Genomic DNA, 55,055 nt, shown 5'->3' with positions numbered 1-55,055 from the left:
TGCGGTTGGAGCGATAGATCCGCGCATCGGCCAAGACGCCGATGGCGCTCACCATTTCGACCTCGGGAATGCGGCCGAGCATGGCGATGGATTCGGGCGGCATGGTCGCGGCTTCGCCGAACATCGATTTGCCCGGCCCGGCGCTGAGGAGGTTGGTGCCGAGTTCCTGCAGCAGCTGGTTGAGCTGGGCGCGGCTCGAGGTGGAAATGCCGACCACTGCGATCATCGCGGTAATGCCGATGGCGATGCCGAGCGCCGAAAGCACGACGCGCAGGGGCCGGGCCGTTAGGCCATAGGCGGCGAGCCGCAGCACATCCATGGCCAGCAGCTTGGCTGGCTGCAGCGCGCTCATGATGGGCTCCTCCTGGTGTCTTCGATCACTTGCCCATCGCGCATGGCGGCCTGCCGGTCGAAACGGGCGGCGAGGTCGCGATCATGGGTGATCACCACCACGGCGGTGCCGGCGCGGTGGAGGCCGAGCAGCAGCTGCACGACGCCTTCGCCCGAGCTGCTGTCGAGCGCTCCGGTCGGCTCGTCGGCGAGCAGCAGCAGCGGCCGCCGCGCCAGAGCGCGGGCGATGGCGGTGCGCTGCTTTTCGCCGCCCGACAGCTGGTGCGGCCGGTGGTCGAGCCGGTGGGCAAGCCCCACCTCGCGCAGCGCCGCTTCGGCGCGCTCGCGCCGTTCGCGCAATCCGGTGCCGGTGTAGAGGAGGCCATCCGCGACATTGTCGAGCGCCGAGACGCCCGGCGACAGGTGGAAATGCTGGAACACGAAGCCGATGTGGCGGGCGCGCAGTGCCGAGAGCTCGCTGTCGCGGAGTTTCTCGACCGCCAGCCCGCCGATTTCGACCGTGCCGGCACTGGCGCGATCAAGCGTGCCGATGATGTTGAGCATGGTGGATTTGCCCGAGCCGGAGGGGCCGACAATGGCGACGAGCTCGCCACGGGAGATCTCGAGGCTGACATCGCGCAGGGCGAAGACGCCGCCGGCAAAGCCGCGCGAGACGTTCCTCAGGGAGACAATGGTTTCCCTCATCCGGGCACGCTGACCTGCTCGCCCTGGCTGATGCCGTCGCCGCTGACTTCGACCCGCCCGGCGGCGAACAGCCCGGTATCAACCGGGACGAGCCGCGTACCGCCATCGGTCAGCAGCTCGACGGCAAAGCCGCCTTCCGGCCGGGCCAGCAACGCGGCGATCGGCACCGAGAGCACGTCGTTGCGGCGCTCGCTGACGAAATCCACGTCGACCGACGCGACTTCCAGCCCGTCGAGGGCCGCCTGGTCGGCGATCGCTATGGTCACCTCGATATTGCCGTCGGTCACCACCGAGCCGACCTCGGAGATCTTGCCGGCCACCTCGCGATCGTCGGGCAGGGTGACGGTGACGGCGCGACCGACGGCGGCCAGCGCCTGGTCGGCGACGGCGAGCGGCACGGTCACCAGCTTGGTGGTGCTGGAGTAATCGAGGATCGAGCTGCGGTCGGCGGAGGCGGCGAGCAGGGTTTCGCCGACACTGGCGTCGTGCGCCGCCACATGCACCGGCCCCTCTGCAATCACCAACTGGCTGAGACTGACAATGCCGGTGACCGGCAGGCCGGAGAGGCGTTGCCAGCTGCGCACCTGTTCGCCGAGCGGGCCGGCATAGCCGAGGGCGGCGAGATTGTCGGCCAGTTGCGCGATATCGGCAGTGTCGGCGGCGCGCGCGATGAGCGCCGCGTGGGTGTCGCGCAGCGCGTCGCGCTTTGCCGCAGCGTCGGCAATGGCGACGCGGGCTGCGACGGCATCCAGTTTTGCCGCGGCGAGGTCCTTGTCGAGGGTGCGGATGGCGGCGGCCACGGCGGCGCGGGCCTTGGCGAGCTCGGCTTCGGCGGCGGCGATTTCGGCGCTCGGCGCCAGCTCGGCGGCCGAGAGTTCGGTGACCCGGGCGAGCTTTGCCGCAGCGACCGCGACGGCGCTGCTCAGTTCAATGAACTCGGGAAGGGCAGGGGCGCTGGCGCTGGCGTCGGCGAGCCGGGCGGCGAGGTCGGTGCTGCGTGCTTCGGCATCGGCGAGGCGCTGGGTTTCGAGCGCCACCGTCAGGTCGGCGGCGGCCACGGCGGCTTCGCTCTGTTCGAGTTCGACCCAGACGGGGACGTCCGTATCGGCATCGAACCGCAAGGTCCGGTGTTGCGGCACGATGCCGTAGAACAGGATGACCGGCTGGCCATCGAGCCCGTAGAGCGGTTCGCCCCGCTCAATGATTGCACCCACCGGCGCCAGCGCGGTGACCATGGCGGAGGCGCCGGCGAGGCTGGGGCGCAAGGCCGTGAGCTCGCTATAGCCGAGCGTGCCGGTGACGGTCTTGCTATCGACCAGCTCGCCCAGGGTGATCTCGGCCGTCGCGATGGGGGCCGCGCTGGGGGCAGCCGATGGAGGCGCCGGCTGCAGCAGCACAAAGCCCGCGATCGCGACGGCCCCGGCGGCAACAGCGAACGCGCCGCCGGAGAGCATGGTGCGAAAGGGGATCATCCGCCGATCATGATCCGGGCGCCACCGCTCAGCTCGCGGCAGGCATCCATGGCGGCGCGGAGCTTTGGATCGTCCGGTCCAGCGCCGATCTTGCCGGCATCGAAGCCGCCATCGGGGCTCGGATCGGGGAAGTTCGGCAGGCCGTGCTCGCGCACGCATTGCGCCAGTTTGAGCAGGCCCTCGAGTTGCTCGGGGGTGACGCCTTCGCCGCGCATCCCCTCGGGAGCGAGATCATGGCAGGCGGCCGAGGCCTTCTCGAAGCGGGCGGCGCTGCCGGGGGTGATGAGGAAGCGCATGCCCTCGCCGGGCGTCGGGTCGGGGAACTCGGCATAGCCGTTGTCGCGCATGCACTGGGCGTAGGCGAGGGCGGCATCGTCGTTGTCGGCCGGCTGCTGCGCGAGGGCTGGTAGCGGGGCGACCAGCAGCAGCGCGGCGCTGAGGAGGGGGAGGAAGGTCTGGGTGAGCATCGTTCACGTCTCCGTCGTTGGGTGAGACGGGAGTACGAGATCGGGTATTAGGCGGGTGTTAGGTGGCTAGTTCGCTCGGGAACTCGCTGCACACTCGATGCCCACCTCCCCCTCGACGGGGGAGGCAAGCGCAGCTTGAAGCGAAGCGACCTAGCGGAGCTTGGAGGGGGTGCGCGGAGGCACGATGCCTGCGATTTGGCGGCTTCAGCGAGCATCGAGCGCGTGGCACACCCCACCCCCCTCCCGGCCATTCGAGCATAGCTCTCATGGCCTTCTCCCCTAAAATCGCTCCACCGGAGCGATTTTGCCTACGGCCGGCTCGAAGCCCGTCAAGTGGAGGGTGCCGGCTGGTGTTGCCGCTGGATCGAGCCCAAACTCGATGCCCACCTCCCCCTGGACGGGGGAGGCAAGCGGAGCTTGGGAGCGAAGCGACTTAGCGGAGCTCGGAGGGGGTGTGCTGAGGCACGAAACCTACGATTTGGCGGCTTCAGCGATCATCGAGTGCGTGGCACACTCCACCCCATCCCTCCGCGTCAAGGGGAGGGTGTCCGGCCGGTGTTTGCGGCACCCCCCTCCCACCACGCTTTCGCGTGGTCCCCCCTCCCCCGCAGGCGGGAGAGGGAGTCCGACTGCGCGTTCGTGGAGGACTAAAGCTCGGCCGCCGGAAATCGCACCCGTACCACGAGCCCACCACCTTCGCGTGGGCTCGCTTCCACCTCGCCGCCATGCGTGTGGGCGACGGAGCGGACGATGGAGAGGCCGAGGCCGGCGCCGCGGGTGATCGGGGTGCGGGTCGGGCCGGCGAGGCGGTCGGTGGTGGCGAGGCGGCGGAACGGCTCGAACAGGCCCGGCACTTCGTAGGCCGGCACGACGGGACCGGTGTTCTGGACGGTGAGCTTGACGGTCTTGCCGCTGAGCGCGGTGCTCACCCGGACCCAGCCATCAGCGGGCAGGTTGTACTGGATGCCGTTCTCGATGAGGTTCTGGATCAGCCGCTCGATCAGGAAGGCGTCGCCCAGCACGGCGCCGGGCTGGAACGCTGTTTCGAGGGTGACGCCAGATTTCTCGGCGATGGGGCGAAGCTCGGTGATGAGGTGGCCGGCGATTTCGCCGAGCTCGACAGGGTGGAACTCGGCGGCGCGCTGCTCGCTGCTGGCGAGGGTCAAGAGGCCATCGGTCAGCTTTTCGTGGCGCTGGTTGACGGCCAGCAGCGTCGTGCCGAGCTGGCGCAGCTTGTCGTCGGCGCCGGCCTCGAGCAGCGCCACTTCGATCAGCGTGCGGGTGATGGTGAGCGGAGTGCGCAGCTCATGGCTGGCATTGGCCACGAAGCGGCGCTGGCTGTCGAACGAGCGGTCGAGCCGCTCCAGCATGGCATCGAGCGTATCGGCGAGATCCTTGATCTCGTCCTTGGGGCCGGCAAGGGCGATGCGTTCATGGAGGCTCCGGTCGGCGACCCGGCGCGCGGTGGCGGTGATATCGCGCAAGGGCTGCAGCGCCTGGCCGGCCACCAGCCAGCCGATCACCCCGGCAATGATGGTGAGGATGCCGACGAGGATGAACGACACCATCAGCATGGTGTCGAGCGTGTTGACCCGCGCCTGTCGCACCATGACGCTGATGCGCCCGGCTTCATCCATCAGCTCGCGCGGTGGCAGCACGCCCGGGGCCCCCAGCTGGCCCTCGGCCATCGGCGCGTCGTCGGTCACCAGGCGGATGCTGAACTGCCGGTCGAGCACCACGCCGAGATAGAGATAGATGGCGACGATCAGCGCCACCCCGGCAACAAAGAAGGCGCCGGCATAGAGCAGGCTCAGCCTTGTGCGGATGGTCCAGGGGAAGCCCAAGATCTTCATTTAAGCCGGTACCCCACGCCCTGCACGGTTTCGATCAGCTGCGGCTCGCCGAGTTTCTTGCGCACGTTCATCACGGTGAAGCGCACCACGCCCGAGAACGGATCGATCTGTTCGTCCCAGGCTTTCTCGAGCAGTTGCTCGGCCGAGACGACGCCGCCATCGGCGCGCAGCAGTTCCTCGAGCACGGCGAATTCCTTCTTCGAGAGATCGATCGGCGTATCACCTCGAAGTACAATGCGGCGGTGGGGATCGAGCAGGAGGCCGGAGCGTTCGAGCACCGGCGGGATGGCGGGCCGGGCCCGGCGCGCCAGAGCCTGGACGCGGGCCACCAGTTCGGCAAAGGCGAAAGGCTTGGTCAGGTAGTCGTCGGCGCCGAGCCCGAGCCCGGCGACGCGCTGCGCCACGGCGGTGGCGGCGGTGAGCATCAGGATGCGGGTCGGCGATTGGGTTTCGACCAGCACGGCGCAGACCTCGTCGCCCGAGACGAGCGGGATATCGCGATCGAGCACCAGCACGTCGTAATCGTTGACCAGCGCCCGATCGAGCCCGGCTGCTCCATCATAGGCGACATCCACCGCCATGGCATGGAGCCGCAGGCCCTCGGCGATCGAATCCGCCAGTTGCCGTTCGTCTTCAACCACCAGCACGCGCAACCAGAACACCCCCGCTAACCGCCAGTCTATCTGGCTAGCGGATGGTCTGTTAGGGCGGCGTTAGGGCTGGAGCGTGGCGGGGGTGTGTGGAGGGAAACACTGGTGGTGCGTCATCCTTCCCGCGCGGCGGGGGAGGAACAGGGATAGGCTAGCGCCTTATCCCTTCGTCGACCCACCCGCCATGCCGTCGATGAAATGCCGCTGCAGCAGCAGGAACAGCATCAGGATCGGCAGCACGATGATCATCGCGGCAGCCATGATCTGCCCCCAGTCGCTGGTGTATTTGCCGCTGAGGAGGGTGAACGACACCACGGCCGTCATCTCGTTCTTGCTCTGCAGGAACGTTGAGGCGATCAGGAACTCGTTCCAGCAATAGAGCCCGATGATCAGCGCCACGGTGAGCAGCCCCGGTGAGACGATCGGCAGCATCACCTTCGAAAACACCTGCCAGGCATTGGCGCCGTCGAGGTTGGCGGCCTCCTCGAGCTCCTTGGGGATGGCGATGAAGTAGGTGCGCAACAGCATGATGGCGAAGGGGCTGAACATGGCGCAGTAGACGAAGGACACCGCGACGGGGTTGTTGATCAGCCCGAGCCGGGCGAAGCCGAAATAGAGCGGGAACAGGAAGAGCTGGATCGGCGCGGTGGTGGTGGCGAGGAAATAGGCGCTCACCGCCTTCCACGGCTTGATCTTCTGGCGCGCCAGCACATAGGCGGCGCCGGCCCCGGTGGTGAGCACCAACCCGATGGTCATCACCGTCACCTTGGCCGAGTTCAGCATGGTTTCGCCGAGCCGCGCATCGGTCCAGGCGCGCACGAAATTCGACCAGTTGAGCTCAGTTGGCCAGCTCAAGGGGCTGAGGATGATCTCGGGCGTCGTCTTGAAGGCGTTGAGCAGCATCAAGAGCAGCGGGCCAAGGGCGAACAGCGCGCCGAGCGCCAGCACGAGATAGGAGATAGTGCGCGACCAGCGGGTTCCGAGCATCTCAGTTCACCCTTTCCCGGGTCTGCAGCCGCACATAGGCGAAGGTGGCCGTGAGCCCGAACAGCGCGATGACCAGGGCGACAGCCGCGGCCCGGCCGAGATCGAACTCGAAGAAGGCGTTGCGATAGGCGAGGGTAGAGAGCACTTCGCTCGAATAGGCTGGGCCGCCCTGGGTGAGGATGTAGACGAAGTCGAACACCAGGAACGACCAGATCACCGTCATCACCATCATCAGCTTGATGGTGGGGGCGATGGCCGGGATCAGGATGTCGCGCATCAGCGCAAAGAAGCCGGCGCCATCGAGCCGGGCGGCCTCGACCATTTCCTCAGGCACCTGGCGGAGCGCGGCGAGAAAGATCACCGCGAGGAAGCCCCACCAGTGCCAAAGGTCGACCACGGCAATGCCGTAGAGCGCCGAGTGGGTGGCGGCTAGGGGATCGGAGAGCTCGATGCCGAAGCGGGAGAGCAGCCCGAACACGCCGGTATTGGGGTTGTAGATCATCCCCTGCCAGACCCGCGCGGTGATGGCGGTCGCCACCACCACGGGGATGAAATAGACGATCTGGAAGAAGGTGCGGCCGCGCTTGATGGTGAGCAGCAGCGTCGCCGCGACGAGCCCGATGGCGATCGGCACGGTGAGGAAAATCAGCGTCCACTTGAGGTTGTTGCCGAGCGCAATCCAGAACACCCGGTCGGCGAACATCGCCTCGAAATTGGCGAAGCCGACGAAGACCGGAGCCGAGAAGCCGTCCCAGGTGCAGAAAGCCAGAGCCACGGTCAGCAGCGCCGGGATCAGGATCAGCGCGACATTGATGGCAAGGGCAGGGAGGGCGAACAACCACATGGGCGGGGATTCCGGGGTGGGGAGTCACGGGACTCGTAGTGATCCTCCCCCGCGTGGCGGGGGAGGATTAGCGGAGAGGCCGGCGCCCATCAAAATCATGGCAGCGGCGGGACGCTGCCTTCGGCGAGCTCGGCCGCGAACAGCTCCTGCAAGCCGGCGAGGAACTTCTCGGGCGAGGCGGTGCCGAGCCAGAGCTCTTCGACGCCCGAGATGATGTACTGCTCGGATTTGGGCGGCCAGAAGGTCCAGGTGGTGTAGCCGTAATTGCCGCTGGCGAGGGCATCGGCGATCATCGTGGTCGCCTCCTGGTAGAGCGGAGTCACCTCACCCTTGAGCGTCACCTTGCTCAAGTCGGCGAGCGGCACGTTCCATTCGCCCTGCCATTGCGGCACGATCGCGCCGTAGAAATCGCCGCTGAACACATAGTCGATGACTTGCGCTGCCGTATCGGGGCTTGGCGAATGGGCGTTGATCGACAGGGTCGAGCCGATGCCGATCGGGAACAGCGGGTAGGGGACGCCGTCGGCTACCGGGATTGAGGTGAAGGCGGCCTTGGCGCCGGCCGGATCGAAATAGTCCTTCACCCAGGAGAAGGCCCAGGTGCCCTGCGGCGCCATGCCGGTCTTGCCGGTGACCATGCCGGCAAAGGCATCGATGGTCGAGGTGGAGAAGTAGTCCTTGCCGTAATAGCCCTTGTCGTACCAGGCCTTGAACTTGGTCATGGCGTCGACGAAGACCGGGTCGGTCCACGCCCGCTTGCCGGCGAGAGCCTCGTGGATGGCCGTGGGGCCGACCAGCTGGTTGAGCGCCACGGTGAAGAACTGCTCATTGGCCGGGCGGAACCCGGCATTGCCGGCGACGAACGGGGTCATCCCCTCGGCCAGCATGGTATCGGCGAGGGCTTCCATCTCGGCGACGGTCTTGGGCGCCGTCCAACCCTTCTGGGCGAACAGGTCGGCGTTGTAGAACAGGCCCATCGCCTCATAGTTCTTGGGGATGGAGTAGAGCACGCCATCGACCTTGCCGAGTGCGAGGAACATCGGGATCAGCCGCTCGTTCCAGCCGTATTTGGCGGCATAATCGTCGAGCTTCAGCAGTTGCCCGGCCTTGGCCATCGGCAGCGCCGTCGCCGGGCCGTTGGAGTTGATGATGTCGGGGCCGCCGCCGGACATCAGCGCCAGGCGCTGCTGGTTCTCGATGGCGTTGCCGCGATATTCGAGCGCCAGGGTCGAGCCTGGGTGGCTGGCATTGAAGCCTGCGACCAGGGTGTCGTCGAGCAGGCGCTGCTGCTCCGGGGTCAGTGCTTCGTACCACCACGAAGCCGATTGCGCCGCGGCGAGGCCGGGCGTCAGGAGGGTCATGGCCGCGACGGCCACGCCCGAAAACAGGCGAGAGAGATTTGTCATGAAGCGTTCCCTGATATGCCGGTGTCGGGGAGGCTCGCCTGCTGCACCTGTGAGGACGAGGTGTCGCCTCTGGGACGAGCAGTCGAAGCGCGATCTACGATTGTATAGGGCAATGCGACGGCCTCCCCCGGCCCCTCCACATCACCACGAACCCGGGCCAGCAGGCGTTTGCCAGCCAACTGGCCGAACAGCTCCTGCCCTAGGGATACCGTCGTCAGCGACGGATTGAGAACGTCGGTCATCGCCAGGTTGTTGAACCCGGTGACCGACATGTCCTGAGGTAGCGACAGACCTCTGGTCTGGCAGGCGCGGATGGTGCCGCAGGCCAGCAGGTCGTCGGCGCACATGATGGCGGTGGGGCGGCCGCTGCCCTCGGCGAACAGCTCCGCCGCGATGGCCGCGCCGCCATCGATCGAATAGCTCGGGGCCGTAACGACGCGTGGGGTGAGCCCCGCGGCGGCGAGCGCCGTGCTGTAGCCGCCGATACGGGCGCGCTCCGGGCCGCCGGGCGAGGCCATGAAGACGATGTCGCGATGGCCGAGCCCGATCAGCTGCGCCGTGAGCGCCGAGGCCACCTGGTGGTTGTCGACATAGTAGTCGTCGACCGGCAGCGGACCGCCGCGCTTGGGCGCCGATTCATAGCGCACGACAGGAATGTCGGCGTTAAGCGCTCCCGCGAGCTCGCGGATGGTGGCGACGAAGAACACCCCGACAATGCCGGCAACGCGGCGGTCGATGCAGAGTTCGATCATCCGCGCTTCCGCCGCGCCGGAGCCATCGGTGCTGAGCGCGATGACGTCGTAGCCTTGCGGTTCGACCACTTTCTGCACGGCGCGGATCAGCGGCGGATAGAACGGGTTGGAGAGATCGGGGACGATGCAGGCGATCATCATCGAGCGGTTGGTCTTCAGCGCCTGCGCCATACGGTTGGGCACGTAGTTGAGCGTCCTGGCGCTGCCGCGAATGCGTTCCTGCACCTCTGGCCTGATGCCGGCGGCATCGCCCGACAGCACCGACGATACGGCCGCCTGCGACACCCCGGCGTGGGTCGCGACATCCTTCTGCGTCGGTTTTCTGGTCGATTTCATCTTGAAACTCGGCTACTGATACGTATCAGTAAGCAGATGAGCCGTTTCCGTCAAGCCGGATGGCTTACGAGCTTCACACCCGCCCGCAAGACCCCTCGTCCCGTAGTGAGACCCCCATGACCCTCCCCACCGATACCCTCGAGCGGATCTATGCCGGCGTGCTCGGCAAGCTGATCGGCGTCTATCTCGGACGGCCGTTCGAGAACTGGACCTACCAGCGCATCCTCAAGGAGCTCGGCCCGATCACCTATTACGTCAACGACCGGCTGGGGGCCGAGCTGGTGGTGACCGACGACGACGTCTCGGGCACCTTCAGCTTCGTCCGGGCGCTCGAGGATTACGGCGCTTCAGCCGAGCTCGGGGCCGAGGATATCGGGCGCACCTGGCTCAACTACGTGGTCGAGAACCGCGCGGTGTTCTGGTGGGGCGGGGCGGGCAACTCGACCGAGCACACCGCCTGGCTGAACCTTAGTAAGGGCATTCCGGCGCCGCGCTCGGGCGCGATCGAAACCAATGGCAAGATCGTCGCCGAACAGATCGGCGCGCAGATCTTCATCGATGGCTGGGCGCTGGTATCGCCGGGCAACCCCGCGCAGGCCGCAAAGCTCGCCCGCGCCGCCGGCAGCGTCAGCCATGACGGCGAAAGCGTCCACGCGGCGGTGCTGTGGGCGGCGATGGAGGCCGAGGCCTTTTTGAGCCGCGATGTGGAGCACCTGATTGAAACCGGGCTGAGCTTCATTCCGGCTGGCAGCCTGATCGCCAGGTTGGTCGCCGATATCCGCGGCTGGGTGCGGGAGAATGGCGATGACTGGCAGGCGACGCGCCGGCAGATCGAGGACACTTACGGCTACGACAAATATGCTGGGGTCTGCCACGTGGTGCCCAACCACGCGCTGATGATCATGGCGCTGCTGCACGCGCCCGACGATTTCAGCCGCGGCCAGATGATCGTCAATACTTCGGGCTGGGATACCGACTGCAATGCCGGCAATCTCGGGTGCCTGCAGGGCATAATGCTGGGGCTCGGCGGGTTCGAAGGCGAGCAGGATTGGCGCGGCCCGGTGGCCGACCGGCTCTATCTCTCCACCGCCGATGGCGGGCGCGGCCTCACCGATGCGCCCAGCATCGCCTATTGGCTCGATGGCCTGGCGCGGCAGCTGGCGAAAGAGCCGGCGCGGCTGGCGCCCAAGGGCGGGGCGCAGTTCCACTTCGCGCTACCCGGTGCGGTGCAGGGGTTCATGGCCGGCGGCACCGAGGGCAATGGCAGCGACGTCGCCGTTTCCGGGACCGGCGACGCGCTGGCGGTGGAACTGATCTCGGTGGCGCCGGGCCGCTCGGCCTATGTGGGCACGCCCGTGTTCATTCCGCCCGCGATGATCGGGCATAGCTGGTACGAGGTGCTGGCGAGCCCCCGGGTGTGGCCGGGCCAGACCATCGAGGCCAGCATTGCCGGCGCGGCCGGGCTCAGCGGCGCGGTGGAGGTGGCGCTGGCGGTGCGCCATTACGGCCAGGACGATGCGCTGGTGAGCGTCATCTCGCCGCAAAGCGTCACCGTGGAAGCCGGACAGGCGGCAAGGCTCAGCTGGCAGGTGCCGCAGTTCGACGGCAACCCGATCGCCGAGATCGGCCTCGTCATGTCGGTGCGCGACACCGCGACGGTGGGACGGGTGCTGGTCGACTGGCTGCGCTGGAGCGGCGAGCCGGAGCTGACGCTGCGCCGTCCGCATAACGAAGGCAATATGTGGCGCAGCGCCTGGATCAACGGCGCCAGCGTGTTCTCGAAGAATTTCCGCGAGTCGTTCCGGCTTTCCGCCAACCGCGGCGAGGGCATCATCCTCACTGGCACGCGCGACTGGCGCGACATCACGGTCGAAGCGGAGCTGAACCTGCACCTCGGCAACTATGGTGCGCTGGTGTTCCGGGCGCAGGGGCTGCGGCAGTATTACGCCGCGAGGCTGACGCGTACCGGCAAGCTGCAGGTGGTCTGCCGGCGCGACGAGGTCGAGCACGTGCTGGCCGAAACGGCGCTGCCGGTGGCGTTCGAAACGGCGATCCCGCTGCGGGTGAGGCTCGATGGCGCAAAGATCACGGTGGATGCCGGAGGGATGGTGCTGGAGGTCAGCGACGCGACCTATGCCGGCGGCATGATCGGGCTGGCAGTGTACGAGGGCGCGCTGTCGACGGACAAGGTGCATATCGGGCGGGTGCGGTAGGGGGGCATACGGCGGTGGAAGGGGTTGCCACACGCACGGTTGGTTGCCCTCCTCACCCCCGCATCTTGCGCTCGAGCAGCCGCCGCTCCGCCTCGAGCCGCACCAACGGCAGCGCCCGGGCATAAGCCGCCTGCGCCTCGGTTTTCCGGCCCAACCGGTCGAACAGGTCGGCGCGCGCCGCGTGCAGCGGCCAGTAGCCGTCGAGCGTGCCGGCGGCGGCGAGGGCTTCGACCAGCTGCAGCGCCCGCTCCGGGCCATCGACCATCGATAAAGCCGCGGCGGCGTTGAGCTCGACCACCGGCGAGGGCTGCAGCCGCAGCAGCACCTGATAAAGCCCCGAGATCTGCGGCCAGTCCGTCTCGGCAAAGCTCGGGGCCTCGGCATGGAGCGCCGCAATCGCCGCCTGCACGCCATAGGGGCCGATGCGGCCGGGCTGCGCCAGGGCACGTTCGACCAGCGCCTTGCCTTCGGCGATGGCAGCTCGATCCCAGCGCGTCCGATCCTGCTCCTCGAGCAGCAGCAACTCGCCGGCGCCGTCGCTGCGGCCGCCAAGTCGCGCCGCATGCAGCAGCATCAGCGCCAGGAGGCCGGCGATTTCAGGCTCGCCCGGCAACAGCTGGTCGAGCAGCCGGCAGAGCCTTATCGCCTCGGCGCAGAGTTCGGGCCGGGTGGTCGCCGTGCCGGCGCTCGGCGCATAGCCCTCGGTGAACACCAGGTAAACCACCGCCAGCACCCAGGCGAGCCGCTCGGCGAGGTGCTCGCGATCCGGCACCTGATAGGGAATGGCGGCGTCGCGGATCTTCGATTTGGCACGCACCAGGCGCTGCGCCATGGTTTCCTCGCTGACGAGGAAGATGCTGGCCAGCGCCGAGGTCGTGAGCCCGCAGACGATGCGCAGGGTCAGCGCCACCCGGGTTTCGAGCGCCAGCGCCGGGTGGCAGCAGGTGAAGATCAGCCGCAGCCGATCATCCTCGATGTCCTCGACGTCGGGTTCCGAGGTGATGGCGTTTTCGGCGGCCAGCACCTTCAGCTTGCCGCGCAGCGAGATGCGTCGCCTGAGGCGGTCGATGGCCTTGTGGCGGCCGGTATTGACCAGCCAAGCGCGCGGATTGTCGGGCAGGCCGGTCCGCGGCCAGCGGGTCAGCGCCGCCTCGAACGCATCCTGCGCCCCTTCTTCGGCGAGCTCGAAATCGCCGACGAGGCGGATGAGAGTGGCCAGCACTCTCCCCGCCTCGTGGCGATAGACCGTTTCGATGGCCGCTCGGTCGAGCATGCACGCACTCAGTACATGCGCGACAGGCTGTCGATCGGCCGGACTTCGACCGCGCCGGCGCTGAACGGAATTTTGCCGGCGATCGCCAGCGCTTCGTCGAGATCGCTCGCCTCGACGATGTAGTAGCCGGCCAGCTGCTCACGGGTTTCGGCGAACGGCCCGTCGGTGGTGAGCGATTTGCCGTCGCCCCGGCGGATGGTCGTCGCGGTGCTCGACGGCTTCAGCTTGTCGCCGCCCTTCAGGTGTCCGCTCTTGACGATATCCTGGGTGAAGCGCGCATAGGCCTCGCCCATGGCCTTGCCCTGTTCCGCCGTCGCCGCGCCCATCGCCGCTTCGTCGCCGTAGATCATCAGCAGGTACTGCATTGTCATCTCCATATGCTGGCAGTTGCTACCGGCGATCGGTCGAACGGAGGTCAGGCGAGATCGACAGGCGAGCCGGAATTATTTCGAAGGCGCCTGCCGGCTGGAGCGCTTTCAGGAAAGGTTGCAGACTTTTCCGGTTTGAAAGCGTGATCAGATCAAAGACTTAGAGCGTTTCACTGATCAAACGAAGCGGGGAAACACCCTAGGCCGAGAGACTGGCGACGAACTGCTTGGTGCGCTCGCGTTGCGGCGCCCCGAACAGGCTTTGCGCCGGGCCGGCTTCCACCACTTCGCCGCGGTCGAGGAACACCACGTCCGAGGCGATGCTGGAAGCGAGGCGCAGGTCGTGGGTGGCCATCAGCATGGTGGTGCCCTCGCGCGCCAGCTGGGCCAGCACTTCGACCACCTCGCCGGCGAGTTCGGGATCGAGCGCCGAGGTCGGCTCGTCGCAGAGCAGCACTTCGGGCGATGGCGCCAACGCCCGGGCGATGGCGGTGCGCTGCTGCTGGCCACCCGAGAGGTTGGCCGGCCAGGCCTCGGCCTTCGCTGCCATCCCGACCTTGTCGAGCAGCGCCCGGGCATGGGCGCGCGCCTCGTCGCGCGGCCAGCGCAGCACCGTCACCAGCCCTTCCATGACGTTTTCTTCGACGGTCAGGTGGGGGAACAGCTGGAAGTTCTGGAACACCATGCCGGTCGAACGTCGCATGGCGAGGATCTCGGCCCGCGAGTGGTGCGAGCTGGCGCCGAATTCGAGACGGTTGGCGCCGACCGTGACGCTGCCCGATTGCGGCAGCTCGAGCAGGTTGACGCAGCGCAGCAGCGTGCTCTTGCCGCTGCCGGAGGGGCCGATCAGCGCGGTGACGCTGCGTTCCGGCACCCGCACGGAGACGCCGCGCAGCACTTCGATATCGCCGAACTGCTTGTGGATGGCCTCGAGCGCGATCATGACGCGGCTCCGATGAAGCCGCCGTAACGCGCCAGGCGCTTTTCGAGCCGGCCCTGCAGCATCGACAGGAGCGAGCTGACCGCGAGGTAGATCAGCGCCACTTCGACATAGAGGATCAGCGGTTCATAGGTGGTGGCGACGATGCGCTGGCCGGCGCGGAACAGCTCGGGCACCGTGATGGCGGCGGCGAGCGAAGTATCCTTGATCAGCGAAATGAAGGTGTTGGAGAGCGGCGGCACGGCGACGCGGCCGGCTTGCGGCACGATGATGCGGCGCATTGCCTGCGTCCAGGTCATGCCGATGGAGAACGAGGCTTCCCATTGCCCCTTGGGCACCGAGATCAGCGTGGCGCGGATGATCTCGGAGGTATAGGCGCCAACGTTGAGGGTGAAGCCGATCAGCGCCGCGGGGAAGGCATCAAGCGTAATGCCGACACTGGGCAGCCCATAAAAGATCAGGAACAGCTGCACCAGCAGCGGCGTGCCCCGGATGATCCAGACATAAAAGCGGATCAGCGCCGCGAACGGCCAGGGCGCGAACAGCCGGACCAATGCCGCGCCGAAGCCGACGGCGAGGCCGAAGGCGAAGCTCAGTAGCGTCAGCGGCACGGTGAACAGCAGGCAGGCCCAGAGCAGCGAGGGCAGCGACTCGAGCATCAGGTTCAGCCAGGGCGGCATACGAGTCCTCAAAACAAATGGATCGGCCACTTCTCAGGGCCGATCCTTACAATAGGTAGAGCTGGATCGACTACTGCGAGACGTCTTCGCCGAAATACTTCTGCGAAATGGTCGCATAGGTGCCATCGGCCTTGATGGCGGCCAGCGCCTCGTTGATCGCCGCCAGCAGTTCGGGCTTGCCCTTGGCCAGCAGCACGCCGGAATAGTCGGCATTGGCCTGGGTGGCGGCAATCTTCACATTGGCGTCGGGCTGCTGCTTCTTGAAGTCGAAGAACGACAGGCTGTCATTGATGGTGGCGTCGGCGCGGCCCTGGATCACCAGCGCGATCGACTGGTCAAACCCGTCGGTGGGCACGATCTCGGCGCCGCTGGCTTCGGCAAGCTTGCCGAAATTGGAGGTGGTGGTCTGCGCCGCCTTCTTGCCCTTCAGGCTCTCGAACGAGGTGATGTCGGTATTGTCGGCGCGCACGATCAGCGCGGCCTTGGAGGCGATATAGGGCTCGGAGAAATCGTACTTCTCCTTGCGCGCGTCGGTGATGCCGACCTGGTTGATCACCACGTCATAGCGATTGGCATCGATGCCGGCGATCAGCCCGTCCCAGGGGCCCTCGACGAACTCCGCCTTCACCCCGATGCGCTTCGCGATCTCCTCGGCAATCTCAACGTCGAAGCCGACCAGCGCGCCTGAGGCATCGTGGAAGGTGAAGGGGGCATAGGTGCCCTCGGTGCCGACCCGCAGCGCGCCCGCAGTCTTGACCTGGTCGAGCGCCGTCTGGGCCAGCGCCGGGGTCGAAAGGCCAAGGCCGACAAGGCCGATCGCCAGTACGGACTTGAGGATGTTCATGTTGTTTCTCCATTGGCCGGTGGGCCATCTGCCCCCGGCTTTGGGCTGAAACGTGCCCCTCGCGCCCCGGTGCCGCAATGGGTTGGAAGGGCTTTTTACTCGGGCCGAGAGCCGGTGGTGGGCCGTCCTAGCGGAACTGCCTCGCCCGACATTGGTTGCTAGAATAGTCGAGCCAGCAGGTACTGCAGTTCTGGCCCGGAACCTGAAGCAGGAGTACGACGGCGATGGATGCGACAATTCGGTTTGGCGGCTGCCGCTGCGGCGCCGTACGGTACGAAGTGCGGGGCGAGCCCATGGTGGTGGGCCTCTGCCACTGTACTGACTGCCGCAAGGAGACCGGCTCGGCCTTTCTTGCCTACGCCGATTGGCCGCGCGAGCAGTTCACCGTCGCCGGTGCGTTCCTCACTTTCGAAGGCCGCAGCTTCTGCTCGGTTTGCGGTTCGCGATTGTTCCACCTGGGCGAAGAGCACGCCGAAATCTGCATCGGTTCGCTCGACGCGGCGCCCACCGGTCTCACCCCCACACGCGAGGGCTGGACGATCCGCCGCGAGCACTGGCAAGGTGCGGTTCCCGGTGTGAGTCAGGCTGATCGCGATCCCTGAGAGATGTTTGTCGTCCAGATCTATCTGCCGCTCGAACTGCCCGATGGCGCCCCGGTTCCGGCCGGGCTGTTCGAGCGTACCAAGGCCGAACTGACAGAGAGTTTCGGCGGGGTGACGGCGTTCCTCCAATCACCGGCCGAAGGCGCCTGGAAGCCGATGAGCGGCGAGGCTATCCACGATCGGATCGCCATCTTCGAGGTGATGGTCACCGACGTCGACACCGCCTGGTGGCGCCACTATCGCGAAGCGTTGGAGGCCGAACTGAAGCAGCAGCGTATTCTGGTCCGGTTGTTCCAGGTGACGGTGCTCTGATTGGCCAGCATCACCGGCAATAGCGGCTGCAAATAGTCTCGTCGTTAACTGCTTGCTGCAGCTCGAAAGTTGCGTCCGCGTTGCGTTAGCGAGCCTTTCAGTATTGGCTCCGCATTGTCTGGCTGACCAAACTGGGGGCAATCTTGGCGTCGCTGTTGCCGGCACGAGTGCTGAATATGCTTGAGCTGTTGCGGGCCAAGTCGGCAACTGCCGACCTCGCGGCCCGGCTGCGTCCGTCGCCTGGGGCCGGGCGGCCGAAGCGGCTGCGCATGCACCAGAGCAGCGATCGCGCATCGGCCGAGGCGGTGTGGTCGCACCTCATAGAGGCAGGTGTGCCTGCGTCATCGAAAGACCGGCTGGCCGACGCGGAAAGCCTCGCGGCGGCCGAAACTTATGGCCGCAATATCGAGAACTTTGTCGGTACGGTAAAAGTGCCGGTGGGGGTGATCGGGCCGCTCAGGGTCAACGGCGTCCACGCCAGCGGCGACTACTATGTGCCGCTGGCCACCACCGAGGCGGCGCTGGTCGCCTCCTATGGCCGCGGCGCCGATATCGTGTCGCTGGCCGGCGGGGTGAGCGCCGGCATGCTGGGCGAGGGCGTGCTGCGCACCCCGGCGTTCGTCTTCAGTGGGCTTTACGAATGCGGGGCGTTCATCAGCTGGATCGCTGAGAATGCCGAGCAGTTGCGGAGCGTGGCCGAGGCGACGACGCGGCATGGCAAGCTGCAATCGCTCGAGCCGTTCATGGACAGCGACACGGTGTTCGTGATCTGCCGCTATTCGACCGGCGACGCCGCCGGGCAGAACATGGTGACGGTGGCCACCGAGGCGATCTGCGCCCATATCGCCGCGCATTCGCCGATCCGTCCGCGCTTCTCGTTCATCGATGGCAATTTCTCGGGCGACAAGAAAGCGTCGTATCTGGGGATGTTTGCCGGGCGCGGGCGCAAAGTTTCGGCCAGCGTCGAGCTGCCTTATGAGCTGATGGCGCGCACCCTCCGCGTGACGCCCGAGGCGCTGGTCGCCTATGGGCGGGTGGCGGCTTTGGGGGCGGTGCTGAGCGGCCAGCTCGGCTCGCAGGCGCATTATGCCAATGGGCTCGCCGCCTTCTACATCGCCACCGGGCAGGATGCGGCCTGCGTGTCGGAATCGGCGGTCGGCTTCACCCGCATGGAGCCACGCGACAAGGGCATGTTCTTTTCGGTGACGCTGCCCAATGTGCTGGTTGGCTCGGTCGGCGGAGGCACCGGGCTGCCCAGCCAGTCGGCGGCGCTCGAGCTGCTGGGGCTCGCCGGACCGGGGAACGCCGCGGCTCTGGCCGAAGTGGTGGCGGCGCTTTGCCTCTGCGGTGAAATCTCGATCATCGCGGCGATTGCCGGCGGGCAATTCACCCGCGCGCATCACAAGCTGGCGCGGCTCAGATGAGCACCACCGCCGAGGTTGGGCTGAGCCTGATGCAACGGCTCTCGATCTACCAGGCCGAGCGCTTCCCGCTCGGCAAGACCGCCGTGCTGCTGGCGGTGTTCGCGGCCGCGGGCCTCAGCCTCTCGGCGCATCTGGGGGCGCGGTCGCTGCCGCCGATCTGGGTGTTCGTCGCGGTGTGGCTGGTGGCGATCGGCTTTCTGTTCCAGTTGCGGGTTGCCGACGAGTTCAAGGATTTTGACGACGACAGCCGCTACCGCCCGGAACGGCCGGTACCGCGCGGGCTGGTGAGCCTCAAACTGCTGCGGCGCCTGGGGCTCGCGACGGCCGCGCTGGCAATTGGCCTCAGCGCGACCATCTCGCCGCTGCTGCTGCTGCCTTTGGCACTGGTCTGGCTGTGGCTGGGGCTGATGACGGCGGAGTTCTTCGTGCCGGCCTGGCTGAAGGCGCGGCCGCTGCTCTACCTCGTCTCGCACATGGCGATCATGGCGTTCATCGATTTTTACGTCACCGCCGCCGAGTGGCTGCCGCACGCGGCGCTGCCGCCGCCGGGGATCTGGATCTTCGTCATCCTGAGCTGCGTCAATGGCTGCGTCCTGGAGTTCGGCCGGAAGACCTGGGCGCCGGAGAGCGAGCGGCCGGGAGTCGAGACCTATTCGGCGCTCTATGGCCCGGGGCGCTCGGCCGCCATCTGGGCCGGCTGCTGCGTCCTCTCCTACATCCTCGTCGGTTGCATCGGCACGCTGGCCGGCGCCGGCATCGTCATCTGGGTGCTGGGCCTCGCAGCGTTGCTGCCGGTCCTGTGGCTGGCCGGCCGGTTCATGCGGCAGCCGGACCTCGTGGGCCAGAAGCGGATCGATCTGGTGGCGGGGCTCTGGGTATTTGCCTGTTACGTCATGGTGGGATTGGCGGGGCCGCTGTCGTGACCAGCTTCATCCATGACATGCGGAGCGCCGTCGGGGCAGGCGTTGTCGGCGGCAAGGGCGCGACGCTGATGCGCCTCGCGGCGCTGGGCTTCGACGTGCCGGCCTTCGTCGTGGTCGAAGCTGCAGCCTTCAGTTCGACAGATACGGAGGCGGCAACCGGCGCGGCGCTCTTGGCGCAGCTCGCGGGGATCGGCCCCGGGCCCTATGCGGTGCGCTCGTCGGCGCGCGAAGAGGATGGCAGCGCCGCTTCGCATGCCGGGCAGTTCCTGTCGCTGCTGAATGTCAGTGCAGAGGATGTCCCCGCGGCCGCGCGAAGTGTGTTCGAGAGCGGCGCGGCCGAGAGCGTTGCCGAGTATCGCCACTCGCGCCAGCTCGGCGCCGACGGCGGCGCCCCGGCCGTGGTGGTGCAGCAGATGGTCGATGCGCGCTGCGCCGGCGTGCTGTTCACCGCCGATCCGGTCAGCGGCCGCCGCGACCGCATCGTCGTCTCGGCCATAGCCGGGCTCGCCGATCGGCTGGTCGGCGGCGAGGAGGATGGCGAGCGCTATGTGCTGGGCAAGGCCAATGGCGAGGTGCTGGAGCGCCCGGCCGAGGCGAGCCTGACGGCCGCTGATCTTGCAACGCTCCGCGCCCTGGCCTTGGCCGCCGAGGCGGCGTTCGGCGCGCCGCAGGATATGGAATGGGCCTTTGCCGGCGCGCGGCTGCATTTGTTGCAGGCGCGGCCGATCACCACCAGCCTCAGGCCTGCGCCGATCGCCGATGACGTGCTGGTGGTGCTCGACAACTCCAACATCGTCGAGAGCTATCCTGGGCTCGTTTCGCCGCTCACCTTCAGCTTTGCCCAATATGCCTATGCGCGGGTCTATCGCGCCTTCATGCGGCTGGTGGGGATCGACGCCGCCACCATCGGCAGCCATGCGGCTTTGTTCGACAACCTGCTGAGCCGGGTCGATGCCCGGGTCTACTACAATCTCGGCAACTGGTACCGCGCGCTGGCGCTGCTGCCGGGGTTTTCGAGCAACAGCGCGAGCATGGAACTGATGATGGGGGTGAGCGAGCCGCTGCCGGCGGAGCTGGTTGCCGCCATGGCCTCACCGCCGCAATCGCGGTTGCGCCGCACCCTCGGCATAGCGCGCATCGGCCTGGCACTCGCCGGCGCCAGCCTCAAGTTGGGGCGCACCAAGCGGGGCTTCTACGCGCGGCTCGCGGCAGCCCTGGCAGAGCCGGCCACGACACTCGACCACAAGCCGCTGACGGCGCTCGCGGCTGAGTATCGGCGGATCGAGGCTGACCTGCTCGATCGCTGGGACGCGCCGCTGGTCAACGATTTCCTCTGCATGATCGCCTTTGGCGGGTCGCGGAAGCTGATGCAGGCCTGGGCCGGCGAGGCCGGGCTCGCCGTGCATTCGGACATCATGATCGGGCAGGGCGATATCGTCTCGGCCGAGCCGGCGCAGCGCATCCGCGCGATGGGGAAGCTGCTGGGCGATGATCCGGAACTGGTGGCCGAGCTCGAGGCCGGGCAGGGCGAAGGGCTTGCACGCAACCCGGCGCTGCAGCAGGCAGTGCGCGACTATCTCGACCGCTTCGCCGATCGCTGCCCGGAGGAGCTGAAGCTCGAGAGCGTGACGCTCGATCGCGATCCGTCGCCGCTCTACAAGGCAATCGCCGCTGCCGCGGCGGCCGGCCCGGGGCATGCCGTCGAGCGGGTCGACCCGGCGGCAGCGCTCAACAGGCTGTTCAAGGGACATCCGCTGCGCCGCGCCATGGCCGGGGTGGCGTTGGGGATCGCCAAGCGCCGGGTGCGCGATCGCGAGAACCTGCGGTTCGAGCGGACCCGCATCTTCGGGCGCGGGCGGCGGCTGCTTCGGGCCGTCGGCGTGCAGTTCCATGCGCTCGGCCTGCTCGATACACCCGACGACGTGTTTATGCTCACCGTTGCCGAAGTGCTGGGGGCGATCGAGGGCTTTGCGGTGAGCCACGATCTTGCGGCGCTGGCCCGGCTGCGGCGCGCTGAGATGGCGGCGGCCGCGACGCGCCGCGACCCGCCGGAGCGGCTCAGCCTCAAAGGTGCCGTCGCTACCGTCGGCAGCGCCATCGCGCCGGTAGCGCCGCGCGCCCGGGACGAGGCGCGTGAACGCAACGGCGTCGGCTGCAGTGCGGGGCTGGTTCGGGCGGTGGCGCGGGTGATCGCCGACCCACGCATGGGCACGCTGAAGCGCGGCGAGATCCTCGTGGCCCGGCACACCGACCCGGGCTGGATTGCGCTCTTCACCAATGCGGCGGCGATCGTCGTCGAGCGTGGCAGCCCGCTGTCGCATTCGGCCATCGTGGCACGCGAACTGGGCATTCCCTGCGTCGTGGCGCTGAAGGGCGCGATGGAGTGGATCGCCGACGGGGAAGTGATCGAAGTGGATGGCGCAACGGGCCAGGTCCGGAGGGTCAAATGAACGGCGCCGAGATTTCGAGCCACGCGCGTTTCGACGGCATTCGCTATGCGCAGCTCTGGGAAGATGCCGATGTGCTGAATGCGGCGCTCGGCGAGCAACGCGGCAAGGTGCTGGTCTCGATCTGCTCGGCCGGCGACAACGCGCTCGGCATGCTGCTGCTCGACCCCAGGGCGGTGATCACCATCGACCTCTCGCCGGCGCAGGTCGCCTGCCTGAAGCTGAGGGTCGCGGCCTACCGGGCGCTCGATCACCAGGGCTTTGTCGAACTGATGGGCTCGCGGCCCTCCGAGCGGCGTGGCGAACTGTTCGACACGGCTGCCGCGAGTCTTCCCGCGGAGCTTGCAGCCTTCTGGGGCGCGCGGCGCGAGGCCGTGGTGGCGTATGGGCTGGGCGGCGTCGGCAAGTTCGAACGTTATTTCCGCATCCTCAGGCAATACCTGCTGCCGCTGGTGCATAGCCGGGCGACGATCGATGCGGTGTTCGTGTCGAAGCCGCTCGCAGCGCGGGCCGAGTTCCTCGATCGGCGCTGGAACAACTGGCGCTGGAACCTGTTGCTGAAGCTGTTCTTTTCGAACTTCGTCATGGGCCGGCTCGGGCGTGATCCGGCGTTCTTCCAGCATGTCGAGGGCAGCCTTGCCGAGCATGTCGCCGGCCGGCTCCGGCATGCGGCGGTCGATCTCGACCCCTCACAGAACCCGTATCTGCACTGGATTCTCAAGCCGGGGCATGGCGCGGCGCTGCCGCTAGCCTGGCGGGCAGAGCATTACGACACCATCCGCACCCGACTCGACCGGCTCGATATCCGCGAGGGGGCGCTCGAAACGCTGGTGGCGAGCGGCGAAAAGGCCGATGGCTTCAACCTCTCCGATATCTTCGAATATATGAGCCCCGAGGTGTTCGAGGCGGTTTATGGCGCGATCCTCGCCGCCGCCAATCCCGGGTCGCGGCTGGTCTACTGGAACATGATGGTGCCGCGCCGCGTGCCGCCCGTGCATGCCGGTCGCGTCAGCCGGCTCGAGCCGGAGATCGCTGCCGGGAAGGCGGCGGACAAGGCGTTCTTTTATTCCGATTTCGTGGTCGAGGCGGTGAAGTGAGCCTCACCTGGCGCGACGGCATCTTCATCGCCGCGGTGATTGTCGGAATGCTGTCGCTGATGGGCGGCGTGCGCTATTTCGCCGGGCGCTACAGCATCGGGCCGGAAACCCAGCGCAAGCTCGTCCATGTCGCAACCGGCACCGCGGCTCTGTTCTTCCCGCTGCTGTTTTCGAATGCTCTGCCGGTATTCCTGCTGATTGGCGCGGCGCTGCTGCTGATGCTGGCGCTGCGCAGCCCCATGCTCGCCTCGGTCGGCGGGGTGCTGCATGAGGTGAAGCGCGAGTCCTGGGGCGAAATCTACCTGGCACTGGCCATCGCCTTCACCTTCTTCCGTGGGCTGGGAGAACCGATCCTCTACGTGCTGCCGCTGCTGGTGATCACGCTCTCCGATACCGCATCGGCGCTGGTTGGCACCACCTATGGCAAGCGCCGCTTCGCGGTCGAGGACGGCTCCAAAAGCCTCGAGGGCGTGGCGGCGTTCTTCGTCGTCACCTGGCTGGTGGCGCTGGTGACCCTGCTGCTGCTCACCGATGCGCCGCGGCTCAACGTGGTGGTGCTGTCCTTCCTCGTCGCCGCCTTCTGCGCGCTGGTCGAGGCCGATTCCTGGCGCGGGCTCGATAACCTCTTCGTCCCCATCGGCGCGCACCTGCTGCTGCAGCAATATCTTGCTAGCAGCTCGGCCGAACTGGTGGTGGTAGCGGTCGGGTTCCTGTTGTTCCTTGCCCTGATGCTGCTGGTGGCCGAGGCGCTGCACCTGCCGCAGCGCGCGGCGCGGGGCTATGCGATCCTCCTGTTCCTGATGATTTCGCTGATGGCGCCGCACAATGCTCTGCTGACCGGGCTGGTGATCGTCGGCCAGGTATGGGCGCGCGCCAGGCGGCCCGGCACCAGCCAGCGGCCCGAGCTCGACCTGCTGGCGGTCGCTGCTGTGGTGGCGCTGTTCTGGCTCATTGCCGGCGAGCTCGCCGGGCGCTCGGTGCTTGCTCTGTTCAACCTCACCTTCGCCGCCGTGGCGCTGGGCTTCGCGGCGCTGGCGACACGCGGTTGGTGGCGGCTGGTGTTGCTGCCGCTGGGCCTCGCGATCGGTGGGCTGTTCGCTTGGGTCGCCAAACTCAACACCCCATGGCACCCACCGTGGCTCGATGCCGATTGGCCCTGGCTGGTCGCCGCGCTGGCGGTACCGGCGGGGCTCGCCATGCTCCGGCCCGAGTGGTTCACCACGCGTCGCAGCGCCAAGCTGTTCGCCGTGGCGATGCTGGTGCCGCTGGTCTTCTATTTCAGGGGAATGTTCCTATGACCACGCCGACGCCCATGACGCATCAGGATGCTACAGCGATGCTCTATCGCGATGCGCCAAGCTGGGATGGCAAGCGTACAGCCGCCATCGGCGCGGTGGCGTTCGGCTCGATCGAGGGGGGCGTCGAGCTGCTTTCGCGCGCCGCAGGGGAGTTGCGCAGCGAGGGCTTCGAGGCGCTCATCGGCCCGATGGATGGCGATACCTGGCACAAATACCGGCTGGTGTCGGAGAGCGACGGCACGCCCCCGTTCGTGCTCGAGCCGACTAGCGGTCCCTACGATCACGCCGCCTTCACTGCGGCGGGCTACACGCCGATCTCCAGCTATGTCTCGTCGCGCGCCAGGCTCGTCGACACCATCGGCGACACCCCGGCCAGCATGGCCGGGGTAGCCGTCACCGCCTGGGACGGCCAGGGCGCCGAGCTGCTGATCGGCAAGCTGTTCGATATGTCCGGCTCGGCCTTTGCCGGCAACCGCTTCTTCAAGCCGATCAGCCGCGAGGCCTTTCTCGAGCTCTACCGGCCGCTGCTGCCGCTGCTCGACCCGCGCCATATCCTCTTCGCTTATGGGCCGGGGGCGCAGTTAGTCGGCTTCCTGTTCGGCATGCCCGACCACGGGTCGGCCACCCCCACCGCCATCCTCAAGACCTATGCCAGCGGCCTGCGCGGCGTCGGGCACCTGCTGGCCGACAGCTATCATCGGCGGGCCCTCGATCTCGGCTTTACCGAGGTGATCCATGCGCTGATGCATGAGGATAATGTCTCGCGCCAGCGCAGCGAGCGGCACAGCGCCAGGATGTTCCGCCGTTATGCGTTGATGGGGCAAGACCTGAGCCCATGAACCTGATCGCGGGTTTTCTCGACAAAGCCGCTGAGCTCGGCCCGCGACCGGCGATTATCACCGGCGCCGGCGAGACGATTAGCTATGAGCAACTGGCGCTGCGGAGCGGGCGGCTCGCCGCTTCGCTGAGGGGGCAGGAGGTGCAACGCGGCGATCGGGTGCTGGTGGCGCTGCCGGTCGGCATCGAGCTCTATCTCGCCATCGCGGCACTGTGGCGGCTGGGCGCGACGATCGTCTTTCCCGAGCCGGCAATGGGGTTTGCCGGGGTGCAGCGCGCGGTGGAGATTGCCGCTCCTTCGGCGGTGCTGGTCGGCGGGGTCTATCGGCTGCTGCCCTACTTGGTGCCGCGGCTCTGGGGCACCAGGCGGCTGCAGTTCGGCGCTACCGAAGGCGATCCGCTCGAAGTCCTCGCACCGGAACACCCGGCACTGATCTCGTTCACCTCCGGCTCGACCGGCCGGCCTAAGGGGATCGTCCGCAGCCACGGCTTTCTTGGCGCGCAGAACGCCGCGCTCCACGATCTTATCGCGCCGCGGCGCGAGGACGAGACCGATCTCGTCGCATTTCCGGTGTTCGTCATCGCCAACCTGTCGCTCGGCACCACCTCGGTGCTGCCGAACTGGCGGCTCAGCCGCCATGACGAGGCCGACGGCGCCGCGCTGCTGCGTCACCTCGCGGCGCATCGCGTCACCCGCGCCATGGTGCCGCCAGTGATCGCCGAACGGCTGGCCGATAGCGGCAAAGCGGCGGCGCTCGACGTGCTGTTCACCGGCGGCGGGCCGGTATTCCCCGATCTGCTCAGGCGCTTGTCACAGGTGCTGCCGCGCACCGACATCGTCGCGGTCTACGGCTCGACCGAAGCCGAGCCGATCGCCCATCTGCATGTCGGCGACATCACTGCCGACCAATGGCAGCAGATGCAGGCGGGGGCGGGGATCCTCGCCGGCAAGCCAGTGCCAGCAGTGGCACTCGAGATCGTCGATGACGAGATCGTGGTCAGCGGCGCACATGTGAACAAGGGCTATATGGACGGCATCGGCGACGCCGAGAACAAGCTCCGGCGCGGCGGCGAAACCTGGCACCGCACCGGCGACGCCGGGCGCCTCGACGCAGATGGCAACCTCTGGCTCCGCGGCCGCCTCTCGGCCGCTGCCGCCGGACACTACCCGTTCGAAGTTGAGACCATGGCCCGCCAATGGCCCGGCGTCCGGCGCGCGGCGTTGGTGCCCGGCACCGAGCCGATGGTGATCGCGCTCGAAGGCGAGGAGCCGCGCCCACAGCAGTGGACCGAGCTGGCGCAGCGAGCGTTCGGGGCAAAGGCGGTGAAGGTCACAATGCCACTCGATCGGCGGCATCACTCGAAGGTAGATTATGTCAGGTTGGCGAAGCTGGTGGGGCGGGGATGAGGGCCGACAGTTCTCCTGCTACCCCCCGAGGCGGCGAAACACCTCTGATATCGCGTGCGACGTATATGGTTTTGGGATGAATGCCCCGTCCGGCAGTGCCGAAGGTGCTGGGCGGCCCTTGCCGGAGGTGACGATGATCTTGACGGGTGGCCAGCGGTGCCGCACCGCCGCGGCGAGCGCCAGTCCATCCATGGTGCCCGGCATGTCGACATCGGTGAACAGCAGGCGGATCTCAGCGTTGGCCTCCAGTGCGCGTAGCGCCTCGGCGGCGTTGCGGGCCTCCACCACGTCAAAGCCCTGATCCCGCAGCTCGTCGGCGATGGAGTAGAGCAGCAACGCTTCGTCCTCGACCACCAACACGGTGGTATGGTGCATTGTCGTCATGGGGCAGCTCCCGCATCGTGTGGTTCGAGCGGTGCGCTCAACGTCACGATCAGACCCTCGGGGGCGTAGGCCACGTCGACTTCGCCACCAAAATCGGAAGCCAGCACGCGCTTGATCAGCAGCGAGCCGAAGCCACGCCGGGTCGGCGGGGTAACGGGCGGGCCGCCGGTTTCGCGCCATGTCCAGGTGAGCGTTCGCTCGCCGCGCTCGTTCCTCTCCACCGCCCAGTCGATCGATACGCGGCCGGTGTCGTTGGAGAGCGCGCCATATTTCAGCGCATTGGTGCCCAGTTCGTTGACGGCCAGCGCCATCGACAGGGCCATCTTGGGCGACAGGGCGAAGCTGGGGCCGCTGAGGGCAATGCGCTCCGACGGCAGATGGGCGGTGGCCGCCGCGATGACAGCCTGCATCGGCGCATCGGTCCAGTTGCGGCCGAGCAGGGCATCATGCGCAGTGCCCAAGGCCCCGAGCCGTTGGATCAGCGCCTCCTTGCCGGCTTCGAGCGTGGTGTCGCGCAGCGTCTGGGTGGCCAGCGCCGACACCATGGCGAGCATGTTCTTGATCCGGTGCGACAGCTCGTGCGTCAGCATTTCCTGGCGCGAGCGGGCTTCCTTCTGCTCGGTGATATCCTGCACTACGCCGAACATGGTCTGCGGCTTGCCGGTCTCGTCATGGATGAACTCCATGTGCCGGCTGAGCCAGCGTAACTCGCCGGTGTCGGGTCGGCGGATGCGGTACTCGACATTGGGCGCCGCGGTCCCCGTTCGCCGCGTCTCGTCGTTGGAGCGGACCTCCTTATCCTCGGGCACGACGATGCTTTCGAACAGGCTGACATGCGCCTTGTCGCGCTGTTCGAGGCCCCACAGCTCCCAAAACTTTTCCGAGCCCTGGATGGTGCCGGTCGCGATATCGACCTCGAGCGAGGCGATGCCGGCGGCATGCTGGCTCAGCCGGAACCGCTGCTCGCTGCGGCGCAACTGCTCCTCGATGCGGCGGCGCTCGGTCACGTCGATCACCACGCCGATCGCCCGGCCGGAGCTCAAGGTCGAGCCCGGCGTCAGCTGCGAGCGGATCAGCAGCCACTTCTCGGTGCCATCGGGCCAGAGATGCTTCAACTCGACCTCGAGATCGAGATCGCCGCGCGCCACGGCGGCGGCGCTGATCGCCGCCACCCGCTCGGCCTCGCCGGGCGCATAGCGTGACTGGTATTCTGCTAGCGTCGGGGTGGCATCCTCGGGGAAGCCATAGAGCCGGTTAAGGGCCGGCGACGGCGTAATCTCCAGGGCGCCGATATCGAGCTCCCAGATCGCCAGTTGCCCGGCTTCGATGGCGAGCCGCAGCCGCGCCTCGCTCTCGGCCAGCCGGGTGAGCGTCGCCTTCTCGTCATCGATATCGGTGTTGGTGCCGATCCATTTGGTGATCGCGCCCTTGGCGTTGCGCAGCGGCACCGCCCTCGCCAGGTACCAGCGGTAGCTGCCATCGGCGCCGCGTACCCGGAACTGCACTTCGTAAGGGGTGCCGTGCCTGAGCGCCGCGGACCAGCGCCTGCCGGCCTCGGGCAGGTCGTCGGGGTGGATGATGCGGGTCCAGTTATCGCCGTCGAGCTCGCCTTCACTGCGGCCGCTATAGCGATAGACGCCGGAATTGAACCAGTCGAGCTTGCCGTCGGGCCGGGAGCTCCAGACATGGTTGGGCATGGCCTCGGCGAATACGCGGAATTGCGCCTCGGCTTCACGCTGCCGGGCGTCGGCGCGCAACAGGCGGAAGGTGCCCCAGGCGATCAGCACCAAGGCGAGAAGCGCCGGGATGACCAGCGCCAGCACACCTGTGGTGGCCGCCCAGTACGAGGCGAGGGCGTTGTCGGTGCTGATCGAGGCGAGCGCGACGAGGTTGGTGCCGGGGACGCGGCGATAGCCGACGACGCGATGCACGCCGTCGGTGGGGGAGACGGCGTCATAGGTCCCGTTGGGCGCCTGAGGCAGATAGGTGGTGAAGAGGATGTACTTGCTGAGGTCCTGCGGCCCGGGCGGCAGCGGGTAGCGCGAGACCAGTTGCCCGTCGTCGCGCAGCAGCCCCACGGTCGACTGCCGGTCGAGATGCAGCGACCGCCAGACGTCCTCGAGCAGTTCGGAGTTGAACGAGATGATGGCGGCACCGGCGAACTGGCCATTGCGCTCGATGCGCTTGCTGATGGTGAAGATCTGCTCGCTGTTCAGCCGGCTGACCAGCAGCGCAGAGACGTGGAACGGCTCACCGGCGGCGACCGCCGCGAAATACTCCCGATCGCGCACATCGATCGGCCTGAACTGTTCGTCGGTGGTGAGGCTCGTGGTGCCTGCGGCATCCACCACATAGATCCTGGGCTGCCCGGGCAGGGTGGAGATTGCCTGCTTGAGCTGGTCGGCAGCACCGGGTGGTGGCGTCGAAATTTCCGGGCCGAGCGTGTCGTCGACTCTGAGCAGCGTCTGCCGCGCCGTCTCGAAGGCCCATTTGACGTTGGCCGAGACCACCTGCGAGGACGAGGCGGCGTGGTCGTGCGCGGCGCGCCTCGTGTCGAAATAGCTCGCTGTCAGCAGGTAGCCGGTGCCCCCGATCAAGACCAGCAGCAAGGCGACGATCGCCCCCACAGCCACCACATGCGGGCGCAGCTTCATCGAAGCTGTACGGTCTGCCATGTCAGAAATGCCCCCTGGCGCAACGCGCAAGGGCAGAAATGTCGAACCGGAGATTAAGTTCCACGACCAATGATTATGGCGTCAGCACCGCCGCCACGCTCGGCTCAGGCGCTTCGTCTGGCAGACGTGACGGCTTCACCGCTGGGGCAGCGCGGAGACAGCCGCGTTGTAAGCTGTGCGGGAGAACCCCGATTGTCTCCCCGGGTCATCGGAACGGATGTGGTCTCGCTTCGTTGAGGACGATGGAGCCAGTGCTCCACCAGGAACCCCGGGTGCTGCAGACGAAGTTTCATATCGTGCTCAACGCCAATTCGGGCGGAGCCACTCGGCTCGGCGTTACTGCCGAGCGCCTGCACGGGCTGTTCGCCGAGCGGGGGATTGCCGTCAGTGTCGATGCCGATTCAAGCCGGCCGTTCGCCGAACGGCTGCAGACTGCGCGGAACAGCCCCGCCGAGATACTACTCTCGGCCGGCGGCGATGGCACGGTCACCGCCCTGGCCGAGGTTGCGATCGCCACGGGGCGCAACCTCGCCGTGCTGCCATTGGGGACTGCCAATCTCCTTGCCCGCGACCTCGCCATACCGACCACTCTCGAGGCCTGGTTCGAGGCGCTCGACAGCATGGTGTCGCGCAAGATCGATGTGGGCGAGGTGAACGGGCAGATCTTTCTCCACAAGGTGGTAATCGGGGCGGTCCCCGGTATCGCCGCCGCGCGGGAAAAGCTGCGCGGTCACGATGGGCTTGTCGCCCGGATCGCGTTCCTCGGACACCTCATTCGACGCCTGTCGCGGCTTCGGCGCTTTGCCGCGGAGATCACGCCCCGTTCTGGCGAGCCGCGGATCGAACGGGTGCAGTCGATAGCGGTTGCCAATAACGATTATGGCGAGGGGCTGGGCCAGGTGTTTCACCGGCCGCGTCTCGATGAGGGAATCTTGAGCCTCTATGTGTTGCGGCACCTGCGCTTGCGTGACGCGCTGCGCCTCGCGACCGAAATGGTGCTCGGCTCATGGCGAAACGACGAAGTGCTCGAAGTGGAGAGCGTCCGCGCCGTGGTGGTGAGGACCCGGCATCCGCTGATCCGGGCGATGCTCGACGGCGAAGTGGTCAGCCTGCAGGGCCCGTTGCGCTTCCGCACCTTGCCGCTGGCGCTGTCGGTGCTGGCGCCGCCCGTCGCCGACGCCACGCCGCTGTCGGCCGAGTCCGAGCCGGAGGCCAGTTGAACCATGCGCATCTGCCACCTCTCTGATCTCCACTTCGGTCGCCACGATACGCGTCTTGCCGAAGGCCTGGCCGATGATCTCGCGGCGCAGCGCCCCGACATCGTGGTGGTCAGCGGCGATTTCACCCAGCTCGGCTCCGAGGGCGAGTTTCGCGCCGCCCGGGCGTTTCTCGATACGCTCGAAGCGCCGGTGTTTGCCGTGCCCGGCAATCACGACGTGCCTGCCGTGAACCTCATGCGCCGCTTCCTCGACCCCTATGGCCTCTACCGGCGCTATATCCACACCGAGCTCGAGCCGTTTGTCGAAGTCGGCGGCGTCGCCATTGCGGGGCTCAAGACCTCGAGGCGGTTGCGCGCCGGGCTGAACTGGGCGCACGGCGCGATCAATCGCGGGCAGCTTCGCCGGTTGGCGGCGCGGTTCGACACGGCCTCGCCCGACGCCCTCAGGGTAGTGGTGGCGCACCACCCGCTGATGCAGCCCGAAACGGCGGGCGAAAAGCCGATGCGGCTGGTGAAGCGGGCTGACCTGGCGCTCGAGACCTTCTCGGATCTGGGCGTGCGGCTGGTCCTCTCGGGGCACTTCCACCTCTCGTATGTGCGCAAGCACGAGCGGCCAGGCAGCGTGGCCGAAGGCGCCCCACAGGGCCTGCGCCAGGCTGCCAACGCACCGATCCTTGTGGCGCAGGCGTCGTCGACGATTTCCACCCGGTTGCGCGGAGAGCCCAATGGCTACAACCTCATCGATATCGAAAACGGCCGCATCTCGGTGACGGTGCGCGACTGGAGCAGCGACCAGTGGGTGACGCGGGAAACGGCATCGGGCCTGACCTGAGTGGCCTGGCGCGCTGGGCTCATCTGCCCGCTTCGACAATCCGCTCGAGCCGCGTCACCCGGTCGGACACCGCGGCGAGCTGTGCGCCCTGCCGCACCTGTTCGACCAGTGTCGCGGTGGCTGTCTCCAGCGTCCGCTCCACGGCCCGCAGCCGGCCGTCGAAGGTGGCCCAGCCGACCGCCATGGTGACGAGCAGGCCACCGAAGGTGATGATGTGGCCGAGGTTGATGGTGAGGTCTAGACGGAGTGCGGGCATCACCGCCTCCCCAGCTTGAGCTTCAACAGCTTTTCGACCAGCGTCTCAGCGCGTTTGCCGAGCGCGGTGCGGCTCAGCTCCGCGACGCCGGTGGCTTCGCGGTTCGGCATCCTGTCGATCGGCAACTGCTGGCCGTCGATCACCACCTGAGGCCGGACCGTGGCGCGAAACGACTGGACCTGGCTCCAGACCAGCGCAATCAGGCCGGGAACCGACCCCAGCGTGATGCTCTGCCAGTTGCCTTCAACGATCTTGACGATGACGCCCTGAAGCTCGGGCGGCAGAGCGTTGTAGAAGTTGATCACGGCGAGCAAGGCGGCGCCGAGCCAGCCGCCCCAATCGAGGATGCGGCGCAGGAACCAGCCGAGGGCGGCGGAAGAGAGAAACGCGGTCATTTCAAGTGTCCTCAGAAGGGGAGCGGGAGGGTGAAGGCCGCGACCACCAGGCCCACGGCGATGGCGAGCCCGAGGCTGGACCAGCCCAGCGGGCCCCAGCCTTTGCGAGGCGGGAATGGTTCTGGGGTGGGCACTGGATCGGCCGGGAGCGGGGCCGGCGTGGGTTTGGCCGGCGCCGGCGCTCGGGAAAGCTCGGTCAGCACTTCGGCCAGCACGGCTTCGGCACTGGAGGCTCTGGTCAGCGAGGCGTTGATGCCGTCGCCGGCATAGTAGCTTTCGCCGCGCTCCACCGTGCGATGGGCGCCCTGCTGCCGGCTGAGCACGGGAAAGCTCGCCCATTCGCGCGCCAGGCGGTTGCCGAAATCGCGCAACGACAGGGCGTGGGCGGCGAACTGGCTCCAGCCGCGCCGCTGCAGCAAAGCTAGGCCGAAGCGATCCTGCAGCTCGGGCGTAAACGTCGCCGAGAGCGGCACGCCCAGCTCGGCGATGAGGCTGAGAAGGGTCGGCCGGATGATCTGGTAGCGCCCGGCGGCGCCGCTCGGCGCCTTGAGATTGCGCACCCAGCGCCTCTGCTCGACCAGCAGCTCCTCGAGCGTCATCTCGGTGATCGGCTTCGGCAGGGTGCCGGGCTTTTCGTTGCGATAACCGATGATCGTTTCGTAGGCGGCTTGGCCCTGGCGGTTGGTTTCGAGGCCGGCGATGAAGTCGAGCAGCATCGCCGCCCCGCGGGGGACGTTGGGGTTCATGGCAGTCTCCGATGTTGACGTGATGGTTCGCGCTGCACGACCTTGCGGAGCGTTAGGGGGCCGCAGCGGTGAGGATCATGAGAGCGAGCGTCGATCGGCTCTCAGCCGGCGTGATCGAAGCCGGGAGGCTTTCGCCGGGCCGCCAGTTCCGCCCGCGGAACTGAGGCGACTGGTCGAGATCGACATCGCGATGCCGGCCAGATAAGAGCGAGGGGCCTGGTTGGCCGCTTACAGCGTGGCAGCCTGTTCTTCATGGGCAAAAGTCGCTAGACGTGGCTGCTGAAGGAGGGCCGTCCGTGTCCAGGATTGATGTCGCTTTCGCTGTCGATCGGGGAAATCTCGACCATCTTGCCGTGGTCGCTAGATCCATTCTGTCTAGCGCTGACCCGTCTACCGATGTGCGCTTTCACATTCTCTATGATGGCCCCGGACAAGAAGCTGAAGCGCTGGTCAAGGCGTGGGGCCTGACGACAACACCGAATGTGCTGGGCATCTCAAACCCCTACGCCGGGTCCAAGCCGGGTGGGCATCTCACCAGCGCGGCTTACCTCCGACTGCAGTTGCCGGAAACCCTGAACGACCTTGATCGCGTCATCTACCTAGACGCAGATATCATCGTTCACCGCGACCTGAGCGCGCTCTATGAAGCAGATCTGGGCGGCGCCGCTGCTGGCGGTGTGCTTGACATGGTCTTCTATAGTCGCCTCGGTCGGGAAGTTGCCGAAGGGCGGTCAACGCTGGCCGACTATTTGGTATCGCTCGGGCTGGACCCCAGCACCCCTGAGTACGTCAATTCGGGGGTCCTCGTACTCGACCTGAAGCAACTGCGCGAGATGGACTTCTCGAATGCCGCACTCGCAGCCTTTGAAAGCAGGCATTTCGAGTATGGGGATCAGTGTATGATCAACTGTGTGCTGGCGGGTCGGATGGCTCTCCTTGACCCGCGCTGGAACGCCACTGCCCAGAATCATGCCCACCCCAGTCGATGGCGTTTCCTACCACCCGCTCTCAAACGGGATGCACTCGCGCAGAGGGCGTCCTATTGGGTGACGCACTACACCGGCCCGAGGAAGCCATGGTCCAGCGCAACCGTTTGGAGAGGCGGGGCCTGGTGGGCGACCGCTCTAGGGACGGGGCATCGGTGGCCCGAGCCAACCCGAGCCCTCTCCTCTGTCGAGCAAAGGCGAGCAACGCGACTGCGACGGGTGGGGCAGTTGCTGGCCGCCTTATGGACCATACGGAGTGGTCGGAGGCGTGAAGTTTGAGGTCCAGCGCGCCACGCCCTTGGAAATCCTGATCTCATCCATCCAGCCATCGAAGTAGGTGGCGTTGTTCACACCCAAGTCCGCTCGCCCAATTTCGACGCCTTGTCCATTTGAGTTGAAGCTGGTGCTGCCGACGGCCGTAGTCCCAACTAAGGTGCCGTTCCTAAACATGTATGCGGATGTGCCGTTTCGCACGACCGCGTAGTGAGTCCAAAGGCCGTTGGTGATAGCGGCGTTGTCGCCCACTCCTAGCGAATTGTTTAGCTGGCAGTATAGCGTTGCGCTGAAGAAGATGAGCTTCCAGGTTCCCGCGCCATTTCGGGTGGTGAAGAGCGCGTCGTACTCTGCTGGCGTCGAGTTGGGCCGCACCCAAAGATCGATGTTGAACGGGCCCGTGCCGAAGTCCCAACTAGAGGCGGCGGCGTACTTCAGGTAGTCGCCACTGCCATCCAGCTTCAGCGAACCGCCGCCAAACCTTGACTGTGAGGTGTCGACTTGAGCATTTCCGAAAACCGAGACACTGTTTGATGCCGCCGAACTGTCCGGAAATGACGTCGACCCGTTCGTGCCGTCTGCGTGCAGGAGGAGAACAGTGTATCCGTCGTTCCCCTCCAGTCGGCCGCCAGCAATGACCGGTACCATCCCCGGCAACATCGCGTCCGCTCTGCCCTGCCGAAGCAGCTCCGTCTGGACAGCTCTACGCTCAGCCCGGCCGATCTGGACCGGGAAATGCCGCTGCGGATCAACCTCAGGCCGAATGATCGCCGGGCGCTTGGCGGCCCAGTGATCGGGCAGGATCAGTGGTGGCGGCTGGTCGATCATGCGTCTGCTCCCGCGCCGAGTAGGTGCTTGAGATCCGCAACGCTGAGCCCAAGTGCCGCCAGCTTCTCGGCCGGCGTCGGATCCGCCGGCGGCGGCGGGATGTCTTCGAGCGCCCACTCTTCGACAATCTCGCCCTTGCGCTCGACATAGCGCGGCGCGCCGACACGCCGCTTGGCGTCCGGCACATCCTCCACCATGGCGCGCCGGAGCCCGTAAGCCTGCAGTTCGTCTGCGCCCCATAGCCCTTCCGCCACCAGCTGCTCGACCTTGCCCAGGTCGAGCGTTTCGGCGACCGGGTAGGGCTCGCACGGCATCTCCGTCCGCCGGCCATCGTGATAGGTGACGGTGCAGGTCGCCACCCTGCGCGCGAGGGTCTGCACGCCGTGGATCGGTGTCCAGGCGCCGTCGACCTGGTGAACGAGGGTCATGCGGCTCTCCTTATGATGGCGGTGACGTAGGTTCGGCTCGCCCGGATGACGTAGGCGATGCCCAGTTCCTGCGCCGTGGTGATGGAGTAGGGGCCCGTCTCGACGCCATCGCAGAGCAGCCAGGCGGCGTTGAGCGTCAGGACCCGGGTGGAAGTGATGGCGCCGAACCAAAGGATGCCGGCCTGCCCGGTCTTGAGGTTGGTCGGGGCCGACAGGCTCTGGTTGCCGTTGAGCCCCAGAACAGCATTGGAAGCGCCGCCGAAGTTGAAGCCGGCAGCGAAATCCACGGCGATGTTGGCGCCATCGGTGAGCACCGCGAGGCCTGCCGCCGCCCAGACCTGGTCGACGACCAGCGCGCGCGCGGTATCGGTGCCGGTGCGATACTCGGCCGCCGTCGCAAACTCCGAAATCCCCTTCGCAACGGTCGTTGCATCAGGGTGGTTCGCCGCCGGCAGTACGCCGGTGACCGCCGCCGCCTGGCCGAGGTTCAACGCCCCATAGAGCGGGTCGGTCGCGCCGGCCTGCAGCACCTGGTACTGGCTGCCCTTGGCGAGACGCGTCGGGACGCTGGCGCCGCGCACGAGGATGTCGCCCTGCGTGGTCAGCACGCTCGACGGGATGGCGCCGCTGATGCGGCTATCATCGCCCGCCGCCACCGTGCCCGCCGCAGTCCCGACATTGCGCGAGGCCGCGTTGCCGAGCAGCACGCCGCTGTCCTTGATGAGCTTGCCGCTCGTGCCGTCGAACAGGGCGACCCGGCTGTCGAGCGCGCTCGCCGGCCCGCTGACATTGCCGGCCGCGGCGACAACCGGGTTGGCCGGGTCGGTGTTGTCGACAGTGATGTTGGCGCCGGCGACCACCGAGGCGAGGATGCCAGGGGCGCCGCGCGGCAGGCCGAAATTGAGCACCGCGGCGCCCGGCGTGCCGACATTGACGACGCTGGCCGGAGCCCCCGGCGCCAGCGTGGTGACGGAGCCCACCGCGACGGTCGCTGCTGCGCCCTGCGGGATATCGAAATCGAAGATGGCGTCGTTGGGCGAGCCGACATTTGTCACCTCAGCCGGGTCGGCGGGGCCGACCGTGGTCACCGTGCCCACGGCAATGGTGGCGGCGTTGCCCTGGATGCCCTGGATGCCGGCGGGGATGCCGAAGTTCAGCACCATGTCCTTGATGGTGCCGACATTGGCGATTGTGGCGGGGGAGCCTGGCGGCAGGGTGGTGACGCTGCCGACGGTGACGGTGGTGTCGAGGTCGTCGATGGCGATCAGGTCCTGCCAGTCCTGCCCCAGATAGCGCCACTGCACCATGGCGCCGGTGTTCCGGAGCTCGATCTGCATCGGCAGCAGCGCCGGGGTGACTCGCAGCCGCACTTTTGGTGGCGGCACCGGCTTGGCGCGCACCGCGATCTCGGGCTGCGCCTTGATCCTGAGCCGTGGGGTGATGGTGTCGCTCATCGGCCGAACCCGCCTCCGACAAACGCCAGGCTGCCCGTGAACAGCTGCGTGGTGCCGGTGCCGTTGCTCATCCGGCAGCCCACCTTGTAGGTGTTGCGGATGTCGAGCGCCCTGAGCTCGGGGACGCTGAAGCGCCACTGGATGGTGCCCGGCTCGGGGATCTCGATGCTGTTGTCGGCGGTGGTGGCGAACAGCCGGCGGGCGCCGTGTTCGCTCACCTCGAGCTCGAACAGCACGCCCGATGTGGCGAGCGGCAGGTTGGTGGCGTCGTCGATCAGGTCCACCCGTTGCGCCCAGTCGGCATCGTCGTTGGCAAAGAACTGCAACTCGTACATGGCGGGCCTCAGAGCTTGATGATGACGAGTTCGAACAGCGAGGGCTGGACGTTGGGGTGGGAGTTGCCGCTGCCCGCATTGGCCATGTCGCCATCGAGGTCGATCGCGCCGGAGCCGCCGATCCCCTGGCCCGCACTATCGCTGGGCGTGCCGGTGTATGCGGGCACGGTGGCGAGTGGGCTTGCGTTCCGGAACAGGATGCCGCCGGGGTAGGCGGAGTCGGCGTTGCTCCCGACATTGGCTCGAAAGGGATGCCCATGGTTGGGCATCTTCAGCGTGCCCTTGCCGTGGGCATGGACTGGCATCTGCGCCGTGGTGAGCGTGTGCGTCGCGGCGCCGACGGTCGCGCCCAGCGTGGTGTTGGTCTCGCCGCCATCCACCGTCGCATCGGGGATCAGGTTGATGTCGGCATTGCCCATGGCGCCGAGCCCGATGGCGATGCGGTCGCGATAGTCGGGCAGGGCGATGGTCTTGTTGGCAGCCCAGTCGCCGGCGGCGGATGCCCCACGTCCGCCGCTGACGGCGAGCGTGGGGTCGGCGGTCCACAGGTGGAGGAACAGCGCCTGGCAATCGGCATTGGCGCGCTCGCTGGCGCCCGAGCTGGCCGAGCCGAGGCTGCGGCCGTTGCAGCGCACCCAGCCGGTGGGCGCCGCGGTGCCATAATAGCCGATGCGCATGCCGGTGGTGACGAGCAGCGTCGGGTCGGTGACGCCGGGGTCGGGCGGCTCGTAATCGGCCGATTGCGGCACGTCGATATCGTCGTCGTCGAAGATCAACACGCCATTGGCGTCGGTGAGCTTCTGGCGATAGCTGCCCGGCGCCGGGCTCAGGTAGATCACCGGGAACATGCCGCGCGCATCGGCGAGGATCGGCTGATCATGCGCCACGCTCAGCGCGCCATCGGCATAGACCACCTGCGGCGTCGAGGTGGCGGTATCGTAGAAATAGAGTTGGTCGCCAATGCCGAAATTGGGCACGCGCGAGCCAGGCCAGATGGCTGCCATGGGGGAGTCTCCGGGGGAAGGGGGTGGACGCGTCTCAGCCCCCCGTGCAGTGAATGCGCAGGGGATTCAGCTCTGAGGGACGGCGCTGTGATTGATGCGGGAGGCGTTAAGACTGCCTCGTGGTGGTTGCGTGTTTCGGCGATTTTGCTGTTGCTCGCCGTCATGCTCGGGGGCGGCTACGGCTTTAACGAACCGCAGGGTTGGGAGAGGGCAATTGCGACGCGGCACCAGGCCGTCGAAGCCGGGTCTTGCCCGCCGCCACGTAATTGTCCGCCAGTCGCAGAGGAGCCCGCGGCCGTCGCCCCAGCTCCGCCAGTCGCAGCGAAGCCCGCCGCCGTCGCCCCAGAACCTGCAGGGATGAATGTCCAGGAATGGCTGTATGGGGTATTCGAATGGCTCGGAATCACTGATCCGCTCGCCAAAAGCGTGGGGGTTGGGGTGGTCGCCGGCCTCATCATTGCGTCCGCGCTGAGTATCGCCTTACGCCTCGTCTTGGGGATGCTGGCTGGCGGCTTGAGTCGACGGTAGTCGGTAAGCTGATGTCTGATCTGGATCTTGCCGCCCGCGCGGATGAGTGTCCTGAACAGCCTGGGCATACTCGAGGTGAAGCGGACGCTCCGCTGGATCGTTGCCCTGTTGGTGGTTCTCATCGTTGCGGTCGCGATAGTGGCCATACGTGTCTATGCTTGATGTCGCCAAGCTCGGGCGACCATGCCGCGAAGGAAGCAGTGGTTGACGGATTACGTCACACCACCGGCCGCCCGCTAGCAGGCTTGCGGTCGAACCGCAGGCGTGCATCTTTTCACGAGCCGCAAGCGAGGGCACATGATGACCGAACGTCCCGAAATAGAGCTGAGCCGCGAACGTGGTGATTGGATCGAGCATCCCAGAGGGCCGCTCGACAAGCCCAAAACTCTGTGGTTCGTCATGGCGGTGTCGGGCGGATTTGCGCTGCTTTCGATTGTTCTCTGTTTCATCAGCGGCAAGCCTGGATACTCGGTGCTCGTTGCAATATTTACCTTCCTGACGGGCGGCGCCTTTGCCGGGCGCTTTCCCGCTCTGTTCTTCAGAGGGAATCGCCGCTAGTTGGCAGCGCTCCGTGCTCTAGGCGCTGCCGTAAGGCAGTAGCCCAAGGCCGCTCTCGCTATGGCGAGGGAGCAGGATTGCCACCATAGACGTAGATATCGATGGGCTTTTGCACGTAATCGTTGTTGCCGAGGCCGGGAGCCAGCGCACGAAGGTCAAGCGGATCGACCGAGGGGGAGCGGCGGCCGGATGCAATGCTGGCACGCAGTTCGTTGGCGAAGCGGGACGCACCTCCGTCAACGACCTTGCGCACTATTGACGGTGCTACGACTGCTCCTGAGGCCGTCACAGCGGGCCCAACAACTGGATCTATTTTCGCTGCAAGGGGCGTGGCGACGGTGGCGAGACCTGCCCATGTGCCGTCACTCGATAGAGTCTGCATCAACTGGCCGATCGCGCTGTCGTCGCGCACAAAGCGCTGCATTTGAACGATGTCCTCGTCACTGAAGGACCCGAGGGTTGTCTTGTCGTCCAAGAGGTCGCGTACCCTCCTTTTCAGTGCCTTGGCAAACTCGCCCGAATTTCTGGCGCTGTTAATCATATCCTCGATGATCTTGGTCCGTTCCTGCCGATCCCGAAGGTTGGTGCTGGCCTGCCATTTGGTCGCGGCCGTGATGCCATCGCCCGAACCGTCGAAAGCCCCTTGCGGTAGACTGTCCACAAACTGGCGCAACTGCTGCAGCATGGCTTGGCCGAGCTCAGCTTCCTCTGCATTCCCGCTGCTAGCTGCGCGACGGAAGCTACCCTCAAGTAAGTTGAAAGCCTGGAAGGTCATCGGCTGGTCGGACAGTTGGTCGAGGTGCCTCATCGCCTCGCCCACGAGGTGATAGTTGCCGACCAGTTTTCCCTCCACCAGCATCCCACTGTCGGCGAGCAACCGGTCAAGATCCTGCCGCAGAATGGTTGTGGCGATCGGTTTGATTTGTACTCCGGCGCTCTTCGCTGCGTCGAGCTCCTCCCTTGACGTCAGCTTGAGCCCGTCGCTGGTTGGCGCGGCGGCGTTCGCCTTGGCCGCAGCGCGGGATTTGGCAACCTGACTGAGCACTCCAGTGACACCATCGAGCACCACGCCAGTGCCGGCGCTGGTTCCCGCGCCGGTCAGGGCACCCCAGCCACGGTCGGCAAGGGTATCGCCAGTGGCCGAGCCGGCGCCGTAAAAAGCGCCCTGAACGCCGTTGACCAGGAGGTTTGTGCCGATCCGGCCCAGGCCGGTGGCTGTGCCGGTGCCGCCGGTCACAAGCGCAGTCGGGAGTGAGCCCAGGATCTCGGCGCCATAGGCAACGATCGGGTTCTCCTGGCGAAAGGCTTCGAGGTTGCGGCGCTCGCGAGCGACATTGGAGTCGTAACGTTGCCATAAATCCTTGCCGTCGTCGCCGTGCAGCAACTGATCCAGGCCCGCCTGGCCGAGCGAAAACAGTTCATCGCCCCAGCCGAACGTTAACCCTTGCCCCGCGGCGCGGGCCACATTCTCGGTGAAGTCCGGCTTTGCTCCGGCGGGTTCGAGGCCATACGTGTTCTTCAGGTATAGGCTGAGCAACGGATCCTGGGCGGCGTTGGCCGCGGCGTGCGACTCATTGACCAAGCCCTTTGGCTGCAGGGGGTTGAAGGGTACACCAACCATTATTGCACCTTGCTAGCTTTGGTTGCGGGGGAGGGGACGAACGTGGCGCGTATGAGGCTGCGGGGGTGGTGACCGGGAATGAGGGCCAGGTGCCCGTGGTACACTCGCCATAGCCGTCTGGGCAGGTTGGCGGAAGCGGGTTCGGTCGCGGCGCTCGCCGCATAGTTCTCCCGGGGGGCCGGGCATCAAGGTCTCTCCCAATTTGCGGGGTCCGAGGGGGTGCCGCCGGTGAAGCCGGTGAAGGCGTAAGCCTTTTGGGCCGGCGGTATTGGCCGCGCGTCGCGCGGCAGGGGGTAGGGTGCGTAGGGAGAGGTCGATGCGGTTGGCCGCGGCGTCGGGGCCGTCCCCCCGAGCTGACCCGGCGACGCATAGGCATCGGCCCGACGCTGTGTCGCCTCCTGCACCTGCTGCCACGCGAATGGCCGCGTATTCGGGTTGGCGAACAGCGCGCGCAGCTCATCAGGCGGTATGGTGAGGCCGAACTCCGACAACGGCGCCGCAGCATTCGCGAACTGCTGCGGCGCTTCGCGCTCGTAGCGATCGGCTTTGCCCTGCGCCACGCCCTGGTCCCACAGGTTGAGCAGGTCGGTGAGTTTGGTCTGCGACGGCTGCAAGTCAGCGTATTCGGGGTAGGTCAGTGCCATCTTCGGCTCCTCAGAAGCTTGCGGGCATGCGGGTGGTGGGGTTGACGGAGCTGCCCCCGAAGCCGCCATAGCCGCCGAACGCACCGCCGCCGGCTATCCGGCCGCCGATGCCGACTATGGTGCCGAGCGCATCGAGCATGGCGCCCTGGCCGGCTTCCTTGCCGGCGGCGACCTGGTTGTTGGCGCCCATGTAGGCGGAGGACAGTCCGCTTTCGAAATCGAGGCTGCCGCCGCGCGCGGCGACGTCTTTGTCAACGCCGGCGCCGTACATGTTGTTGTAGTTCGAGAGCCCGTTCATCCAGTTGCCCCAGGCCTGGTCGGCATAGCCGGTGGCGTAGCGCATCAGGTCGAGATCGGTATTGCCACTATCGAGTCGCCCCATGGCCGAGCCCTTGCGGGCCACCGCGTCGAGCCCCTGGTCGAGCGCGAACTGGTAGCCCGGCCCGGCACGGAACGCCTCCTCGGCCCGGGCGTAGCCGTCGGCGCCGTTGAGGCCCATGGCATCGGCATAGCGGTCGGCGCCGAGCTTGCCGAGATCGAGGTAATCGCCGGTAACCCCCTGGATCCCCTCGATGACCGGCCGGCCGGTCTTGCCCAGCTGGTCGATGAGGCCGCGGTTCTGCTCGGCGGCCTTCTGCGTGGCCTTGCCCTTGTTGAGCCCCAGCCAGTCGCCGATGGTTTCGAAAATGTCAGCCATAGGTGGCTCCTATTTGTAAACGCGGGCGGTGAGCTTGCCGCTGCCATAGTCGAGCGGCATGCCGGTTTCGTTCTGGAAGCGGACGGAAACAGTGTTCGGGGCGCTCACCCAGGCAGTGATGACGATGCCCGCGGTGGCCAGCGAGAACGCCGCGGTGGCGAAATCGCCCAGCGCCGCGCCCGGCACCGTCACATCGGTAGTGGCGCCGGCGCCATCGGCGAGCAGCGGCGGATCGTAAGTCGCGCTGGCTTCGAGCGGGGTCAGCTCGGCAAGCTTGGTCGCCAGCTGGTTCAGCCAGTCGTACCAGGGTTTTGCGATCGCCCCGTCGGCGTCGACCAGCCGGGCGCTCGGATGCGGGATCGGCCTCAGGCTATCGGGCGTGCTCATGCGGCGCGCTCCTCGATATCCATGGCGCCGCCGAAAAACGCGATCTCGACGGGGTCGGAGATGCTCATCTCCCAGATCCGGCCCTTTCGGCCGGTCAGCCCGGCATTGTTGATGTCGATGGGCAGGTCTTCGCCTTGGGTGCCGAGCCGGCGGGTCAAGGGGTTCCCCCAGTTGCGGCCGCCATCGTCAGACCAGCGGATCCGCACCACCGGCTCGGTTTCGATCGGCGAGATGCCGGCGTCGATGCCGATGCCGGTTTCGAAATCGAAGCTGGCCTTGTGGATCACGGCGCGGCCGGGGAAGCGGTGCGCCTGGTTGGAGCGCAGCGTCCAGACCAGCGGGTTCGCCCCATCGCGCCGCGCCGCCGAGCTCAGCTCGAACGCCTTGCCGCTCTCGAGGTCGAAGGTGAACCACTTGCTCCAGGCGGCGACGCCATAGCGGCAGCGCCAATCGCTAAAGCCATAGCTCTGCCGCTCGTGCCAGCTGCCGGTCGAAACGTCATAGACCCAGGTCCAGTCCGGCCCGCTCAGCACCCAATAGGCGTGGCCGGCCGCCTGGTAGACCCAGGCCACCAGCTCGGCGGGGTTGGTCACCGCTTCGATCAGCCGGTTGAGGTCGGGGCCGGAGATCGGGGTGGGTTCATAACCCTGCAGCCGGCGCACCGTGTTGTCGTTGGCGACGAAGATCACCGTATCGGCAAAGCCCGGCTCGAACCCGGCGACGGCATAGGGGGCCTTGAGCCCGATCGGCACCACCACGCTGCGGTTAAAGGCGAAGCCGGTGGGGTTGCCGGCATTGGCGTAGAATTCGAGCGAGGCGGTGCCCATCAGGATCAGGTCGCTGCCCGAGGCGATGGCGCGGTAGAGCCCGTCGGGGTCGGCCTCGGCGGTGGTGCGGTCGACCGAAGCGAAGCTCGTGTCGTTCAGCCCCGACTGGTAGGCGAGCCCGTTCTCGGCGGTGACGATGAAATAGCCATCGACCCAACAGATCGAGTTGACCGAGGGCAGGTCGCCATCGCTGAACAGGGCGACAGAGGCGCCGGAGATATTGATGGAAGACATACCGCCGGAGTGAGCGATCAGCACGTCGGGCACCGGCGCCTTCATGTTGCGCGCCATGGTGACGGGTCCGGCGCCGCCCACCGTGCCGGTCAGCTCGGTCACGAGATAGCTCGAGGTGATCGAATAGACCCGGTTGCCGGAAACCACATAGAGCACCGAGCCCACCAGCAGCGCACCGCGAATGGCGGTCTGCGTGGTGGTGAAGCGGGCGATCAGCCCGGCGACGCGACGCCAGACGATCTCGCTGCGCGAGCCCGCTGGGGCCCGCTCGGCGATGGCATTGATCAGCCGGCCGCCGGTTTCGGTGGGGTTCACGCCCGGCGCGGTGCCGGTAGGCCAGCTGATCGGGGGCATCGGAAATACTCGGTTGGGGCGGATTGAGGTAAGTCGCCGGAAGATCCGGGGGAGGGGTGGGGCTGAGGGCACGAGGTGAGGTGACTTGCACCGCGGCGCGTTGGCGGCGGCGGTGCAAAGGGCTCACGGACAGGCACGCGTCTCATACGCGGTTTCGCAGAGTTCAACTGCGACCTCGTCTACGCAAACCGCGAGGATCGATGGGCTATTGCCGCCCCGAGGACCCAGACCTACCGTAACGCTCCGACCGAGTGAGGGATGAGCATGGAATCGCCGGACACCAAGAGGGAGCGAACCACCGCCGAGGTCGCCGGCGAGGATTTGCGCGCACGTGTCGAAGTCATCAGGGAGTTCCGCCATAAGACACGGGGATACGTCGATCTGACGATCGACCGCGCGGTCGCTGACAATGCTCTGCACGAAGAGCTTGGCCAGTTCGGCGCATACGAGCTGGACTACTCCATGGATGAGAAGAGGCGAGATATTCTGCTGCTGAACGGCCGCCGGGATGCAGCGCTCGCGGCCAGAGCGGCGGAGAGCACTCACAGAATGGTGCTCGGCCTTCGAAACGCGCTCTGGTTAGTGACCGTGCTGTTGATCGGCCTGATCGTATTGGTGGCTCCAATGGCACTCAAGCATTGGCCGCTATGACGCGCGATCTGAGTTCACGCCGATCGAACGGCGTTGCTTAGGGGTGCGCCGATCACCAGGCGCAAGCCAGATTGGATGCACACGAGCTCAGCGATCGGCGCGCGCGCCTTAGGGTTGCTGCCCTGCTCCCCAGGTCCCGCGCGCCAATGCGCTTAGGAGCACCGGAAGAGAGATGCTGGCGACCGCTGGGATGGTGCGGAACGCCTAGAGCGACGGCCTTACCCGTGGCCGCCACTTTGCACGGTGGCTTGCCGTCGAGCTTGACGGGGTGCATCCTCCTTGTAACCATTGCAGAGGGATCCATAACATCGATGACCGAACGGCCCGAGATCGAGCTGAGCCGCGAGCGTGGCGAATGGACGGAGCAGCCCAGGGGGCCGCTCGATAAGCCGCGGGTGCTCCTCGGAGCGATGCTGGTGTTCGGCATTGCGACTATCGTGGTGATCGTCATGTCCTTTGTCAGCCCCCGCCCGTACGCCGTTCTCGTTGCGGTGCCACTGGCCTTCCTGTTGGGGGTCGCAGTTGCCGGTCGCTTCCCCGGTGCGTTCTTTGGGCGGAAAGGCCGCTAGCGAAGGGCCAGCGAAGCGGCGGGGCCTTCCGGTTGTTGCGTCCGCGGACTTTCCTGAAAGAGGCCTCAGCATCGCTGGTAACGCGCGTCTCACGGGCGTCGTGCCGTAAGCGGCATACACGGTTTGCCGCTTACGGGGGGCCTTTGTTACCGCCGCGCACAACAATCTCAATCGGCCCTGGATTGATGGCGATCAGTTCGCCCAGCTCGGCGAGCGGATCGCGCGATGGTTCAATTTGGCTGGCTTGGCCGTTATGGCCCAATGGCATTGGCGGATCGCTTGTACGACCGGTGATGCGGCGATATCTGTGATAAGGTGGCCGTAGTGGCAATCAAGCTTGGCAGTTGCGATGTCTAATTTGGAACAGAAGCCGAATGTGTCTCAAAGACGCGACCAGATACCGTTGATCGTGGCCGCTTTTGGCGTCGTGATTTGCGCTGTTGGGTTTTACAGGGGCTTGGAGGCCACGGGCTACAACTGGACAGCGGCAGGGTTTTTTACCGTTACCGGCGTGATCATTGGGTTCGTATTCGCCCGGCGCCCTCGTATCACCTTATGACGGCATCCATGGTTAGCGCAGTACCGCGTGGCCGCTGGAGTGCCCTTGGCGACGCTGACTAGCGGTCGGCAGGTTCAGTGTGTGTTTCGAAGCCGCTGCACCGCCTCGTACGCGGCCCTCGGGGTCAACTTGCCAGCCGTAAGCTGAGCCGCGAGATCACCATGGCCGTTACGTGATAGCCAGGTCGCCAGCCCGCCGTCGGGGCGATGCTGGTTTGCTGCGACAACGATGGGAGCTGCTGTCAGCGCGGCTTTGTCCGCCTCACTGAGCGCGAAGCGTTTCACTGGTGGGCCGCCGCTTTGTACTGCGTCCTGCAGCTTGGTCAGCTTGGCGGCGGTGCCAAAGCCCGGCATCATGTTTGCCCCCACACCGGCGGCTGGCAGGAGGCCTAGGCTAGGGTGGAGGTACGGAGCGGTCATGGAGAAAAGTTCGGCGTACTGGTTGTCGGAGGGGGCGAGCTTACCGACCATTCCAAAAAGCTCGTCGAGCGCACCATCGCGAGTTACCCGCTGCAGCAGCACGCGCTCATCAGGGGTGAACCGCGCTGACTTTCGTTGATCATTGATGATCGCCCCGATCTCGTCTCGGATGGCGTCATTGAAGCTCGCGCCGTTCTTGGCGCGCTGCTTTGCTTTCTGGATCACCTCGGTAATCAATTCGCTGTTGCGCAGTTGGTTGTTGGCGACGAGCGCGGCCTCGACGGTTGGCCCGGCCTGTTTGGGCTTCTTCGACTTGAAGGCGCCGATGCCGGCGGAGCCGATAAAGTTATCGATATCGTCAAGCATGAGGCTGGCGATGGCCGCCTGACCTTGGTCAGCCGAGTTCGTGGCGGCCCGGACTTCCTGGCGGAGCTCAGTGAGCTTGCCCAGCGTTGGCCGCGGGTTGCCCTTGGTGCCCAGTTTTCGGATGTTGTCGAGCACCTCCTTGGCGAGGATCTGTCCGCTCGCATTGATCGCCTGGCCGGCCGTCGTGCTTATGGTGTCGCCGAGCTGGTTGATTGCTGACCGTCGATAGCGGACCCCTAAGTCATCGGCATTGCCATACGCCGCGATCTTGGCTTCGCGCAGGGCCTCCAGGCTGGTCGGCACAGAAGTGCCGATCATCCGGCGCAACGAGGCGGCGACGGCTGCCGGACTGAAGCCGCCGATAAGCGATGCCGTGGCCTCGGCTGTCTTGTTGCCCGGCGCGATCTGCTGGGTCACGGCTGCGGCGGTGCCGCCGGTGAGCGCGGATATCAGTTCGGCCACGAAAGCACGCCCTGGGGTTTTGGAAAGTAAGCTCAACGGCCCGCCGACCGGTATCATCGCGCCCACGTCTTGCCCCACTCGGCGTACCATTTGCTTGCCCGGATCGGTGCTGGGCTCAAATATCGCGGGCGCCAGCAATTCCAGCAGCATGTCGGAACCACCAAACGGCTTGGCTGATGGCTGAAGGTTGGTGCCGGCGACAGCGTTGATACCGGACATTCCCAATCCCATCAGCCAGTTCAGGCCATCGACGGGAAATCCTAGTGTTTGCGCCACCCCCTCGTATGCGCCAGACATGCCTTGCCCAACATAGCTCTGCCGGTAGTCGTCGTCGGCCGGAGCTGGCGGCGTTGTCAGTGATGGGGAGCCCGGCACCGGCAAATCATGGGCGGTCAGCGCCTGTTGTTGTTGCATCTCGCGATAGGCGGCGCGGAGTATGGCGACGGATTCGGAGTCTCCCTCTGCCTCAGCAATACGGATCCCCTCTGCCAGCTGTTCCAGCGTGATGTCCATTCTCAAATCCTCGTTCTCGGCCGCGTCGCGGCGATGTCACCAGACGTCAGTCCGGGGCCAACCGGTGGGGTCGTAAGTCCGTGTGTTCGGCGCTGCGGCAGGGGTACGTCACCCCGGCCGCCCCGTAACGCCCTGCTCGATTTGCAGCCGGCGATGCACAGCGCACCGCATGGCGCCCCTGGCCGGTAGGCAAGGGGATCGGGGCATCAGAAATACTCAACTTCCTGAGTGCGGCCGGAGAGGATGGTGGGCTTGAGCCCCCGTAGCCGCTGTTCGGCGAGGAGCCGCTTCTGCTCGTCGGGCGGGGCCCCGAAGGCGCGGGCCCGGGCATTGGCGAGCAGCACCGCGAGGTGGTCGAAGGCGTCGTCGTCATAGGCATCGGGGTCGCCCCACACCCAGATATCGCGGGTGGCGAGATCGCTCATCACGGGGGCGATGGCCTTGTCGATTTCATCGAAATCCTCGGCCGAAGCGGTCTGCCCGGCGCCGACCACGCCGAGTTCGGCCAGCGCGCGGTTGACGAGGTCGTGACGGGTCTTGGGCATTGGGTGCTCTGATCTCGGGTGGGGGGGCGCTCCCCTCCCCCTTGAGGGGAGGGGCTGGGGGTGGGGGTGGCGAGGCGGGCACGGCGATGATTGCCCCCCACCCTCAATCCCTCCCCTCCTAGCGGACGCGGTAGCGCCGCGGGGGGGAGGGAAGCAGGGCCGAGCCCAACCACCCCTAACCCACAAACGCCTGCTTCTCCGCTTCGGAGAGGGCGTTGAAGGCGTGGGCTTCGGCCTTGTTGAGGCCGTCCTTCACCTTCTGGTCCTTGTCGCCGCGGACGATGATGAACCGCCCGCCGCCATTGTGGATGGCGCGAAGGCCGATCGCCGGCGGATCGGTTTCATCGAGTACGGTGAGCACCGCACCCTCGACCGCGAAATGTGGGTTGGTTGCCAGCTTTTCGAGCAACGCCGCGTGCTCGGTATCGTCGAGCTCGCGCGGCTCGCCATCGAAGAAGCGCAGCCCTTGAAGGCTCACCACTTCGCTGTCGCCCGCGGGCGCGTGGTAGGTGACCTTGGCCATGCCGGACCTACTTCATGTAGCCGAAAAAGCGCGGCTGGATCGTGCCGGCGACCGCCGTGGCGGCCGCGGCGACGGTCTTCCAGGCGATCTCGGTATCGGCGGTGAACTCGTAGTTGAGGCCCGTCGCCGCCAGCGTGGTGTTGGTGCCGCCGGCCTGGCCGGTGGTGGCGCCGGTGGCAATGAACCGGTCATCGTCACCGGCATCGCCAATGGCGAAGGTGAGGAGCGGCGAGCCGTTGCTGTCGAGGTCGGGCACCACCACCGATATGCCGGTGAGGACGAACCCGCGCGGCACCACGAACAGGCCGACGGTCTTGTTGAGGGCCAGGTCGCCGGCGACGAGCGCCACATCGGCGCCAAGGCACTTCATGGTCCGGGCAAAGCCCTGGTTGCCAACCTGCGGCTGGCTATAGGCGTTACGATCAGCCATGGCCGATCTCCTTTTCTGGAATGGGGGGAAGGGGGGTGGAGGGGCAGGGCGGGGCACCGGCCTCTCCATGATCCTCCCCCGCGGGGCGGGGGAGGGGGACCACCCGAAGGGTGGTGGAGGGGGCAGTCAGAGTCTGCGGCTACGCGCCGACCTGCCTTCTCCCCTTGCGGTCGGCGGACGAGGGCGAAGCCCTCGCCCGGAGGTGGCGCGCAGCGCCGGATGAGGGGTACCGCAACCGCAGGTTGTGCGATCCGAGCGAAGCGAGGAGCGACTGAGAGTTTGGCCGCCCCCTCCACCGCCTATGGCGGTTCCCCTCCCCCGCCACGCGGGGGAGGATAGCGGAGAGGGCGGTGCAGGAAAGTCCGCCTTAGCTATTCCCCACCCCGGCGACGAACCCGGTCACCATGCCCCAGTCGACCAGCGAGCCGATCGTCGCCGAGGCCCCTGCCGCCAGCGGGGCCTTGGCGATCTTGCCGACCCCGTACTGGGCTTCGATGCCCATGCCGGTGACGAAGTCGTAGTCGCCGTCCTCGAGCGTGGTCGGGCGCGGCATCTGGCCGAGCGCATAGGCGAGCGCCCCCTGGCCGCAGAGGAACACCGGCTCGACGTCGATCCCCGCGGCGCCGGCGCCCTTCAGCAGCAGGCGCTGGGTGATCTCGGGGATTTCGACATAGATCACCCCGTCATAGACCAGCGCGCCGCCGGTAAAGAGCGGGTTGGTCTTGGTCGGGTCGCTCCCCTCGCGGTTGCGGGCGTCACGGTTCGCGGCGGTCATCACCGGGTCGGCCTTCAGGTCGCGAAAGCCGCGGGCGCCGACGAAGCAGACGAACCATTCCTGGTCGCCCTCGGCCTCCATATAGGGGCTGATCCTGGGCCGGCCGTTATAGACGCCGGGGTTGTTGGGGTCGACGCCGGTCTGCTTGGCCTGGTCCTTCAACAGGCTCCCGACGGCCGCCGACATCTTGTCGGAGGTCGCGTCGACATTGCCCACCGCGGTGGCGAAGGTGGTCGAGTAGTTGGAGAGCGCCGAGCCGAACACCACGCGGTCGGGGTTGGCGGTGACCCAGGCATTCTTGTTGCCGGCGGTGGCCGCCGACCACTTGATGCCGTTGACCCGGTTGCCGGGGTTGCCGAAGCGGCCGGCCTGCATCGCCGAAGTGGGGATCGACAGCAGCGCATCGACCAGGTCGTCGCGGACGATGCGCTTCGACCAGCCACGCAAGAGGCTCCGGGCGGTGGAGCGCACCGAGAACGAGCTCTCCTTGTTCTGCGCCCGGTTGTTGGCCACGGCGTTGCGGGCCCAGTCGGCCCAGAGCGGCATGCCGTAGCTGTCGATCTGCTCTTCGTTGCCGCGCAGCGTCCCGGCGCCGACGCCATCGCCCGAAAGCTGGGTGACGAGCGGCACGCGGATCTCCTTGCCGTCGGCTTCGAGGTCCGACATGCGCACGATCACCGAGGTGGAATCGTCGCCCATATAGGCATCGAAGCGCGACGAGCGCAGGAAGTCATAGGCGACATCCTGGCGGAACTTGATCACTTCATTATTGGGGTGGTTGGGGGAAAGAGCCATGTCTGATGGTCCTGCTTTTCAGCCGGGCGCGCCTTCAGCGTCGCCGGCGGGTGGTTGCCGAGAACAGCTCGGCATCGGAGGGGTCGCCGGCCGCGGATGCGGGGCCGGCGGCAGTGCCGATGCCTTGCAGCGAGGGGATGTGCGGCACGGCTGAACGACGGGGGGCTTCAACGGTGGGCTGGGCAGCGCCGCGCAGCTGGGCGAGGAAACGCTGCTGGACTTCGGGGTCCCGCATCGCCTCGTCGAGCACGCGGTTGCGATAGGCAGCGGGGTCGCCGCCGATCTCATCGAACGCCTGGCGCTTCTTGTGCCAGGCGACGAGCTCGCCATAGGGGTGGTTCGAGCGCATGATCCTGAGGTAATCGGTCTGCACCGCCGGGTCGGCCTGCATGGCCTGCCCGAGCGCGTTGTAGGCCGCCCGCACCGTGTCCGACCCGTGCTTTTCTTCCGCCAGCAGGCGAGAGACGCCCTGCCGCTGCTGGAACAGCTGCTCGTGGATCGGGGTGACCAGCGAACGGCCCCATTCATCCGGGTTGTCCCAGAATTCGGGAGGCCGCGCCGCCTGGTGCTGCGGCTGCAGCTGCGCCTCGAGCCGGGTGAGCCGATGCTTCAGCTCATCCCGATCCCGCTCCGCCGCCCGCCTTGCATCGGCTTCTTCACGAAGCCGGGCAGGGGGAATGGCAGGCTCGGGCCGCGGTTCAGCGACCGGCTCGATCACCGGTTCCGCTTCGGCCACCGGCGCTTCACCGGTGACGGTAGCGTTGAACAAGGCGGTATCGTCGACCGTTTCAGTGTCGTTCATCTCGTGTCTCCCGGACTATCGCGTCCGATTGGCGTGACCCTCACTGTCGCGGAGAGTGCAGCGAAACCGGCAGGAGGGCGCCGGCAGCCCGTTGCGCCGTATCGTGGCGCGGACGAAACTGTTGTTGGCGTGGGCGGCGCGTGGGGCCGCAGATCTTGGGAAGTGGCACAATTGTTCCCACCCACCGGCTGTCATCCCAGCGAAAGCTGGGACCCATCTACCCACTTGCGCTGCGGCGAGTTGGGTCCCAGCTTTCGCTGGGATGACACCGAGTTGGAGGGGCTGCAGGTGCACAAAACGTACTTCGTGTATCTGCTCGCCTCGCGGCGCAACGGGACGCTCTACACCGGCGTGACCAGCGACCTGATGGGCCGTGTTGCGCAACATCGCGAACATGTCGTGTCTGGGTTCACCAGCAAGTACGATGTCACCCGGCTCGTGTGGTTCGAGCCGCACGACTCGGTCGAGGCGGCGATCACGCGAGAAAAACAGATCAAGACGTGGCAGCGCGCATGGAAGATTGAGCTGTTCCGGGACCTGAACCCGAATTGGGATGATCTGTTTCCGGCATTGGGCAAAGGCACCTGGTAGGCACCAAGCCAACCCACCCACCGGCTGTCATCCCAGCGAAAGCTGGGACCCATCTACCCACTTGCGCTGCGGCGCGTTGGGTCCAGCTTTCGCTGGGATGACACCGAGTTTGGGGTGATTTCCCGTGGCTCAACCCTACCCACCCGGCCGAGCCCGTACCTCAGCCGCCTGCACCTGCAGCGCTCGCCCCGCCAGCTCCAGCTGCCGGTTAGCCCGTCTTGCATCCTGCTCCTCGCGCCGGAACATCAGCTCGTCCTGCCGTTCCACCGCGTCGATCCGCTGCTCCAGCCCTTCGGCCTCGCGCTCGGCACCGATATCCTGGGCCTCGGCCATCAGCTTTGCCGTCTCGGCCTCGGTCTTGCGGTTGCCCAGTGCCTTGCCCTGCAGCTCCAGCATCGCCGCCTGCTGCTGCAGCATGGCGGCCTGCTGTTCCCTGGGGTCGGGCGGCTGCGGTTTCTGCCGGGTCGCATCGCGGAATTTCTTCTTGGCGGAAGCTGGCATCGAGGAGGTTTCGATCAACACTTCCAGCGCTGCCGCGGCCACTGCCGGTTGCAGCAGCGGGCCGACGGCCTGCAGCGCCTGGCGCACCGACTCGTTGGTGTCGGCCTGCATGGTCACGGTGTCCGGCCCCTCATCGAGGATGATGTCGACATCGAGCGAACCGAGCGCATTGGTGATGGTGGGGATGCCCGTCGCCGGGTCGATCGCCAGCCGGTTGACCGACAGCCAGTTGCCGAGGCCCTCGTCATCGGTGACGCGGATCCAGCGCTCGGCGGTCCAGAGGCTCTGCACCGCGTTCCAGATCGCGCGATAGACCCGCTGCTTCCAGCCGCGATAACCGAGGAGGTACGGCCCAAGTTCGGCGATCCCCGCCTGCTGCTGCAGCGCAATGGCGCGGCCACTCATATCCTGCACGCCCGAGCCCATCAGCGCGGGGTTGAAGCCGTAATTCTCGATCTCCTGCTTGGCCTCCTCGAGGAAACCGAGATTGGCGTTGAGCTCGGCGCCGCGTGCCGCATCGTCGAATTGCGGCAGCTCGGCGCCCACCGGCACCACGACCACGCCATCGGGGCGGGCGAGCTCGGCGCGGATCTTTTCCGGCTCCAGCCCCTGGCCATCGCGGATGACGATGCGGCGCGACTGGCTGGTGTGCAGCCCTTTCGAGCGGCGCTGGTTGATCTCGTCCTGCGCCGATTTCATGTTGCGGAAGAAGCCGTAACGGTCGCCGTCATGGTCGACATTGGCCGAAAACATCACGTATTTGCAGAGCGTCCGGCGCTTCTCATCGCGCAGATAGCTCTCGCCCTCGGCGAGGATGGCCGCGCCGGTATAGATGGCAAAGCACCACTGGTTGCCGCGCTTGTACCAGTGGTCGATGACGCGCACCCGACGGTGGTGCTCATCGCCCATCACCCAGTTATCGTCGCTGTCGGGGTTGCTGGTGAGCTCGGAGCCGAGGTCCACCGAGGCCTCGATCTCGCGCTCTTTGTCGGGGAAGGCAGCGAGCAGTTCGCTCGCGTCGGCCCATTTGCCGATCCCCATATAGCCTGCATCGGAGAAATCGGCGCGGGTCGAGGTCGGGTCATAAAAGAACCCCGCGGGGTCGACGACTTCGAAGCCGATTTCGGTGTCGCCCTTGTCGCCGGCTTCCAGCGTCAGCTCGAGCCCGCCAATGCCGTCGACGGCGCCATTGAGCCCGGCGATCGGCGATTTTTCCTGCCAGCGCTGCTCGTCGAGCACATAGCGCAGCACCGCGGTCACGACCTCCGCGCCATCCTCATGTTTCGGCGTGCGGGCATAGCCCTTGGGGTCCTGGCGCTGCCGCTCCAGCAGGCCGACCACGGCGTTGATCTTCCGCGCCATGCGGTTGTAGGTGACGACGGGTTGCTTGCGCTGGTTCAGCGTCTTGATCTGCTTCGCCGTCCAGTGCGCGCCATGGTAGTAGCGCCGCGCTTCCTGCTGCTCGTCGATCTCGGCGCGCTTGCCATCGAGATAACTCAGGTAATCCTGCTTCAGCCGCGCCAGGGACCGGCCGGGCACAGCGGCCAGGGCAGGGGAGACGGCCGGGTCGGCAACCGGCGTCGCGGCTGCGAGGTTTGCGAGATCGCTCATCGGAACTCCTAAATCACTGCACGGATGAGTTGAACCACTGCGATCGCCCCACCCTCGATGTCATCCCTGCGAAAGCAGGGACCCAACTCGCCACAGCGCAGTTGGATGGTTGGGTCCCTGCTTTCGCAGGGATGACAGCCGGTGGGTGGGTTAGTGCGAGTCCAACCGGCTTCTCCGGTGCCGACCCCTCAATAGCTCTGCCAATCGCCCGGCCTGGCGCCACCGCTCGCTGCCGCATATCCCGACCTCTGCCGATGCACTTCTGCCGCCGGCTTCGCCCGCACCCAGGGGCGCGACATTGCGGCATAGCGCCAGTCGTCGGCGGCATGGTCTTCGGTGTCGGTGTCGAGATCTTCGGGCCGCGCCTGGTCGTGCTGCAGCATCGGGATGGTGCGGATCGAGTCGCGGCAGGTCGAAAAGCAATAGATCATCGGCCGCCCCTCGGGGTCGAGCTTGCCGTCTTCATCGAGGCTCGTGCCGACGAGACGCTGGCGCAGCATGTCCCAGCCGCCCATGGCGCCGCGCTGCGACACCCGCTTGTTGTCGGCGCCGCGAAAGAAGATCCGCTTGTCGCCTGAGCCGAGCGTAATGCGGCTCGCGATCGAGGGCCCGCCATCCTCGGCAAAGGCCGCCGGGTCGAGCACGCCGAGCCCCACCGTTTCGGTCTCGCGCTGCGCGAGGCCCTTGCCCACCTGTTCGGCGGTGAGCTTCAGCCCCTTGTTGGGTTTGCCGGGTTCGCACCCATACCATTCGCGGTAGCGGATCAGCGCGCCGCGCGGCAGCAGCACGCCCGACACCGGGTGGCGGGTG

General features: G+C 66.7%; 55 protein-coding genes (2 of these 55 only partly in view). 17 read left to right on the top strand and 38 right to left on the bottom strand.

Going from position 1 to position 55,055, the window contains the following annotated elements:
- The 10 genes from AC1ROK_RS25570 to AC1ROK_RS25525 form a co-directional block, all read right to left on the bottom strand.
- Positions 1-352, bottom strand: partial view of an ABC transporter permease gene (locus tag AC1ROK_RS25570; protein ID WP_492852213.1) — the beginning only. 848 nt of this gene lie to the left of the window's left edge; 352 of the gene's 1,200 nt are visible here — the first part of the coding sequence; it begins with the start codon at positions 350-352; its stop codon lies off the left edge, out of view.
- Positions 349-1,035: an ABC transporter ATP-binding protein gene (locus AC1ROK_RS25565; RefSeq protein ID WP_492852211.1), complete on the bottom strand. Its 687-nt coding sequence runs from the start codon at positions 1,033-1,035 to the stop codon at positions 349-351. Before AC1ROK_RS25565 ends, AC1ROK_RS25570 begins: the two co-directional genes overlap by 4 nt.
- Entirely contained in the window at positions 1,032-2,507 is a 1,476-nt protein-coding gene (locus AC1ROK_RS25560) for an efflux RND transporter periplasmic adaptor subunit (protein WP_492852209.1), read from the bottom strand. The genes AC1ROK_RS25565 and AC1ROK_RS25560 overlap by 4 nt, the downstream gene beginning before the upstream one ends.
- Complete coding sequence (locus tag AC1ROK_RS25555; RefSeq protein WP_492852207.1) at positions 2,504-2,974, bottom strand: hypothetical protein; 471 nt, start codon at positions 2,972-2,974, stop codon at positions 2,504-2,506. The genes AC1ROK_RS25560 and AC1ROK_RS25555 overlap by 4 nt, the downstream gene beginning before the upstream one ends.
- Positions 2,975-3,621: 647 nt before the next feature.
- Positions 3,622-4,827, bottom strand: coding sequence for a sensor histidine kinase (locus AC1ROK_RS25550; RefSeq protein WP_492852205.1), 1,206 nt, complete (start codon positions 4,825-4,827; stop codon positions 3,622-3,624).
- A complete protein-coding gene (locus tag AC1ROK_RS25545) occupies positions 4,824-5,489 on the bottom strand; it encodes a response regulator transcription factor (protein WP_492852203.1) in 666 nt (221 codons plus the stop codon). The genes AC1ROK_RS25550 and AC1ROK_RS25545 overlap by 4 nt, the downstream gene beginning before the upstream one ends.
- Before the next feature lie 147 nt (positions 5,490-5,636).
- Positions 5,637-6,464, bottom strand: coding sequence for a carbohydrate ABC transporter permease (locus AC1ROK_RS25540; protein WP_492852201.1), 828 nt, complete (start codon positions 6,462-6,464; stop codon positions 5,637-5,639).
- Position 6,465: 1 nt separating this feature from the next.
- Positions 6,466-7,308, bottom strand: coding sequence for a carbohydrate ABC transporter permease (locus AC1ROK_RS25535; protein ID WP_492852199.1), 843 nt, complete (start codon positions 7,306-7,308; stop codon positions 6,466-6,468).
- A 95-nt stretch (positions 7,309-7,403) separates the two neighbouring features.
- Positions 7,404-8,714, bottom strand: coding sequence for an ABC transporter substrate-binding protein (locus AC1ROK_RS25530; protein ID WP_492852197.1), 1,311 nt, complete (start codon positions 8,712-8,714; stop codon positions 7,404-7,406).
- Positions 8,711-9,802 (bottom strand): LacI family DNA-binding transcriptional regulator, encoded by a 1,092-nt coding sequence (locus tag AC1ROK_RS25525; protein ID WP_492852195.1) that lies wholly within the window; start codon positions 9,800-9,802, stop codon positions 8,711-8,713. The genes AC1ROK_RS25530 and AC1ROK_RS25525 overlap by 4 nt, the downstream gene beginning before the upstream one ends.
- A gap of 116 nt (positions 9,803-9,918) precedes the next feature.
- On the opposite strand from AC1ROK_RS25525, the gene AC1ROK_RS25520 reads away from it, so the two are divergent.
- The gene (locus tag AC1ROK_RS25520; protein ID WP_492852193.1) at positions 9,919-12,015 is read left to right on the top strand and encodes an ADP-ribosylglycohydrolase family protein; all 2,097 of its coding nucleotides are present in this window, start codon (positions 9,919-9,921) and stop codon (positions 12,013-12,015) included.
- 52 nt (positions 12,016-12,067) lie between these two features.
- Here the strand turns inward: AC1ROK_RS25520 and AC1ROK_RS25515 are convergent, their stop codons facing one another.
- From AC1ROK_RS25515 to AC1ROK_RS25495, 5 genes are all read right to left on the bottom strand, one after another.
- Positions 12,068-13,288 carry an RNA polymerase sigma factor gene (locus AC1ROK_RS25515; protein WP_492852191.1) on the bottom strand — a complete coding sequence of 407 codons (1,221 nt, stop codon included), beginning with the start codon at positions 13,286-13,288 and terminating at the stop codon, positions 12,068-12,070.
- 8 nt (positions 13,289-13,296) lie between these two features.
- Positions 13,297-13,653 carry a YciI family protein gene (locus tag AC1ROK_RS25510; protein ID WP_492852189.1) on the bottom strand — a complete coding sequence of 119 codons (357 nt, stop codon included), beginning with the start codon at positions 13,651-13,653 and terminating at the stop codon, positions 13,297-13,299.
- A 202-nt stretch (positions 13,654-13,855) separates the two neighbouring features.
- Positions 13,856-14,599: an amino acid ABC transporter ATP-binding protein gene (locus AC1ROK_RS25505; RefSeq protein ID WP_492852187.1), complete on the bottom strand. Its 744-nt coding sequence runs from the start codon at positions 14,597-14,599 to the stop codon at positions 13,856-13,858.
- Positions 14,596-15,276: an amino acid ABC transporter permease gene (locus AC1ROK_RS25500; protein WP_055877370.1), complete on the bottom strand. Its 681-nt coding sequence runs from the start codon at positions 15,274-15,276 to the stop codon at positions 14,596-14,598. Before AC1ROK_RS25500 ends, AC1ROK_RS25505 begins: the two co-directional genes overlap by 4 nt.
- Before the next feature lie 70 nt (positions 15,277-15,346).
- A complete protein-coding gene (locus AC1ROK_RS25495; RefSeq protein ID WP_492852185.1) occupies positions 15,347-16,120 on the bottom strand; it encodes an amino acid ABC transporter substrate-binding protein in 774 nt (257 codons plus the stop codon).
- A 224-nt stretch (positions 16,121-16,344) separates the two neighbouring features.
- Here AC1ROK_RS25495 and AC1ROK_RS25490 point away from each other — a divergent pair, with 224 nt between their 5' ends.
- The 9 genes from AC1ROK_RS25490 (at position 16,345) to AC1ROK_RS25450 (ending at position 26,468) form a co-directional block, all read left to right on the top strand.
- Positions 16,345-16,722 (top strand): GFA family protein, encoded by a 378-nt coding sequence (locus tag AC1ROK_RS25490; RefSeq protein WP_492852183.1) that lies wholly within the window; start codon positions 16,345-16,347, stop codon positions 16,720-16,722.
- A 3-nt stretch (positions 16,723-16,725) separates the two neighbouring features.
- Positions 16,726-17,034, top strand: coding sequence for a hypothetical protein (locus AC1ROK_RS25485; RefSeq protein WP_492852181.1), 309 nt, complete (start codon positions 16,726-16,728; stop codon positions 17,032-17,034).
- 176 nt (positions 17,035-17,210) lie between these two features.
- The gene (locus AC1ROK_RS25480; RefSeq protein WP_492852179.1) at positions 17,211-18,458 is read left to right on the top strand and encodes a hydroxymethylglutaryl-CoA reductase; all 1,248 of its coding nucleotides are present in this window, start codon (positions 17,211-17,213) and stop codon (positions 18,456-18,458) included.
- A complete protein-coding gene (locus AC1ROK_RS25475) occupies positions 18,455-19,381 on the top strand; it encodes a UbiA family prenyltransferase (protein ID WP_492852177.1) in 927 nt (308 codons plus the stop codon). Before AC1ROK_RS25480 ends, AC1ROK_RS25475 begins: the two co-directional genes overlap by 4 nt.
- On the top strand, positions 19,378-21,831 hold the full coding sequence (locus tag AC1ROK_RS25470; protein ID WP_492852175.1) for a PEP/pyruvate-binding domain-containing protein: 2,454 nt from the start codon (positions 19,378-19,380) through the stop codon (positions 21,829-21,831). Before AC1ROK_RS25475 ends, AC1ROK_RS25470 begins: the two co-directional genes overlap by 4 nt.
- A complete protein-coding gene (locus AC1ROK_RS25465; RefSeq protein ID WP_492852173.1) occupies positions 21,828-22,925 on the top strand; it encodes a BtaA family protein in 1,098 nt (365 codons plus the stop codon). Before AC1ROK_RS25470 ends, AC1ROK_RS25465 begins: the two co-directional genes overlap by 4 nt.
- On the top strand, positions 22,922-24,223 hold the full coding sequence (locus AC1ROK_RS25460) for a diacylglycerol/polyprenol kinase family protein (protein ID WP_492852171.1): 1,302 nt from the start codon (positions 22,922-22,924) through the stop codon (positions 24,221-24,223). The genes AC1ROK_RS25465 and AC1ROK_RS25460 overlap by 4 nt, the downstream gene beginning before the upstream one ends.
- On the top strand, positions 24,220-25,062 hold the full coding sequence (locus tag AC1ROK_RS25455; protein WP_492852169.1) for a hypothetical protein: 843 nt from the start codon (positions 24,220-24,222) through the stop codon (positions 25,060-25,062). The genes AC1ROK_RS25460 and AC1ROK_RS25455 overlap by 4 nt, the downstream gene beginning before the upstream one ends.
- Positions 25,059-26,468 (top strand): AMP-binding protein, encoded by a 1,410-nt coding sequence (locus AC1ROK_RS25450; protein WP_492852167.1) that lies wholly within the window; start codon positions 25,059-25,061, stop codon positions 26,466-26,468. The genes AC1ROK_RS25455 and AC1ROK_RS25450 overlap by 4 nt, the downstream gene beginning before the upstream one ends.
- An 18-nt stretch (positions 26,469-26,486) precedes the next feature.
- Here AC1ROK_RS25450 and AC1ROK_RS25445 read toward each other — a convergent pair whose 3' ends face one another.
- On the bottom strand, positions 26,487-26,852 hold the full coding sequence (locus AC1ROK_RS25445; protein WP_492852165.1) for a response regulator: 366 nt from the start codon (positions 26,850-26,852) through the stop codon (positions 26,487-26,489).
- Positions 26,849-29,527, bottom strand: coding sequence for a PAS domain-containing protein (locus AC1ROK_RS25440; protein ID WP_492852163.1), 2,679 nt, complete (start codon positions 29,525-29,527; stop codon positions 26,849-26,851). Before AC1ROK_RS25440 ends, AC1ROK_RS25445 begins: the two co-directional genes overlap by 4 nt.
- 272 nt (positions 29,528-29,799) lie before the next feature.
- On the opposite strand from AC1ROK_RS25440, the gene AC1ROK_RS25435 reads away from it, so the two are divergent.
- Entirely contained in the window at positions 29,800-30,747 is a 948-nt protein-coding gene (locus tag AC1ROK_RS25435; RefSeq protein WP_492852161.1) for a diacylglycerol/lipid kinase family protein, read from the top strand.
- Positions 30,748-30,750: 3 nt separating this feature from the next.
- Positions 30,751-31,578 (top strand): metallophosphoesterase family protein, encoded by an 828-nt coding sequence (locus AC1ROK_RS25430; protein ID WP_492852159.1) that lies wholly within the window; start codon positions 30,751-30,753, stop codon positions 31,576-31,578.
- Positions 31,579-31,597: 19 nt separating this feature from the next.
- Here the strand turns inward: AC1ROK_RS25430 and AC1ROK_RS25425 are convergent, their stop codons facing one another.
- From AC1ROK_RS25425 to AC1ROK_RS25415, 3 genes are read right to left on the bottom strand one after another with little or no spacing between them, the layout of a single operon-like run.
- Positions 31,598-31,834, bottom strand: a complete 237-nt coding sequence (locus AC1ROK_RS25425) for a hypothetical protein (RefSeq protein WP_492852157.1) — start codon at positions 31,832-31,834, stop codon at positions 31,598-31,600.
- Positions 31,834-32,229, bottom strand: a complete 396-nt coding sequence (locus AC1ROK_RS25420) for a hypothetical protein (protein WP_492852156.1) — start codon at positions 32,227-32,229, stop codon at positions 31,834-31,836. The genes AC1ROK_RS25425 and AC1ROK_RS25420 overlap by 1 nt, the downstream gene beginning before the upstream one ends.
- A gap of 11 nt (positions 32,230-32,240) precedes the next feature.
- Complete coding sequence (locus AC1ROK_RS25415) at positions 32,241-32,975, bottom strand: lysozyme family protein (protein WP_492852154.1); 735 nt, start codon at positions 32,973-32,975, stop codon at positions 32,241-32,243.
- Between the two features lie 296 nt (positions 32,976-33,271).
- Between AC1ROK_RS25415 and AC1ROK_RS25410 the strand changes: the two genes are divergently transcribed.
- Positions 33,272-34,240, top strand: a complete 969-nt coding sequence (locus AC1ROK_RS25410; RefSeq protein WP_492852152.1) for a glycosyltransferase family 8 protein — start codon at positions 33,272-33,274, stop codon at positions 34,238-34,240.
- On the opposite strand, the gene AC1ROK_RS25405 is transcribed toward AC1ROK_RS25410, so the two are convergent.
- The 5 genes from AC1ROK_RS25405 to AC1ROK_RS25385 are packed head-to-tail and all read right to left on the bottom strand — an operon-like array spanning position 34,202 to position 38,283.
- On the bottom strand, positions 34,202-35,062 hold the full coding sequence (locus tag AC1ROK_RS25405; RefSeq protein WP_492852150.1) for a LamG domain-containing protein: 861 nt from the start codon (positions 35,060-35,062) through the stop codon (positions 34,202-34,204). The genes AC1ROK_RS25410 and AC1ROK_RS25405 overlap by 39 nt on opposite strands.
- Positions 35,059-35,490 (bottom strand): hypothetical protein, encoded by a 432-nt coding sequence (locus AC1ROK_RS25400; RefSeq protein ID WP_492852148.1) that lies wholly within the window; start codon positions 35,488-35,490, stop codon positions 35,059-35,061. Before AC1ROK_RS25400 ends, AC1ROK_RS25405 begins: the two co-directional genes overlap by 4 nt.
- Complete coding sequence (locus tag AC1ROK_RS25395; RefSeq protein ID WP_492852146.1) at positions 35,487-36,944, bottom strand: hypothetical protein; 1,458 nt, start codon at positions 36,942-36,944, stop codon at positions 35,487-35,489. The genes AC1ROK_RS25400 and AC1ROK_RS25395 overlap by 4 nt, the downstream gene beginning before the upstream one ends.
- Positions 36,941-37,279, bottom strand: coding sequence for a hypothetical protein (locus AC1ROK_RS25390; protein ID WP_492852144.1), 339 nt, complete (start codon positions 37,277-37,279; stop codon positions 36,941-36,943). Before AC1ROK_RS25390 ends, AC1ROK_RS25395 begins: the two co-directional genes overlap by 4 nt.
- A gap of 8 nt (positions 37,280-37,287) precedes the next feature.
- Positions 37,288-38,283, bottom strand: a complete 996-nt coding sequence (locus AC1ROK_RS25385) for a hypothetical protein (RefSeq protein WP_492852142.1) — start codon at positions 38,281-38,283, stop codon at positions 37,288-37,290.
- Positions 38,284-39,108: 825 nt separating this feature from the next.
- Between AC1ROK_RS25385 and AC1ROK_RS25380 the strand changes: the two genes are divergently transcribed.
- Positions 39,109-39,369 carry a hypothetical protein gene (locus AC1ROK_RS25380; protein WP_492852140.1) on the top strand — a complete coding sequence of 87 codons (261 nt, stop codon included), beginning with the start codon at positions 39,109-39,111 and terminating at the stop codon, positions 39,367-39,369.
- Positions 39,370-39,427: 58 nt separating this feature from the next.
- Here AC1ROK_RS25380 and AC1ROK_RS25375 read toward each other — a convergent pair whose 3' ends face one another.
- From AC1ROK_RS25375 to AC1ROK_RS25355, 5 genes are all read right to left on the bottom strand, one after another.
- A complete protein-coding gene (locus AC1ROK_RS25375; RefSeq protein WP_492852138.1) occupies positions 39,428-40,990 on the bottom strand; it encodes a hypothetical protein in 1,563 nt (520 codons plus the stop codon).
- A gap of 185 nt (positions 40,991-41,175) precedes the next feature.
- On the bottom strand, positions 41,176-41,634 hold the full coding sequence (locus AC1ROK_RS25370) for a hypothetical protein (RefSeq protein ID WP_492852136.1): 459 nt from the start codon (positions 41,632-41,634) through the stop codon (positions 41,176-41,178).
- A 10-nt stretch (positions 41,635-41,644) separates the two neighbouring features.
- Positions 41,645-42,331, bottom strand: coding sequence for a hypothetical protein (locus AC1ROK_RS25365; protein ID WP_492852134.1), 687 nt, complete (start codon positions 42,329-42,331; stop codon positions 41,645-41,647).
- Between the two features lie 9 nt (positions 42,332-42,340).
- The gene (locus AC1ROK_RS25360) at positions 42,341-42,718 is read right to left on the bottom strand and encodes a hypothetical protein (protein WP_492852132.1); all 378 of its coding nucleotides are present in this window, start codon (positions 42,716-42,718) and stop codon (positions 42,341-42,343) included.
- The gene (locus AC1ROK_RS25355) at positions 42,715-44,133 is read right to left on the bottom strand and encodes a packaged DNA stabilization protein (RefSeq protein WP_492852130.1); all 1,419 of its coding nucleotides are present in this window, start codon (positions 44,131-44,133) and stop codon (positions 42,715-42,717) included. Before AC1ROK_RS25355 ends, AC1ROK_RS25360 begins: the two co-directional genes overlap by 4 nt.
- A 264-nt stretch (positions 44,134-44,397) precedes the next feature.
- On the opposite strand from AC1ROK_RS25355, the gene AC1ROK_RS25350 reads away from it, so the two are divergent.
- Together AC1ROK_RS25350 and AC1ROK_RS25345 are read left to right on the top strand one after the other, a co-directional pair.
- Positions 44,398-44,784: a hypothetical protein gene (locus AC1ROK_RS25350; RefSeq protein ID WP_492852128.1), complete on the top strand. Its 387-nt coding sequence runs from the start codon at positions 44,398-44,400 to the stop codon at positions 44,782-44,784.
- Positions 44,785-45,095: 311 nt separating this feature from the next.
- Entirely contained in the window at positions 45,096-45,353 is a 258-nt protein-coding gene (locus tag AC1ROK_RS25345; protein ID WP_492852126.1) for a hypothetical protein, read from the top strand.
- Positions 45,354-45,986: 633 nt separating this feature from the next.
- On the opposite strand, the gene AC1ROK_RS25340 is transcribed toward AC1ROK_RS25345, so the two are convergent.
- From AC1ROK_RS25340 to AC1ROK_RS25315, 6 genes are all read right to left on the bottom strand, one after another.
- Positions 45,987-47,672 carry a hypothetical protein gene (locus tag AC1ROK_RS25340; protein ID WP_492852124.1) on the bottom strand — a complete coding sequence of 562 codons (1,686 nt, stop codon included), beginning with the start codon at positions 47,670-47,672 and terminating at the stop codon, positions 45,987-45,989.
- Positions 47,673-47,878: 206 nt separating this feature from the next.
- Positions 47,879-48,217: a hypothetical protein gene (locus AC1ROK_RS25335; protein ID WP_492852122.1), complete on the bottom strand. Its 339-nt coding sequence runs from the start codon at positions 48,215-48,217 to the stop codon at positions 47,879-47,881.
- 175 nt (positions 48,218-48,392) lie between these two features.
- Positions 48,393-48,740: a hypothetical protein gene (locus AC1ROK_RS25330; protein WP_492852120.1), complete on the bottom strand. Its 348-nt coding sequence runs from the start codon at positions 48,738-48,740 to the stop codon at positions 48,393-48,395.
- Positions 48,741-48,747: 7 nt separating this feature from the next.
- Positions 48,748-49,170, bottom strand: coding sequence for a hypothetical protein (locus tag AC1ROK_RS25325; RefSeq protein ID WP_492852118.1), 423 nt, complete (start codon positions 49,168-49,170; stop codon positions 48,748-48,750).
- A 367-nt stretch (positions 49,171-49,537) separates the two neighbouring features.
- Positions 49,538-50,740, bottom strand: a complete 1,203-nt coding sequence (locus AC1ROK_RS25320; protein ID WP_492852116.1) for a phage capsid family protein — start codon at positions 50,738-50,740, stop codon at positions 49,538-49,540.
- A 34-nt stretch (positions 50,741-50,774) separates the two neighbouring features.
- Complete coding sequence (locus AC1ROK_RS25315; RefSeq protein ID WP_492852114.1) at positions 50,775-51,542, bottom strand: hypothetical protein; 768 nt, start codon at positions 51,540-51,542, stop codon at positions 50,775-50,777.
- 171 nt (positions 51,543-51,713) lie between these two features.
- Here AC1ROK_RS25315 and AC1ROK_RS25310 point away from each other — a divergent pair, with 171 nt between their 5' ends.
- The gene (locus AC1ROK_RS25310) at positions 51,714-52,133 is read left to right on the top strand and encodes a GIY-YIG nuclease family protein (RefSeq protein ID WP_492852112.1); all 420 of its coding nucleotides are present in this window, start codon (positions 51,714-51,716) and stop codon (positions 52,131-52,133) included.
- Positions 52,134-52,268: 135 nt separating this feature from the next.
- On the opposite strand, the gene AC1ROK_RS25305 is transcribed toward AC1ROK_RS25310, so the two are convergent.
- The gene (locus AC1ROK_RS25305; protein ID WP_492852110.1) at positions 52,269-54,245 is read right to left on the bottom strand and encodes a portal protein; all 1,977 of its coding nucleotides are present in this window, start codon (positions 54,243-54,245) and stop codon (positions 52,269-52,271) included.
- Positions 54,246-54,433: 188 nt separating this feature from the next.
- Positions 54,434-55,055 carry the 3' end of a terminase large subunit domain-containing protein gene (locus tag AC1ROK_RS25300; protein ID WP_492852108.1) on the bottom strand. The gene runs 914 nt beyond the window's last position, so only the last 622 of its 1,536 coding nucleotides appear in the window; its start codon lies off the right edge, out of view; it ends in the stop codon at positions 54,434-54,436.

This window comes from Devosia sp. GW821-FHT12F11 (assembly GCF_058806655.1).
The sequence above is the reverse complement of the archived record's forward strand: the minus strand, read 5'-3'. Positions and strand labels throughout refer to the sequence as shown.

Bases quoted from the DNA above. Each gene is read 5' to 3' on its own strand.
- AC1ROK_RS25345 (WP_492852126.1), top strand. From the start codon at position 45,096: ATGACCGAACGGCCCGAGATCGAGCTGAGCCGCGAGCGTGGCGAATGG.
- AC1ROK_RS25415 (WP_492852154.1), bottom strand. From the start codon at position 32,975: ATGAACCCCAACGTCCCCCGCGGGGCGGCGATGCTGCTCGACTTCATC.
- AC1ROK_RS25385 (WP_492852142.1), bottom strand. From the start codon at position 38,283: ATGGCAGCCATCTGGCCTGGCTCGCGCGTGCCCAATTTCGGCATTGGC.
- AC1ROK_RS25485 (WP_492852181.1), top strand. From the start codon at position 16,726: ATGTTTGTCGTCCAGATCTATCTGCCGCTCGAACTGCCCGATGGCGCC.
- AC1ROK_RS25430 (WP_492852159.1), top strand. From the start codon at position 30,751: ATGCGCATCTGCCACCTCTCTGATCTCCACTTCGGTCGCCACGATACG.
- AC1ROK_RS25550 (WP_492852205.1), bottom strand. From the start codon at position 4,827: ATGAAGATCTTGGGCTTCCCCTGGACCATCCGCACAAGGCTGAGCCTG.
- AC1ROK_RS25375 (WP_492852138.1), bottom strand. From the start codon at position 40,990: ATGGTTGGTGTACCCTTCAACCCCCTGCAGCCAAAGGGCTTGGTCAAT.
- AC1ROK_RS25420 (WP_492852156.1), bottom strand. From the start codon at position 32,229: ATGACCGCGTTTCTCTCTTCCGCCGCCCTCGGCTGGTTCCTGCGCCGC.
- AC1ROK_RS25425 (WP_492852157.1), bottom strand. From the start codon at position 31,834: ATGCCCGCACTCCGTCTAGACCTCACCATCAACCTCGGCCACATCATC.
- AC1ROK_RS25445 (WP_492852165.1), bottom strand. From the start codon at position 26,852: ATGACGACAATGCACCATACCACCGTGTTGGTGGTCGAGGACGAAGCG.
- AC1ROK_RS25440 (WP_492852163.1), bottom strand. From the start codon at position 29,527: ATGGCAGACCGTACAGCTTCGATGAAGCTGCGCCCGCATGTGGTGGCT.
- AC1ROK_RS25535 (WP_492852199.1), bottom strand. From the start codon at position 7,308: ATGTGGTTGTTCGCCCTCCCTGCCCTTGCCATCAATGTCGCGCTGATC.
- AC1ROK_RS25510 (WP_492852189.1), bottom strand. From the start codon at position 13,653: ATGCAGTACCTGCTGATGATCTACGGCGACGAAGCGGCGATGGGCGCG.
- AC1ROK_RS25515 (WP_492852191.1), bottom strand. From the start codon at position 13,288: ATGCTCGACCGAGCGGCCATCGAAACGGTCTATCGCCACGAGGCGGGG.
- AC1ROK_RS25465 (WP_492852173.1), top strand. From the start codon at position 21,828: ATGAACGGCGCCGAGATTTCGAGCCACGCGCGTTTCGACGGCATTCGC.
- AC1ROK_RS25530 (WP_492852197.1), bottom strand. From the start codon at position 8,714: ATGACAAATCTCTCTCGCCTGTTTTCGGGCGTGGCCGTCGCGGCCATG.
- AC1ROK_RS25500 (WP_055877370.1), bottom strand. From the start codon at position 15,276: ATGCCGCCCTGGCTGAACCTGATGCTCGAGTCGCTGCCCTCGCTGCTC.
- AC1ROK_RS25450 (WP_492852167.1), top strand. From the start codon at position 25,059: ATGAACCTGATCGCGGGTTTTCTCGACAAAGCCGCTGAGCTCGGCCCG.
- AC1ROK_RS25540 (WP_492852201.1), bottom strand. From the start codon at position 6,464: ATGCTCGGAACCCGCTGGTCGCGCACTATCTCCTATCTCGTGCTGGCG.
- AC1ROK_RS25390 (WP_492852144.1), bottom strand. From the start codon at position 37,279: ATGTACGAGTTGCAGTTCTTTGCCAACGACGATGCCGACTGGGCGCAA.
- AC1ROK_RS25565 (WP_492852211.1), bottom strand. From the start codon at position 1,035: ATGAGGGAAACCATTGTCTCCCTGAGGAACGTCTCGCGCGGCTTTGCC.
- AC1ROK_RS25525 (WP_492852195.1), bottom strand. From the start codon at position 9,802: ATGAAATCGACCAGAAAACCGACGCAGAAGGATGTCGCGACCCACGCC.
- AC1ROK_RS25475 (WP_492852177.1), top strand. From the start codon at position 18,455: ATGAGCACCACCGCCGAGGTTGGGCTGAGCCTGATGCAACGGCTCTCG.
- AC1ROK_RS25400 (WP_492852148.1), bottom strand. From the start codon at position 35,490: ATGACCCTCGTTCACCAGGTCGACGGCGCCTGGACACCGATCCACGGC.
- AC1ROK_RS25340 (WP_492852124.1), bottom strand. From the start codon at position 47,672: ATGGACATCACGCTGGAACAGCTGGCAGAGGGGATCCGTATTGCTGAG.
- AC1ROK_RS25480 (WP_492852179.1), top strand. From the start codon at position 17,211: ATGCTTGAGCTGTTGCGGGCCAAGTCGGCAACTGCCGACCTCGCGGCC.
- AC1ROK_RS25325 (WP_492852118.1), bottom strand. From the start codon at position 49,170: ATGGCTGATCGTAACGCCTATAGCCAGCCGCAGGTTGGCAACCAGGGC.
- AC1ROK_RS25315 (WP_492852114.1), bottom strand. From the start codon at position 51,542: ATGAACGACACTGAAACGGTCGACGATACCGCCTTGTTCAACGCTACC.
- AC1ROK_RS25555 (WP_492852207.1), bottom strand. From the start codon at position 2,974: ATGCTCACCCAGACCTTCCTCCCCCTCCTCAGCGCCGCGCTGCTGCTG.
- AC1ROK_RS25520 (WP_492852193.1), top strand. From the start codon at position 9,919: ATGACCCTCCCCACCGATACCCTCGAGCGGATCTATGCCGGCGTGCTC.
- AC1ROK_RS25330 (WP_492852120.1), bottom strand. From the start codon at position 48,740: ATGGCCAAGGTCACCTACCACGCGCCCGCGGGCGACAGCGAAGTGGTG.
- AC1ROK_RS25560 (WP_492852209.1), bottom strand. From the start codon at position 2,507: ATGATCCCCTTTCGCACCATGCTCTCCGGCGGCGCGTTCGCTGTTGCC.
- AC1ROK_RS25360 (WP_492852132.1), bottom strand. From the start codon at position 42,718: ATGAGCACGCCCGATAGCCTGAGGCCGATCCCGCATCCGAGCGCCCGG.
- AC1ROK_RS25320 (WP_492852116.1), bottom strand. From the start codon at position 50,740: ATGGCTCTTTCCCCCAACCACCCCAATAATGAAGTGATCAAGTTCCGC.
- AC1ROK_RS25455 (WP_492852169.1), top strand. From the start codon at position 24,220: ATGACCACGCCGACGCCCATGACGCATCAGGATGCTACAGCGATGCTC.
- AC1ROK_RS25495 (WP_492852185.1), bottom strand. From the start codon at position 16,120: ATGAACATCCTCAAGTCCGTACTGGCGATCGGCCTTGTCGGCCTTGGC.
- AC1ROK_RS25370 (WP_492852136.1), bottom strand. From the start codon at position 41,634: ATGGCACTGACCTACCCCGAATACGCTGACTTGCAGCCGTCGCAGACC.
- AC1ROK_RS25305 (WP_492852110.1), bottom strand. From the start codon at position 54,245: ATGAGCGATCTCGCAAACCTCGCAGCCGCGACGCCGGTTGCCGACCCG.
- AC1ROK_RS25380 (WP_492852140.1), top strand. From the start codon at position 39,109: ATGATGACCGAACGTCCCGAAATAGAGCTGAGCCGCGAACGTGGTGAT.
- AC1ROK_RS25505 (WP_492852187.1), bottom strand. From the start codon at position 14,599: ATGATCGCGCTCGAGGCCATCCACAAGCAGTTCGGCGATATCGAAGTG.
- AC1ROK_RS25405 (WP_492852150.1), bottom strand. From the start codon at position 35,062: ATGATCGACCAGCCGCCACCACTGATCCTGCCCGATCACTGGGCCGCC.
- AC1ROK_RS25355 (WP_492852130.1), bottom strand. From the start codon at position 44,133: ATGCCCCCGATCAGCTGGCCTACCGGCACCGCGCCGGGCGTGAACCCC.
- AC1ROK_RS25350 (WP_492852128.1), top strand. From the start codon at position 44,398: ATGGAATCGCCGGACACCAAGAGGGAGCGAACCACCGCCGAGGTCGCC.
- AC1ROK_RS25395 (WP_492852146.1), bottom strand. From the start codon at position 36,944: ATGAGCGACACCATCACCCCACGGCTCAGGATCAAGGCGCAGCCCGAG.
- AC1ROK_RS25365 (WP_492852134.1), bottom strand. From the start codon at position 42,331: ATGGCTGACATTTTCGAAACCATCGGCGACTGGCTGGGGCTCAACAAG.
- AC1ROK_RS25335 (WP_492852122.1), bottom strand. From the start codon at position 48,217: ATGCCCAAGACCCGTCACGACCTCGTCAACCGCGCGCTGGCCGAACTC.
- AC1ROK_RS25490 (WP_492852183.1), top strand. From the start codon at position 16,345: ATGGATGCGACAATTCGGTTTGGCGGCTGCCGCTGCGGCGCCGTACGG.